Raw genomic sequence first — 49,576 nt, forward strand, 5'->3', positions numbered from 1 at the left:
GCAGGCGCCCTGCGCCATGGTGAAACGCCCAGCGCTGTGGTTTCGACTGCGGATCGGATTTCGCGTGCCGGATAGACATCACGCACCTCCACAGGGGTAACCGCTAACCGGGTACTTTGGTTCCGTGCGCGGGCATGCATTGTTGATCACGGGGGCGTGGCGTCGACGAATTCGACACTTGAAGGACGCAATTGCCGGCAGCGTCTGCCGAAAAACAAAAGAGCCCGCCGCGGGAGGAGCGGCAGGCTCTCTAAAAATCGATCAGCAGCCTGGGAGGAGGAGTGGCGCTGATCTCGTGAACGATCCATGGGAGGAGGAGATCGTTCACCGCATCGAAGCTCTGCGGGAGGAGATGCATTGCTTCGATGAGGTGAATATACAGGGTTTCTGCCCAAATCGTAGGCGGATTTTGTGCAAGCCAGCTATGCGCTATGCGCGCAGCGCAATACCGGCGCATCGGTCCAGAGCCGCCGTAAATGCGATCGAACGGCCGGTGATGCCGGCGAAACGCGAGTGCTTTCAGGCGACACGCGGGCAGGCGGAAACGGGTTTCACGCCGCCCGTATTCCGACGGCGTAGGCGCTGCTGCCGCGCGAAACCGTCAGTTTTCCATGAAGGCGCGCGCCATGCTGTCGCGGATCGGCTTGGTGAGATAGTCGAAGAAGGTCCGCTCCGCCGTCTGGATCAGAATTTCCGCCGGCATGCCGGGGGTCACGACGAAATTGTGAACTCTTGCAAGCTCGCTTGCCGGAAGGCTGACGCGCGCCAGGTAGACTTCGCGCGTGCCCTCATGCGTCTGCACCGGCAGGGCGTCCGCCGACACGTAGAAGACCTGCCCATTGAGGACCGGCGTCGTGCGCTGGTTCAGCGCGGTCAGCCGCACCGTCGCCTTCTCGCCGACCCGGATATTGTCGACGTCGGTGCGCAGCACCTGCGCCTCGATGATGAGCGGTACATCGGCCGGCAGGATTTCCATGATCGGCTTGCCGCTCTCGATGACGCCGCCGGACGTATGAAAATGCATCCTGATGACCGTGCCGGTCACCGGCGCGTTGATCGTCGCGCGGCGGAGCACATTGGTGGCGCCGCGCAATTGTTCACGCACTGTGTCCAGTTCACCCTCGGCCTTCTGCAATTCGTCGAGCGCAGCCTCTTGGTAGCTCTGTTCGGTCTGGTTGACCTGCTGCTGCTGCTTGAGGATCTGGGAGCCGGTCTCCGAGACTTCGGACATCAGACGGCCAATCTGGCCCTCTGCATCGGCGATCGCGCGCTGGATGGTCTTGATCTCCGTCTTGCGGATCAGGTCCTTGGCCAAAAGCGTCTTCTTGCCGATGTATTCCTCCTCGAGCAGGACTCTTTGCTCGCGCACCGATTTCAGCTGCTCCTGAAAACCTTGCGAGCGGAACTCCAGGCTCTCGATATTCCGCTTCAACAGTCCGATATCGCTGTCGAGCTTGCTCCTCCAGGTCTGGAAATTGAGCTCCTGGCTCTGCACGATCGGGACAATCTCAGGATCTTTCTTGACATGCTCCGTGAGAACCGCGGGCAGCACGATCTGCTTCAAACCGTGCGCCTGCGCGGTCAGCCGGGCGACGATCGCCTCCAGCCGCGCCCAGCGCAGAAAATACTGCCTCTCGTTCGCTTGTGCGGCCGTTTCGTCCAGCCGCACCAACGGCTGATCCACGGTTACGCGGTCGCCCTCGCTCACCAGAATATCCTTGATGATCCCGCCTTCGAAGTGCTGGACCACCTTGTTCTGCCCGGTTGCGACAAAGCTGCCCTGGGCGATGATGGCTGCCGCCAAAGGCGCGGTGAAGGCCCAAAGGCCAAAGCCGCCGAAGGTCACGACGATCAGCACCAGGCCGATCATCGTATGCTGCCAGATTGAACGCGGAACCTCTGCGTACCAGGTCAGATCCTGCACTTTGGCCATGTCGCTCATGATCGCCTACGGAAGCTGGTTTTGTTCGAGCGGGTTGCCTTCGGTATTCACCCCACGCGAAGCGAGTGCCTTGAGAACGTCCTGGCGCATGCCGAAGAGCGCCACCGTGCCGTTGACGAGCAGCAGAACCTTGTCGACGCTGTTCAAAAGCGCCGGTCGCTGAGTGATGGTGACAACCGTGATCTTCTCGCGCTTGGCGTGCGTCAGCGCCCGCGTCAGCGCCGCCTCGCCGGCGGTATCGAGATTGGAGTTGGGCTCGTCGAGCACAACCATGCGCGGGTTGCCGAAGAAGGCGCGGGCAAGGGCGACGCGCTGCTTCTGGCCGCCCGATAGAGGCGAGCCGTCGGCGGCCACCACGGTCTCGTATCCGTGCGGCAGCATGGCGATCATGTCGTGAACGTCGGCAAGCTTGGCAGCGGCGTAGATGTCGGCGTCGGTGGCATCCTCGCGCATGCGGGCGATGTTGGCCTTGATCGTGCCGGGAAACAGCTGCACATCCTGCGGCAGGTAGCCGATGCTTTCGCCGAACTGCCGCTGGTCCCAGTTCCTCAGGTCCATGAGATCCAGCCGGACGTTGCCCGACGTCGGCAGGATGGATCCAACCAGCATCTTGCCGAGCGTCGTCTTGCCGGCACCGGAACTGCCGATCACGGCAAGCGAATCGCCGGGCTCCAGCGCAAAGGTAATTCCGTTGAGCACCACGCGCTTGGTGCCCTGCGGAACGAAAAGCAGGCGCTCGACATCGAGGCGCCCTTCGGGCCGCGGCAGCTTCAACCGTTCGAAATTGAGCGGTGACGTCTTCAGCAGCGCGGAAATGCGCCCGTAGGCAGCACGCGACTGGATGACCTGGCTCCATCCCTCGATCGCGCCCTCGATAGGCCCAAGGGCGCGGCCCGCGATGATGGAGGCCGCAATCACCATGCCACCGGTGAGCGAGCCATTGAGGGCGAGATGGGCACCCCAACCAAGCATCGTCACCTGCGTCAGGAGGCGCACCGCCTTGGACAGCGAAGCAAAGGCGATGTTGCGGTCCTGCGCCATCACCTGGGCCTTGAGCGAACCGGCCATGTCCTTGCCCCAGATGTGCACGGCCTCCGGGATCATCGCCAGTGCGTTGATGATCTGGGAGTTGCGCGACATCGAATCGAGGTGAAGGTTGGCCTTGGTCTGGAAATTGGTCGCTTCGCCGAACGCTGCAGCCGTCGCTTTCTGGTTCAACAGCGTAACGATGAGGAGGAGAACGGCTGAGGTGACGACGATTATCCCGAGATGCGGATGGATGAGGAAGACCGCCACCAGAAAGAGCGGCGCGATCGGCGCATCGAGAAACGAAAGCAGCGTGCCGGAGACGAGGAAGGAGCGAAGCTGCTGCAGGTCGCCAAGCGTCTGGTACTCGCGCCCGTTGCTATGCAGGGCGGCTCTCGCTGCCGCGCTCAGGATCGGCGCGCCGAGTTGCGCGGCCACCTCCACGGCGGTGCGCATCAGGATCATGCGGCGAATGGCGTCGAAAACCGACTGCAGCAGCACCGCGCCGACGATGATCGCCGTCAGCATCACCAGCGTGTCGACCGAGCGGCTGGTCAGCACCCGGTCCGAAATCTGGAACAGATAAACAGGGATCGAAAGCACGAGGATGTTGGTGACGATCGTAAACAGCATGACGATCATCAGGTTCTGCCGGATCGCCTTGAGACCAGCGCTGAGGCTCGCCGAAAAATCGACCGGGCCAAGGCGCTTGTGGAACGCGCCCCCTCCACCGCCTCCGCCGCCGCCCTTGTCGGACGATCCGCCACCTTTGTCGGGCGACCGCGGCTCGGCCTTGATCGGCCCACGGTCGGCTTCGATCACCACCATGCCCGAAGGCGAATATCTCTCCTTCATCTCCGCGGTCGGCCAGGCAACCGGTTTTCCGACCGGCTTTTCGATGCAGGGTGCCGGCTTTGGTTCCTCCTGCAACGGGCGGCGCTCGACCGTCGCCTCGCCGCGCAGAGCCGGCTCGGGTCTGGCCACGGGCTCGGTCTTTGGAGGCCACGGCCGCGACGTGACGTTGACCGTCTCAGCGGCATCCGCCCGTGGCGTTCCCATCTGTGCGCGTGACGCCTGCGCTGCCCCGATCGGTGCGGCCGGTGCAGCAGCGCGCGCCGGTGCGAGGCCGGGTGTCGGACCGGTGATCTGTACCGGCCTTGCGGCAACGCCCGATCCGGGAAGAGGCGAAACGGGTGAAGGGGTCCAGTTGCCATCCTCGCCGGCGCCGTTTGCCGCCACTCTTCTTATTTGGTCCGCCACCCCGTCGATCTCCCTAACAGCACGGTCCAGAACGTGTTCCTGATGATTGAGCTTGCGCAGAAACTGCCGTCGCGCGGCGTCGGCGCCGGATGCTTCCGGCCGTGTTCCGTTTTCCTCCGCACGCGAAGCGGCATCGGCGCCGGTTTCGGCAGACACTGGCCGAGACGGATTCGTGCGGTCGGTCATGACTATCCTCCCGCACTCCCATCAGGCGACCATGCTGTGCATGGGGTCGGCACTGGCCGTATCGATGCCGTGCCCATGGCTCGGCGAGATCTGATCCTGCGGCTGGTGGCCGAAATCCGGAGTGAGCATGTCGTCGCCGAGAAAGACGACCGCTTCGCTGACCAGCGCATCCGGGTTCTGACTACCGAGATAGGGATCGTTCTTGACCAGCTCCGCCTGGATGAGCACCTCGTCCGAATAGGCGCCGCCGCCGGCATAGATCGTCTTGCCCGTATCGACATCGACGATCCCGGCATAGTTCAGCAGAGCATTCGAGCCCGTGGAAATGGTCCAGTCCGCGTCCGGGCGCGCCTCGAGCGCGTTCATCGCCAGCGTCACCTGATCGCTGTCGCCGAGAATGTTGGTCTGCTGGATGTAGTTGAGGCTGATGAGGTCGCCGGAAATGTAGAGCACCCTCAGGCCATTCAGCCCGGCAAAGGCGGGATCATGCAGAAAGTCGTCGCCCGACGGCTTCTTGCCTTCCGACAGATCCTGCAGCGCGGACAGGTAACCGTCCGACATCGGATTGACCGGGCCTGCACTGCCAGCTTCGACGATTCCGGCATAGTTCCAAAGCAGGTTTCCGCCGGTCGAGACCGAACCGCCGCCGCTGGTGTGAAAGCCGCCGACGGCACCGATCAGATCGTTGTCGAGCAGGATGTTCGTCTGCTGGATGATGTTGGCGTCGAAGACGCTGCCGCCGACGAAGATCAGGTCAAAGCGGTATCCGAGCTCCAGCAGCGATATCTGGTTGGCCGCCGTGTTGTCGCCACCGACGATCGAAAGCTTCGAGCCCGAAGCCGCGAGGATCGCCGTGTCCTGGTCCGACATGAAAGTGAACTGCTGGAGCCAGTTGACCATCATCAGGTCGCCCTTGACCTCGGTGATGGCCCAGACCTTGGGGAAGTCGGCGGTGTCGGCATGCGTCGTCTGCGCCGGCTCGACATGTTTGAACATGGCGATGTTGAACGCCTGGGTAGCATGCTGCTCAATATTGTTGCCGCTCAGCGCGGAACTGACGAGGTCGCTGTCATAGTGGGTGTTGACCTGAACGATCGCGTTGAGTTCGACGTGGTCGCCGGCCACCGCCAGCACTTCGGCCTGCAGCCAGTCGCTGGTGATGACGACGGAGTTGACCAGCGTGTTGCTGCCCGCTTCCAGCTCGACCGAAGTGTCGACCGCGACGGCACCCTCGCCATAGGCGATGCCGCCCTCGACTTCGACCCCGTCGTTCGACAGTTCGGGCTCGTCCGGCGCATCGGAAGCCTCGTCCGGGTCCGGCAGGTGATCCTTGAGAACCGGCGCTTCCTCAACGATCACGCCGTTCACATAGATGCCTTCGAGCGTGCTGGCCCTGGCTGAAAAATGGGTGACGCTCAGCCCCCCGGCCTCCGCTTCGCCGCCGGTGGAGAATGCCTCAAGCCTCTCGGCCGTGCCGACAACGAGGCTGGCGATCGCGTCACTGGAGCCGGCGACATCCGTCTCGCCGAGCAGCGAAATACTCTGCGTCGCGTCGATGAGCTCGGCCATCGTCGCGCTGTTGTCGATCTGCAGGCCGGACTTCAGGCCATGCCCGCCGACACTGACGAAATCATTGTCCGAAAGCTCGGCGGTCTGGTTGCTGTAGACCACCACCGAGCCCGGCGGGTTGATGTGCGGCTCGACCACCTGCGAGGCCGATCTCGGCGATGCGCCCTGCAGGAAGGCTTCCGAGCTGGCGCGGCCAAGGGAGCCGCCAAAAATCGGGTATTCGGGGAAGGACACCCCAGCATAGCCGTCCGGTATCGGCATGAAGATGTCCGGTCCGACCGGCTTGTACGGGACGTCGGGGTTGAAGTCGTCGAGATCGTAAGGTGCGTGCACCTTGACCGGCGCAGAAACGAGCTCCTTCGGATCCTTGTGGACGTCGCGATCCGGGTCGAACTTCTCATGGATTTCACGCAGACGCGCCTCTTCGGTAGAGAGTTCGAAGAGACCGATGAAATGGGCAATGGCCTCGGTGATCTTTGCGGAATACAAGGTCAGGCCCTCCTCTTGTCGTCGGCAGTCCCCGCCGGCTTGGCGGGTCGTGCCTGACTGCGCGAGAGCTTCCCGCGCAGTCATTCTCGGGTCGATCCCGCGAGACGCGGATCGACGCCCCCTCACCGATCAGGTGTTGTCGTCGTCGCCGACGGCAGTGGTCGTGTAATCACCACCGACGACCGTCATGTCGATCGTGTTGCCCTGCAGGTTCGCGCCGAGCACGATCTGCTGGTTGAAGGCGTTGGTGTCGATAACTGCGTCTGCCGAAGCCGAGGAGAGCCCTTCGACGAAGCTGTCGTCACCATTGTACGAGCCCCACATGCCGGCGCTGCCACCCGCACCGCCATCACCGTTCGTCGCGAAGCCACCCGCGCCGCCGGCACCGCCGGCACCACCGAGTGCATGGCCACCGTAGGCATCGCCACCGTCGCCGCCGGCTGCCCACGAACCCGTGAGCGCGAGGCCGCCGAGGCCGTGACCACCGGTCGCTGCACCACCGGTACCGTCACCACCGGTCGAGTCACCCGTAGAGCCGCCACCGGCATAGGCATCGCCACCACCGCCGCCGGCACCGCCGACGCCTGCACCGGCGCCGAAGCCAGCACCCGCGCCAAGACCAGCACCCAAAGCGCCGCCGCCGTCGCCGGCATCGCCGGCATCACCACCGTCAGCACTGCCGGTATCGCCAACCGCTACGCTGTTGCCACCGTTGCTGTCGCCACCGTCGCCACCGAGGTTCAGGATTGGAAGGATGAAGCCGCCGGCATCGCCGCCGTCACCTGCATCCGAAGATCCTGCCGGGCCGCTCGTGACGTCGCCACTTGTGCCACCGTTGCCGGCACCATTGCTGCCGCCGTCGCCGCCGGCTGCCGCGCCGACACCAAGGCCGACACCGAGACCGAGGCCGACGCCGAGGCCGGCACCACCGGCACCACCGGCACCGGCTGTCGCCGTACCGCCATTTGCGTCACCGCTGGAGCTGCCGCCGCCAACGCCAACACTGGCTGCAATGCCGCCAAGGCCGGCACCGCCGGTCGCATCGGCATTGTTGTCTGCGTCGCCGCCATCGCCGTCGCCAGCGCCCGCGAAGCCACCAACGCTATGGCCGCCATCGCCGCCGTCGCCACCGTTGGCATAGGCCTTGCTTCCGCCTTCACCACCGTCTGCGCCGGCCTGAATGCCGTCGCCCGAGCGGGCGTCGCCGGCATTGGCGTTGCCGTTCTGGTTAAGCGTGCCGCTGTTGTTGATGTCAGAGGCGCTGTCGTCATCCGACATGATGGCGTTCTGGCTGAACACGTTGGCAACGTTGCTGTTGCCGTTCATCGAGCCGTTCAGGATGTCCTTGAAGCTCGTGTTCGCCATGCCGTGGATCGAGGAGTTGTCGATATCGGCAAAGTCGTCGTCGGACGGCTTGTAGCCGCTCAGGTCGAGATCGACGTCCACGTCGACGGTCGTCTTGCTGTCGACGTCGACATGGGTGCTGTTTTCGTTGAGGTTGGCATTGAGGTTGGCGTTGCCATTGCCGTTCAGGTTGGCGTTGCCATTGCCGTTCAGGTTGGCATTGCCGTTGCCGTTCAGGTTGCCGTTCCCGTTGGCATTGGCGTTGCCGTTACCATTGAGGTTGCCGTTGCCGTTGAGATTGCCGTTGTAGGACTCGCTGTACTGCGATTGTCCCTGATCCTGGCCCTGACCTTGGTCCTGGCCCTGTCCCTGGTCTTGCCCCTGGCCCTGGCCTTGTCCCTGTCCCTGAAGCTGGCCTTGCAGCTCCGCCTGCAATTGTCCCTGACCCTGGCCCTGTCCTTGTCCCTGGTCTTGATCTTGAGACTGGCTGTCATCCCATGGCCACAGGATATTCTTGTCCTTACTCATGACGATTACCTCGAGTTGAGGCCGCGACAGCCGAGCCGCATTCTTCTCTTACGCGGATTTGGGCCATGCGCGGGCTACGTGTTGGACTTGTTGAACTCAGTAACGGTGTTTTCCTCCGGGCGCCTAGTCGCCCATCTGTCGATACTTTGATCGCTTTTGTTGCCTCTCCCCTTACTTGGTCGAGAGGACCGGAACAGGTTCCCAACTGGGTATTCCATTCGATGCAGAGCTTGCCCAAAGGGGGCCTGAGTGCGTCCTGCTCGCCGGTTGCAGAGGAGACTCTGTCTAAAACCGACACGCATTGTAAGTTGTCAGTTCGGGCTAACCTTCGCGGGCTAGCGACGAGACGCAGAAACCTTCACCCGTGGGCTAGGCAAAATATGGCCGTCACCCGACGGCTGGCCACGCGCCGGAGAGGGCCCGAGCGCCGCATTTCCGGGCCTGCGCGACCATCGTCAGAACGAATTTACTGGACGCAGGAATGCAGTATTCTGACGAGCAGTGGTGTGGCATTTGGCAACCGGCGAGCACTGGAAGGCCCATGGCAAGATTTCACGAAATCCTCCTCTTAATCGGACAACTCAACTACACGTGGACGAATACGGAGAGTTTGCTCATCTACCTCATCGCCGGCCTCGCCCGGGTCGACAAGGAAACCGCGATCGTCATCTTCCTGACGCTGAACACGACGCGGGCCCGCATCGAACTCGTCGAGCGGCTGACCAAGATGGGAAAGACGCCTGCCGCGCAGCGGCAAGAAATTCTTTCGATTACCCAACAGCTTGGCCGGCAGGCAAAACTCCGCAACAAATACAGCCACTGCATCTATTCCTTCGACGAAACCGGCGACCAGGCGAGCACGCAACTGATGGCGATCTTCGACAGCAAGGACACGATCAAGTACGGCAAGATCGAGCAGATCAACGAGGCGGAGATCGCGCGGATCAACGAGGTGATCGAGCAGCTGCAGGAGGTCAACCGGGAAATCTGGGCGATCGTCGACCGCTACGCCTTCCCGCGCTGATCACCCGCCACGAGCGCAGACGACGGCATGCCGCAATCCTGCTGCCGCCGCTGGTGGCGGATGCGCGGCAGCCACCTCCACACGGCCCGGTTTCCAGCCATCCACAATTCAACCGCATTGTCAGGCCATCGCAGCAGCGACGGCAGCAGGAGGCGATGCGGATGGTTGGACAACCCGAGGAGAGGCGGTTTACGAGCCTTGAGGTGCGCATCGACGCTGCGGCGCATGGCGTGCTCGACCGGCTTCCGGCAAGCGGCTTCCTTGGCGGCCTGACCGAATTTCTGGTGTTCGGCATCAAGCAGGCCTTCGCCTGCCTCTTCGGCGGCGCGATGCTGGCCCTGATGCTGGCAACGAAACTCTACTGGCCCGAAGGCAGTGGTCTCGCCCGCTACGACTTCCTGTTCCTGAGCGCCATCGCCATCCAGATCTCACTGCTCGTCTTCAAGCTCGAGACCATCGCCGAGGCCAAGGTCATCCTGATCTTCCACGTCGTCGGCACGCTGATGGAAATCTTCAAGACCTCCGTCGGCTCGTGGATCTATCCGGAGCCAAGCTTCTTCCGCATCGGCGGCGTGCCTTTGTTTTCGGGCTTCATGTATGCCGCCGTCGGCTCCTATCTGGCGCGCGTGACCCGCATTCTCGACATGCGCTACAGCAACTATCCGCCGCTCATCGCGACCCTGCTTTTGGCCCTTGCCATCTATGTCAACTTCTTCAGCCACCACTACATCATCGACCTTCGCTACGCGCTGTTCGGATTGACTGCGATCCTCTTCCTTCGCACCACGGTGCATTATCGCGTCTTCCGCTTTCGCCACCGCATGCCGCTGCTCGTGGGCTTCCTGCTGGTCGCCCTCTTCATCTGGTTCGCCGAAAACATCGGCACCTGGTCGCGGGCCTGGATCTATCCCTCGCAGCATGCCGGCTGGACGCTGGTCTCCGCGCAAAAGCTCGGCGCCTGGTATCTGCTGATGATCCTGTCGTTCGTGCTGGTCACGCTCGTGCATCGTCCGCGCGCGGTCGCCGCTCCAGCAGCCGTGGCCGAGAGTACAGCCGTCGAGATGGGCGATGCAGCCGTCGCCGGAAAGGGTGTCGGCGCGCGATAGCGCAACCGTACGACGAGAAGGCAGATCGCCCCAGGAGTTGCAAAACGGCGCGCGCTGGAAAACGATACCGAATCAATCGCTTTCGCAACGAGGGGAAACATGCGGCGTTTCTTTCTTTGCCTGCTGGCGCTCGGCGTCCTCGCTGTCGTTTCAGTCATGATCCTGCCCAGCTTCGTTTCGAGCGACTGGATGCGCGCCGAACTGGGACGGCAACTCTCGAACGCGACCGACAGCGCGATCGCGCTCAACGGCCCGGTCAGACTTTCCGTCGTCCCGCATCTGGCGGTGGTGGCCGAAAACGTCTCGCTCGATGCCGACGGCATGACCGCCGAGATCGGCGAAGTCGCGGGCTCCGTGACGCTCTCCTCGCTATGGTCCGACCGCCTGCACGTGAGGGAAGTAAGGCTTGTACGCCCGGTCGTGGCGCTGCGGCCGAAGGCAGAGGCCGCAGCGGCTGCGCAAGACGGGGGAGCTGAGGCGGGACAGGCGAGCACGGGCGAAACGCGCGATCCGCTCGCCGCCCTCGTCGCCTTCCTCGAGAAAAGCGCCATCGACAAGATCTCGATCAGCGAGGGAACGCTGCGGCAGGAGGGCGCCGGCGGTTCGGTCGACGTCGTCAGCGATCTCGATCTTACGCTCGCCGTTCCGGATATCGATGGCGAATTGTCGCTCTCGGCCGGCGCCGGCGTCGATGGCCGGCGCTACGATGTCACGCTTGCCGTTTCGCCTTTGCGTCCGCTGCTCGAGCACAAGCCTGCCGAACTCAGCCTTTCCCTGGAGGCCGAGCCCCAGCTTGCGGCCGGGCTCACCGAACTGACCGCCAGCGGCCAGGTGGCGCTGAATGCCAACGGCGGATACCAGATCCGCGGCGGCAAGCTTACGATCGGCGACGAAGCGCTCGGGCTCGACGCGCTGTTCGTGCCGGGCAGCCGCCCGCGGTTCCTCGCCGACCTCAACGCCGAGCGGCTGGATCTGAGCGCATTTCTCGATGACGGCGAGACGGCCGCATCCTCCTCGCAGCCCGAGGAACCGGCAGGCCGGACGGACAAGGCCAAGGCAGCTGCAGGCCTGCAGGCGCTGGCCGGTTTTGACGCCGATATCAGCGTCAATGTCGGCGCCCTTGCCGTTGGTGACATTTCCGCATCCGACGTCGCGCTGACGGCGACCCTCAAGGACGGGCAGTTGACCGGGCGGCTCGAGCATCTCGGCATCGACGCCGGCAGTGTTGCCGCCGATCTCGCCGCCGACGTCGGCGCCGCCGAGCCGATTTTCCATGGCCGCGTCGTCAGCAACGGGCTCGACGTTTCCAAACTCGCGGCTCTGGCCGGCCAATCGGTACCGCTGTCGGGAACCGTGACGATGGACACGGCCTTCGCGTTTCGCGGACTAAGCGCGAACTCTGTGCGCAAGACGATCAACGTGACCGGCGGCGCAAGCCTGCGTGACGCGACCATCGTCATTCCCGGCATCGCCGATCCGGCCATGGCCGAGGTGAAGGCAAAGAAACTCGCCCTCAAGATCGAGGGCCTGACCAAGCCAATGCGTCTTGCGGGCAGCCTTGAGTGGCGCGGCAAACCGGCCGAGATCGATCTTACCCTACCGATCCGCGACCTGCTCATGAACGCCAATGCCCGTGCGGGCGACATCCCGCTGAAGCTCGACCTGCGCACGAAGGAAGCGACGCTTGCGCTGGATGGCAAGGCGGCGCTTGCGGGCAGCTACGCCGGCAAGCTGAACTTCGCGGCCGCAGACCTGCGAGCGCTTCTTGCCTGGATCGGTCAGGCCGACGCGGGCGGCATCACGCAATTCGCCTTCAATGGCGACGTGAAGGCAAGCGCTGCGGGCCTCGCATTCCAGAAGGCCACGCTCTCGGTCAACGGGGTCGAAGGAAGCGGCAATGGCGCGGTCGAACTCGGGACACCGCTCAAAATTTCGAGCGCGCTCCATTTCAAGGAACTAGACCTCGCGCGGCTGGCCGGCGCGCCTTCGGCCGCGCCGCAGGCGAAGGCCAAAAGCAAAGCGAGTGGTGGCCCTGCAACGGATGCTCCGCTGGATCTGTCCGCTCTTCGCTCCATCGATGCCTCCATCAAGGTCGATGCCGAAAAACTCGCCTACGGCCGCGTCGTCGCCGGGCCGGTCGCAACCTCCCTGAAGATCTCCGAGGGCATCGCGAACCTCGACATTCCGGATAGCCCCTTCTATGGCGGCCAGGTGGCCGCGAGCCTGACCGCCGACGGATCCGGCACGGAGCCGTCTATCGCCGTGAAGGCCTCGATATCGGGCGCCTCGGCCGCACCACTGCTCACCGACCTTGCAAACTTCAAGCATCTCGAAGGCGCGCTGCAGACGACGTTCGACATTGCAGGCGCCGGCGGCACGACCGGCACGCTCAAGCGATCGCTCAAGGGCACGGCTGAGGTCCGTTTCTCCGACGGCGCCATTCGCGGGATCGACGTTGCCGACGTCTACAACAATCTCGTCGGCCTGATGTCCTCCGGCTTCAAGCAGAACGACAACAAGGCGACCGGCTTTACCGAACTCGGGGCATCCTTTGCCATCGAGAACGGAATTGCGCGCACCGACGACATCAAGCTCGTCGGCCCCCTCGTGCGGATGAGCGGCAAAGGCGAGGCAAACCTACCGGAGGACCAGTTGAACTTCCGCCTCGATCCGCGCGTGGTCGCATCCTTGCAGGGCCAGGGCGCCGACATCGCCACCGAAGGCATCGGCGTGCCCGTCGTCATCGAAGGGTCGTTTGCCGCTCCGCGCATCTATCCCGACCTTTCGGGCCTTTTGAAAAACCCCGATGCCGCGCTTTCGACCTTGAAGAAGCTCGGATTGCCGACCGGCAAGCTGGGGCTCGATGAGCTTCTGTCCGGGGACGGCAAGGGAGGAAAGCTTCGCGACATCCTCAGCGGTGCGATCGGCAAGCAGCCGAAGGACGAAGGCAGCGAGCTCTCCATCGAGCAGATCATCGGCGGTGGCGGCACCGAGCCCGAGGCGGCACCGCCCGTCGATGGGCAAGTTCCGCCCGACACGGCTGCCGAACAGCCGGCGCCGGAAACGCCGCAGCCGGAGCAGCAACCCGCTGCAGAAGCCGAGCCGCCGGCGCAGGACAGCGGCACTTTGGGAAAGCTGTTCAAGCTTCTTCAATGAGCGAGCGTCTCAGATGATGCAGCCCAAAACCTGAGGCATGTCCACAAGACCACACGTGCCGGCTTCCAACCACGGCCGGCAATGCTAAAGCTGTCGGCGATTGCTTCGAGGACAGAAAGACCATGAGACACGACCCGTTGTTCGAGCGTCTGTGGGACGGCACGGCTCAGATGGAAGAATGGACCGCCGCGGTCTCGCACGGCGCCATCACCCATGTCGCCGACAACATCATCACCGTCCACACGACCTATTTCTGCGGCAGCGTGACGGCCATCCGTACCAGCGAAGGTCTGGTCCTGATCGACACCGCGAAGCCGGAAACGGCAAAGCCGACCCTCGACGTCATACGCTCCTGGGACGACAGCCCCATACACACCGTCATCTTCACGCATGGCCATATCGACCATACCAGCGGGATCACGGCTATCGACCAGGAAGCGGATGCGCGTGGGCTAGCGCGCCCGCGGATCGTCGCCCACCGCAACGTGAAGCGGCGGATGGAGCGCTACGAGGCTTCGCATGGCTACAACAGCATCGCGCAGAGCCAGCAGTTCAACAAACCGGGCTACATCTACCCAATCGGTCAGCGGCGACCGGACGCGGTCTATGACGATACCCTGTCACTGTCCGTCGGTGGCGAGCGGATCGAACTTTTTCACGGCAGAGGCGAAACCGACGATGCCACGTTCGTCTGGCTACCGGAACGACGTGTCCTTGCGAGCGGCGATTTCGTCATCTGGGTGTTTCCGAACGCCGGCAATCCGCGCAAGGTGCAGCGTTATGCAGCCGATTGGGCGACGGCACTTCGGCGGATGGAGGCGCTCGCTCCGGCGGTCCTCATTCCCGGTCACGGTCCGGTCGTCTTTGGCGAAGAGCGCGCGGCCGAGATGCTGCGCCACGGGGCAGAGGCGCTCGAGCATCTCGTGCGTGAAACGCTCGCGCTCCTCAACAGGGGCGCCAGCCTCGACGCGGTTCTGCATGCGGTGAAGGTGCCCGAGGCATATCTGGGCAAGCCCTATCTGGCAGCGAAATACGACGACCCGGAATTCCTCGTCCGCGGCATCTATCACTTCTATGCCGGCTGGTTCGATGGTGACGCGGCCCATCTCAAGCCGCCGAGGACTGCCGATCTCGCATCGGAACTGGCCGCTCTTGCCGGCGGCGCCGAAAAGCTTGCGGAGCGGGCCACGCACCTATCGGAGGCTGGGAATTTTCGCCTCGCGGTGCAACTCGTGGAATTCGCCAGCGCAGCCGCACCCGACGACCGGGCCATTCAGGCAATTCGGGCCGCGGTCCTGCGAAAGAGCATCGAGAACGAGAATTCGCTGATGGGGAAGGCCTTCCTCGCGGTTTACGCACGCGAGGCCGAGCAGCGCTCCAAAGGCTAATGCATGTCGCGCAAAACTGTGCATCGGTTTTGCGGCAACGAGACGCATAAAAACAAGAGCTTACAGTCTGGCGTGTGAATCCTTTGTGACGCGACAGGCTTTAGGCGCCACGCGCTGGAGCAGCCTCACCTCAGAAGCCGAAAGACTGCTGTGCGGGCTTGGCCTGTTGCTCCTCCAAATGGACGCCTTCCAGTTCGAGCATGCGCGTCTTGGTGGTCGAACCGCCCGGCGCTGAAAACCCGCCGATCTTGCCGCCGGCGGCCAGCACCCGGTGGCAGGGGATGATCAGCGATACCGGGTTCTTCGCCATGGCCTGGCCAACATCGCGTGCTGCTTCCGGCCCGACGCCCAGTTCCTTGGCAAGCGCGCCATAGGTCGTGGTCTGGCCCCAGCGCAGCGCCCGCGCGGCCGCATAGATGCGCAGGAAAAATTCATCCTGGCCTTGCAGATCCACCGCGAAGCCGGAGAAATCGACCTCCCTGCCCTCGAAGTAGTGCCGCACGGCTTCCACCGCCGCCCGGATTACCGGCGTCGGCTCCGACGCCTCGCTGGAAGGCAGCCGCCGCAGCAACAGCCGCTCGGTCGCCTCTAGCGTGCCGGTCGGCAGTTGAAAGCGCGTGATGCCGACATCGTTCCAGGCGATGCCGCAGAAACCGGCCGCGGTCTCAAAGATGAAATAACGATGCATCGCCTGACCCATCGGCCTCGCCTCCACTTGTACGCCTCCCTCAAAAATCGTGCAGGACGCCGCCGAATTCAACCCGTTTCCTGCCTACGCGACCGCCGTTTTGGCACAGATTGCCCGGAGCCGCGCACGCCACCAAATGCCGTCATTTGCGAAAGCTTTACGCTTGTCGGGCATGGTTTCGCGCGAACATCAGGAGACGATGGTGGACATCCTGCATACCCCGACGATCATGCTCAGTTCGTTCGTAACGCTGGTGATCTTCGCCGCTTTCTTCGGTTTTGCCTGGCGGCAGGAGCGCAAAAGCCTCGAACTGCTTCTGTGGTCCTTGGCCTTCGCCATCGGCGCAGTCGGCTTCGTCCTGTTGACGCTGCGCGGCGACGGCTACAACTTCATCACCATCTCGCTCGGCAACGCGCTCGCGGTGCTGGGGCTCGCGATGATCTGGCTGGGCTTGCGCGCCTTTGACAATCAGCCGCTCAAGATCGCCTCCGCGCTCGTCGGGCCGCTCCTGTGGATCGTCGTCACCTATTCTTCAGACTATGTTCGCGAGAGCGTCACAAGCCGGATCGTGCTCTACTCGATCCTGATCTTCGCCTATTCGGCGCTGATCGCGCACGAGATCTTCCGCTCGGAGAATTTCCGCAAGCTCCCGAGCTCCTACATCGTCGCCTTCGTGTTCGCCACCCATGGCCTGCTCTATCTCGCCCGCATCCCGCTGATCCTGATCTGGCCGCTCGCCGGCAACACGGCCGCGGGAACTTCGCAGCCGCTCTGGTACCAGTTGCTGACCTTCGAGCTGTTTTTTCACAGCCTCGCCGGTGGCTTCGCCTTCTTCGCCATGGTCAAGGAGCGAACCCAGCAACGCTACAAGCTCGCCTCGGAGACCGACGCGCTGACGGGTGTGCCGAACCGCCGTTCGTTCCTTGCGCAGCTGGAGACCCATCTCGCCACGCAACCGGCCAAGGGAGCACTGCTCTATCTCGACATAGACCACTTCAAGGTGATCAACGATCGCTACGGCCATGCGGTGGGCGACCAGGTGCTCGTGGAATTTGCCGGGATCCTCTCGAAGGCCGTGCCGCGTGACGCCCTGATCGCGCGCATGGGCGGGGAAGAATTCGCCGCCTGCCTCCCGCAGGCGGATCGCGCCGACGCGATCGCCATTGCCGACAGCATTCGCACCGCGCTCGAAGCGCGCCGGCTGAGCACGACCAAGGGCGTGCTGTCGGCAACGGTCAGCATCGGCATTGCCTTTGCCGACCGGCACGAGGATGTGCACGCGATCATTTCCGCCGCCGACGCCGCGCTTTATGCCGCGAAGGCCGCCGGCAGAAACAGCGTTTGGTCGGAAGATCCGTCGGGCGTGCCGCAGTTTGCAGCGGGCTCGATCGCACCCGCCGAAACGGCGGCGACGCTTCTATCATTGAGCCCTGCCAGAAGCAGTGCTGCGACACGGCGGCCCACCGGCTCCTGAACCTTCCGCATCCCGAAAACGAACGATCGGCCGGGCACCCCGCTATCGCGACCCGCCGCCTAGCCGTTGACGCGCTTTACCAGCGCGAGCGAGGCAGCCGAGACAAGCAAGGCGCCGCCGCAGCCTCGTTCCATCCAGCGCCGCATCGACGAGGCGGCAAACTGCGTCGTCTTGAAGCCGACAAGAGCGTAACCGAACATGACGGCAAACTCGACGACGGTGAACACGGCGGTAAGCGCCAGGAACTGCGGCAGTTGCGGCGCGGCCGGGTTGATGAACTGCGGCAGCAGTGCGGAGAAGAACAGGTAGGCCTTGGGGTTGGTGATGGCCACGATCATGCTGTGGCGGCAGATCGCAAGCGCGGATTCCGTGCGAACGAGATCGCCGTTTTCGGCGCCTTGCGTTTCCGCTTTCTCGGCTCTACCGGGCCGAAGCATCTTGTAGCCGAGCCAGGCGAGATAGCCGGCACCCGCATATTTGACGACCGAGAACCAGAACTCCGACGCGGCAAGGATGGCGCCGAGGCCGGCTGCCACGGCGGCGATCAGGAAGAAGTCGGAAAGGAGCACGCCGATCATCCCGGCAACCGCCTTTTTCATGCCGAAACGAGAGCCATTGGCCATCGCCAGGATCACGTCCGGGCCGGGCGTGACCACCGCGATGAAGGTGACGGCCGCAAAGGCAGCCATGGTGCTGATGTCCATGAACGAGCTCCTCCCGTGAGCGGCCTATCTTTGGCCGTTCAGATCGAACGTGTAAAGCACCGCCCGCTCAACCACGCATCGGTTCTCACCTGGCGAATTGCGCGTTGCGGGAAGGAACACGCCCGTCGAAGGACAGTTGAACAGCCTTTCCGGATCCGGCATCGACGGCATGAATGTGCAGATGCGGCTCCGTGCTGTTGCCAGAGTTGCCGACAGCGCCGATCGGATCGCCGGCGAGAACCCGCGCCCCGATCAAGGCGGTCACGCTCCCCTTGCGCAGATGCGCCAGTTCCACCCGCATGCCGTCGCAGGCAACGATCACGTGGTTTCCAGCCGGGTTGCCCCGATCCGCCTCGGGCGGGGGCAGGTCGGGCAGCCCATCCACTGCCGCGACGATCTCTCCCTCGCACGGGCTGACGACGGTCTTGCCGAAGATGGCATAGTCAGCGGGATCCCTAGGTAGCAGGCCGAACGCCCGGAAGCCGGCGTCGCCGATCGCCGTGATGTCGAGGGCATGCCGTTGCACCGGGTGATCGCTGTGATGATTGAGCACGCCGATGCCGCCGCCCTGAGCGACGACGAAGCGACCACCGGCCAGCGGAAACGATAGCCCGTGCGGACCGTGCTGCGAGCCGATGCCCCAGGCGACATAGGCGAGTGCTGCACCGAAGACGAAAAGAGAGGCTACGGTCGGCACCAGGCTGCGCGCCAATGCTCCGCGATCCAGCGACAGCCAGGGCCGGCGCCAATGTCGGGGCAACGAAACCAAAGACGCCGCGACCGCGAGCGCGGCCAGCGCCGCCCGGGTCCAGAAGCCGGCGATGTCCCAGCGGTTGAGAAGTCCGATCAGGGTGAGCAGCACGACGGTCTCTGCAAGCGCCAGCAGCCAGCCAAGCCGCGTCGGTTCATTCAGCCGCCACAGTCGCCAGATGAAGGCAAGCGGCAGCAGGATGCTGAGAACAAGCAGAAAACCGACGACAACGACCATGATCCCTCCTGTTGCACCTGACGGCGCTGTTTACACAGGGAAAAAATAGGGATATTTTTTGTCCTTAATAGACGCGGGCGGCATCTGCCGGACGAAAAAAAGATCGTTAGAGCGTATGATCCTTAAGAGCCAAGTCGAATGGGCGTTGCACTGTTGCGCCATTCTCGCCGGCCTGCCCGAGGGCCGCTACCTATCGACCAAGGCGCTGGCCGAATTCCACGGACTTCCGAAGGAGTATCTGTCGAAGGCGCTGCAGAGCCTGTCACAGGCGGGCCTCGTCCACACGACCCTCGGTCCTTCGGGAGGCTACCGGCTGGCGAAAGCGCCGGCGGAACTGACTTTCCTCGATATCGTCGAGGCGGTCGAAGGCCGGTCGCGCACCTTCGTCTGTACCAATATCCGGGCCAACAATCCCTGTCGGGCGCCTGGTTACTGCGACGAGACCCCCTGTGCGGTGGCGCGCATCATGTGGGAGGCGGACGAAGCCTGGCGCGACAAGCTGCGAAGCGTGCGCCTGTCCGACCTGATGGAAATCCTCTCGAAGGAAATTCCCGCCGATCTCTCGAAGCGAAGCTTTGCCTGGGTGCTAGAACGCGCCGGATGAGCGGCGCCGGCCGCGGTTTCAGCAGGCGAAGCGTAGAGATAGGCCTGCGCCGGCATATGCTCGGCAAACTTGGCTGGCCCCAACGGTTGGGCCGAAAGAAGGGCCGGCTGCGCGATCGGCAGTCGGCCCTTGGCATGGCGTCACTTCGTCATCGGAAAGGTCAGTTCCTTTTCGGCGGTGTCGACGACGAAGACCGCCAGCAGCTTGGCGGGCGCGGTCTTGCTGCCGTTGGCGCTGACGCCGTGACGGTCGCCCGGCATCTCGGAGAAGCTCTCGCCGGCCTTGTATTCCTTGACTGGACCATCATTGACCTGGCTGAGGATCGAGCCTTCGAGCACCGTCGCATAGATGAAGGCCGTGCTCGCATGGGTGTGCGCATCGGACGAGCCGCCAGGCCCATATTCCACCAGAACGCCCTTAATGCTCTTGTCCGGAACGTTCGGCAATTCATGCTCATAGACGAGCGTCACCTTGGCAGCGTCACCGGCGACGGCGGTCCCGAACAGGGTTGCGGTAACGGCGAGGGTGGTGAGGAGAGACTTGATCATGTCGAAAATCCTTTCAGATGAGGGAGATGCGCGACGCGCGCGCCTCCGGTTCGGTTACTTGCGGGGTGCCGTTGCGAACCACTCTTCGAAGGTGATGCGGCCGAGGCGGGGATTGTTGTCGGAAACAAGCGAGCCGTCCTCGAGCAGAGCGCCGAAATAGCGCGCCTCCCGGTCCGGCTCGACCTTGCGATTGTCGCCCATCGCCCTGAGATAGCGGGCGACGAGATCGCTGAGGCGCGAGCGCTCCGGACCCGCAATCTCGATCGTGCCGTTGACGGGATCGGCGAGCGCCACGTCGGTCATGGCATCGGCAACATCGTCTGACGCGATCGGCTGCACATAGGCCGGCGACAGACGCACGAGGTCGCCGACGGTTCCCGATTGCGCGATCCCGCTCAGGAACTCCATGAACTGGGTCGAGTGCACGATCGTGTAGGGGATGCCACCGGCCTCGATCAGCTTTTCCTGCGCAAGCTTGCCGCGGAAGTAGCCGCTTTCCTGCAGCCGCTCGGTTCCGACCACGGAAAGCGCGATATGGTGTTTGACGCCGGCAGCCTTTTCGGCGGCAAGCAGATTGCGGCCCGACGTCTCGAAGAATTCGAGCACCGCCCTGTCCTCGAACGAGGGGGAGTTGGCGAGGTCGACGACGACCTCGCAGCCGCTGAGCGCTTCGGTGAGCCCCTCTTCCGTGATCGTATTGACGCCGGTGTTCGGGGAGGCGGCAATCACCTCGTGTCCGCGCTTGCGCAGGCGTTCGACCGTCTTCGAACCGATGAGGCCGGTGCCGCCGATGATGACGATTTTCATGGGATCCTCCATCGGCGGCGCCCATCGCGCCGCCGTGCATGACGGTTGCTGCGGGCTCAGTTGAGCCCGGCCTTGTCGAGCCCATAGAGCTTGTCGGCCGAACCGGGCACGGACTTGAACGCGACGCTGACGCGGTTCCAGGCGTTGATGGCCATGATGGAAAAGGTCAGATCGGAGATCTCCTTTTCCGAAAGCTGGCCGCGCACGCGCTCATAGAGTTCGTCCGGAACGCCGCCCTCGGGCAATTTCGTCAGCACCTCGGTCCAGGCAAGTGCTGCGCGTTCGCGCGGCGCAAACAGGTTCGATTCCCGCCAGATTGCCACGTGGTAGAGGCGCAATTCGCTCTCGCCGTGGATCTTCGCCTCCTTCACATGCATGTCGACGCAGAACGCGCAGCCGTTGATCTGCGAAGCCCGCAGATTGACGAGATCGCGGATTGTCTGCTCGATGACGCTGTCCTTCAGGCTGAGGCTGAAGTCGGAGATTTTCTTGAAGAACTCGGGTGACTGCTGGGCGTAGTTGAGGCGCTGGGTCATGGCTTTGCTCCTAATTAAGGACATCTGTTATCCTTATGGATATAAGATATCCTTAATCGATGGACAGTAAAGCGCGCCGGGGGTAAACTCGGCGCATAAGGCTTATGTCGAAACGTTTGGGGGAAGCCGGATGGACATCGTTTCTGCGCTCAGAGCCTTCCTGCGGGTGGCGGAGACCGGCTCGTTTTCCGCGGCTGCCAACGATCTCGGCCTGACCCAGCCGGCGGTATCACGCCAGGTCTCGGCACTCGAGGAGCACCTGAGCATGCGTCTTCTGCACCGGACGACGAATGCGCTGGCGCTGACCGCCGAGGGGGAACACATGATCCCGATGGCGCTCAAAGTTGTCGAGGCGGTCGATGCTCTGAACGAGGCTTCCTGCGGCGAGACTGGCCTCGTGGCGGGCCGCGTGCGGCTCACCGTGCCCGCGCCGCTCGGGCTCTATCTGAGCGATCGCCTGGCCGCCCTGCTCGCCCGTCATCCGGGGCTTTCCGTAGAGATGTTGTTTCGCGAGGAACCATCGGAACTGGTTGGGGAGGGCATCGATCTGGAGGTTCGCTTGGGTCCGGTGTCGGAGGGCGGCCTGATCTGCCGGCGGATCGGCTGGACGACCGCGTTTCTGGTGGCGGCACCCGACTATCTGAACCGGCGCCCCGCGCCAAAGACTCCCGACGACGTCGGGAAGCATGAATGCATCTGCTACAGCCGCGCCGGCGACGGCCGCCAGTGGACGTTTTCCGACGGGTCCGGCGACGTTTTCGTGCGCATCGCGCCCCGGCTCGTCGCCAACAGTGCCGTGGCCGTGCATCGCGCGGTGCTCGCCGGCAACGGCCTTGCGATCCTCTCCCATATCCTGGCCTGCCCGGACATCGAGGCTGGCCGCTTGGTCAACGTGATGCCGGCATTCCCGCCGGCGCGCCTGCCGATCAGCGTCGTCTATCCCTCGCGCAGAAACGTGCCGCTACGCGTGCGCACCGTTCTCGATTTCCTTGTCCAGGTGGTCCGGGAAGACCCGCTGATGGCCTCCGCCTCCTGACCGTGGTTTGGGTCAGCGCTGGCCGGCCGAGGCGCGCAGGGGCAGCCCGCCATAGGCCTTGATCTCCTTCAGCACGAAGGTCGTCTGCATCTCCTTGATGCACGGCAGGCGCCGCACGACCTTCATGGCAAAATCCGAATAGGAATCGAGATCGGCAGAGACGACCTGAAGGAGAAAATCCGCATCGCCGGCAATGCTGTAGCAGGCAACGACGCTGTCGAGTTTCATCACCTCCTCGGCGAAGGCGTCCGCCTCCGCCTCCGTATGGCTGTCGATCTTTACCCGGATGAAGGCGAGCACCCCAAGGCCGATTTCCCGGCGATTGAGTACCGCCATGTAGCCCTGGATGACGCCGTCGTCCTCCAGTTGCCGTACCCGCCGCCAGCAGGGCGAGGTCGACATGCCAACCTCCTCCGAAAGCGCCTGGTTGCTCAGGCGCCCGTCACTTTGCAGCGCGGTCAGGATCTTTACATCGGCGGGCGTCAGGGCGGAGGGCATCTTCTATCTCGTTTTCGGCGATACTGGGATGAATCTACCCCATCTTGGCAATTTCTCGCAACATCAGAAAGAAACTGCCTCGCCACACGGTCTATTCTCCCGGCCGACAGCATCCTTTGAGAAACAGAGAGGAAACAGACCACGTGCTTCAGGACACCCGCCTCGCCATCGTCGTCAATCCCGAACTGACACCCGGTCATCTCGCCAACACGATCGCAGCGATCTGCATCGGCATCGGCTCGGCGATGCCCGGTCTCGGTAACCAGCGGCTGACGGACAGCAGGCAGAACACCATCGACATCAGCTCCAACCGGCCCGTACCGATCCTCCAGGCCGATGTCGCGACGATCCGGGCGCTGCTCCTGAAGGCCTTGCCGAAAGAAGACGATCGTGTCGTCGTGCCGTTTCCAGCCTTCGCGCGTTCGCTGCACAGCTATGCCGACTACGAGACGCAATTTCCGGAACGGGATCTCGCGCAGGAGACGATCGACGGCATCGGTCTTGCCGGCGACGTGAAGTGGGTCAGATCGCTGACGGGATCGCTGAAATTGCTGCGATAGGACAAAAGCACGCGCAACGGCACGGCGGGTCGGAGCCCGCCGCTTCCGGTATGTACATTTTTTTCACCGGAACCAGACCAATGCCAGGATTGGTGGCGACACATTCGCAACACCAACAGCCATTCGCTCGGAAAGGCCGCGCTTTCCGACTTGACGGCCTCTTCTCGCCTTGACGGGACCCGCCCTGCGCGACAAGCTCTGAAAACAATTTTCAGAATATCAGAATTCCTTCACATACCGCATCGGCTCGACGGCTCCCGCCGCTGCCGAGGGTGCATCGCGCGACACGCTATCCGGGGAACAATGCGCATGACCAACCAACGGCTCATCATGCTGATCTTCTTCCTGCAACCGATCGCCTTCGGCGCCTGGCTGCCGCGTATTCCCGACGTGCAGCAAAGGCTCGGCCTCGGCCCGGCGGAACTGGCGATCGCGCTGCTCGGCATGCCCGTCGGCATTCTGCTGACCCTGCCGTTTGCCGGCCGTTTTGTCGCCTGGATCGGCGGCCGTGCGACCATCCTCTACGGCTTCGTCGTCTTTCTGGCGCTCGTCTGGCTGCCGACATGGGCCCCGAACATCGAGGTGCTCTTCGTGGCGCTCGCCATCGTCGGCGCGGCACTGACGACGCTCGAACTCGGCCTCAACGTCGAGGCCGATGCGATCGAGAAGCACTCCGGGCAGCTGATCATGAGCACCTGCCACGGCTTCTGGAGCCTCGGCATCATGACAGGCAGCCTGGTTGGCGTCGGCTTCGCAGCGCTGCATGTAGCGCCGGAATGGGCGGTGCCGCTGACGGCGACAGGCATGTTGCCGATCAGCGTCTACTTCGCCCGGAAGCTGCCGCTCCTGAAGACCGGCGAGGCCGCGGCTGCCGAAGCGTCGCCCTCCAGACGCAAGCTGCCGGGCTGGGCATTGCTTGGCGTCTGCTTCTTCGTCTTTGGCATCACCATGACCGAAGGCGCCGTCGCCGACTGGTCGGCGGTCTTCCTGCGCGACATCTTCGGGCTTTCCAGCGCCAGCGCCGGTTTCGGCTACTCGATCTTCGCCTTTATGGTGGCTGCCGGGCGCTTTGCCGGCGACCGGCTGAAGGCGAGCTACGGCCCGGTCGCGGTGGCACGTGCCTGCGGTATCGCCAGCATTAGCGGGCTCATTCTCGTGGTGGTAAGCCCCGCCGCCTGGGCAGCACTTCTCGGTTTTTCTGCCATGGGCTTCGGCGTATCCGTCGGCTTTCCCTTCGCCGTCACAGCCGCTGCCGACCAGAAGGACCGGCCGGCGGCCGCGAGCGTCGCCATTCTGTCCTTCATCGCGCTGCTCGGCTTCCTGCTCGGGCCGCCGCTGATCGGCCTGATCGCCGAATACAGCGACATGCGCTTCGGTCTTGGCGTGCTCGTGCCCTTCCTCGCCGTCAGCCTGCTCTTGACCGGCCGGCTCAAGCCCGCGGCCCGTCTGGACGTGCAAGACGACGCCCAGCAGGCCGCCAGCCGCGCATAAAGGCCACGGCAACAGACAACACGAAAAGCCCCGGCCATCCGAGGCCGGGGCTTTCGTCGTTCATCGTCTGGCGTGTCTTACTTGCGCGCCGCCATAGTATTGTAGCTGGTGATGAGGTTGCGGTAGTCCGGGATGTGGTTCGAAAACAGCGTGCCGAGACCCTCGATGTCGTTGCGCCAGTCGCGATGCAGCTCACAGGCAACGCCGAACCAGGTCATCAGCTGAACGCCGGCGGCGGTCATGCGCGACCAGGCGGAATCGCGTGTCACCTCGTTGAAGGTGCCGGAAGCATCCGTCACCACGAAGACCTCGAAGCCTTCCTCGATCGCCGAAAGCGCCGGAAACGCCACGCAGACCTCGGTCACGACGCCGGCGATCAGCAGCTGCTTCTTGCCGGTGGCCTTCACCGCCTTGACGAAATCCTCATTGTCCCAGGCGTTGATCTGGCCCGGACGGGGAATGAAGGGCGCATCGGGAAACTGTTCCTTCAGCTCCGGAACCAGCGGGCCGTTCGGGCCATCCTCGAAGCTGGTTGTGAGAACCGTCGGCAGCTTGAAGTACTTGGCGAGATCACCGAGCGCCAGAACATTGTTCTTGAACTTGTCCGGGTCGAAGTCGCGCACCAGCGACAACAGGCCGGTCTGATGGTCGACGAGCAGGACGGCAACATCATCCTTGTTGAGGCGTACGTAGGGCTTGGTCATCGGAAGTCCTTTCCTTCGTTTGGTTTTCATCACCGCCAGCGGCCTTCGTTGCCGATCTGCTGTGATTGAACGTAAGCTACTGCAGGACCGTCGCCGCAAAAAGATTGTGAATTTCGACGCAGCGTCCTATGAATAGAACGATGCAGGACCTGAACGACCTCTATTATTTTGTCCAAGTCGTGGATCATGGCGGCTTTGCGGCTGCGGCACGGGCAACCGGTACGCAGAAATCCCGGCTGAGCCGGCGCATTGCTATGCTGGAAGACCGGATCGGGGTTCGGCTGATCCAGCGTTCGCCGCGTCGGTTCTTCGTTACCGATGTCGGCCGCGAATATTACCAGCGCTGCGTCGCGGTGTTAATCGAGGCGGAAGCGGCCGATGCCTTCATCGCGCAGCATCAGGGAGAGCCGCAGGGCATCATCCGGGTGAGCTGCCCGACCGCATTGATCTCGTTCCAGTTCGGCCGGCTCTTTGCCCGGTTCATGACCGCCCATCCGCGGATCGGCCTGCAGCTGGAAAGCACCAACCGGCGCGTGGATGTGATCGCCGAAGGTTTCGACGTTTCGATCCGTGTCCGGTTCCCGCCGCTCGAAAAAAGCGAGCTGGTGATGCGCAAGCTCGACGACAGTTCGCAATATCTCGTCGCCAGGCCCGGATTTCTGAAGGCGCCGATCGCTGAGCCCGCGCAACTGACGGGATTGCCGAGTCTTGCCTGGACTTCGGCCACGCACACCTATGAATGGCGGCTGGAAAGCGCCGATGGAGAACGGGCCGTCATCCGCCACGAGCCACGTTTCCTGACCGACGATATGGCGGCGCTACGCGAAGCGGCGCTCGACGGTGCCGGCATCGTGCAACTGCCGACGATGATGATCTGGAAGGACCTGGCAGCCGGCACGCTCGTGCCGGTGCTGCCGCAATGGCGCCCGGCGTCCGGCGTCGTGCACGCCGTCTTTCCTTCGCGGCGCGGGCTACTGCCCTCCGTTCGCACCTTCATCGACTTTCTTGCCCAGGAATGCGCCGCCGATCGCCTCGCGATCGACGAAAGCCTGGCATGGCCGGCAAGGCCACCCCATATCACGGCCTAACGCATCCGGCGGTCAACGGGCTCCATTGACGTGCTACCCCGGCGGCCGCCCTCCGCGGACCCATGCGCCGGCCGCATAGTAGCCATTCCTTGCATATCGCACCGCAACGCACGATCTTAATGGAGAAGCCGCGTTCGACGCCGGCTCCCCTCCTGGACTCACCCCAGTCGTAGACTTTTCCCCCGGCTTCGGCCGGCGCGGCCATTTCGGCTTGAACAATAGGGAAGGTAATCATGCAGACAACTGCCAAAACTCCCGACGCCAAGACACTGGATGCCATGACGCTGGATGAACGCTCGAACATGATGGCGCTGGTAGCGGAAGCGCTCGAGGCAACGGCCGAGAAGGCCTACGAGATCGGCGACGACCGGTTCGCCGAGAACTCGATCAGCCTCGCCAACATCATCATCGGCTGTGCGGACGACCTGGTGGTCGGCGACTTGCCAGCCGCCGAACTGCTTTTGCAGCAGGGCATAGCACTTCTCAGCCTGTTTCCGGGCGAACCTCGGGAATTCACCTTGCACTAGCCCTTGCAACCACGGCCGACGGCCAGTCGGCCGTGGTCAGGCGTCCCCGAGCGCGAGGTCGACCGCAGCAAGCGCGTGGATCTCGGTCGTATCGAACACCGGGACCGGGCTATCAGCCTGTGAAATCAAAAGCATGATCTCGGTGCAGCCCATGATGATCGCTTCCGCGCCCGCATCGACAAGCCGCGCGATGATAGCGCGATAGGCGTCGCGCGAGCTGTCTTTGACGATACCGGCAACGAGTTCGCGGTAGATGATCTCGTGCACCTTCGCCCGGTCTTCCACCTCCGGCACCAGCACATCGAGACCGAATTTTTCCGCCAAGCGACCTTTGTAGAAGTCCTGTTCCATGGTGAAGGCCGTTCCGAGCAGGCCGACTTTGCGAAGGCCCGCCGCCTTGATCTTCTCCGCCGTCGGGTCGGCGATATGCAGCAGCGGAATGGAGACGGCTGCCGAAAGGTCCGCCGCCATCTTGTGCATGGTGTTGGTGCAGATCATCAGGAAATCGGCGCCGCCTGCCTCGAGACGTCGCGCTGCGGCGATCATCTCTCCCGTCAGGGCCGGCCAGTCGCCGTGATGCTGCAGGCGCTCGATCTCGCCGAAGTCCATCGACCACATCAGCGATTTCGCCGAGTGCACGCCGCCCAGGCGCGCGCGAACCGTCTCGTTGATGATGCGGTAATACTCCGCCGAGCTCTCCCAGCTCATGCCGCCGATCAGGCCGATGACCTTCATTCTCTTCTCCCTTTTCAATCCGGACTCCGGGCTAACAAATCCCGCGCCTTCGCGATAGCTCCCGTCCACTTATGCACCCTCCAGGACAAGGGTTCCGGCCCGCCGCTGCCGGCGGTTGTGACACGACGACGACAGCCGGTTGACATTTCCGGCTTTGTGCCTTTTTATATTCCAAAATAAAGAACGACATAGCATAACTATGGAATATGAGGAGGAGCAAATATGAAATCGACTAAACTCGCATTGCTTATTGGAACCGCATTGGTGGCATCGGCAACTCTCGCCTTTGCGCAGGAAAAGGGCGGCGTGATCAACGTCGCGACCGTCGGTGAGCCGCCGACCCTCGACCCGATGGCATCGACGGCCGACCTGGTCGGCATAGTCTCGCAACACATCTTCGAGACGCTCTACACCTTCGACAAGGACTGGAAGCCGACCCCGCTTCTGGCGGCAGCACTTCCGGAGATCAGCGCCGACGGCAAGACCTACACGATCAAGCTGCGCTCGGGCGTCAAGTTCCACGACGGCACCGATCTCGACTCGAAGGACGTCGTCGCCTCGCTCGAGCGCTGGACCAAGGTCGCCTCGCGCGGCAAGCAGACGGCAACGACGATTTCCGGCATCGAAGCGATCGACCCGCTGACGGTGAAGATCTCGCTCACCACCCCTTACGCGCCGCTCGTTTCGCTGCTCGCCTTCAACAACTCCGCGGCGATCGTGCTTCCTTCCGAAAAGCAGGCCGAGCCGATGACTGATTTCGTCGGCACCGGCCCCTACCAGCTGAAGGAACGCAAGGCGGACCAGTACATCCAGCTCACCCGCTACGATGCCTACAAGTCGCCGGAAGGCGAAGCCAACGGCTATGGCGGCGCCCGCCACCAATATGCCGACGAAATCCGCTTCGTGCCGGTTCCGGACCCGAACACCCGCGTCGAAGCGGCCGTTTCCGGCCAGTATGACTATGTCGATTCTCTGCCGGTCGAATCCTTCGAACGCGTCAAGGGTTCGAGCGCTTCCGAACCCGTCATGCTGCAGCCCTTCGGCTGGCCAGTCTTTGTCTTGAACTCCGGCAACGGCATGACCAAGAACCTCGACCTGCGCAAGGCGATCCGCGCTTCGCTCAGCATGGAAGACATGATGGCGGCAGCCTTCGGCACCACAGACTTCTATGCGCTCGACGCCGCTCTCTACCCGTCGCAGTTTACCTGGCGGACCGATGCCGGCACCGAAGGCGCCTACAACATCGCCGATGCGGAAAAGGCTGGCGAACTCCTGAAGGCCGCCGGCTACAAGGGCGAGCCGCTGCGCATCCTGACGAGCCGCCAGTACGAGTTCCACTACAAGATGGCGCAGGTCGCGGCCGAATATCTGAAGCTCGCCGGCTTTACCGTCGATCTGCAGGTGGTCGACTGGGCGACGCTGACCCAGCGCCGCGCCGACCCGACGCTCTGGGACATCTACATCACCCACAGCCCCTTCCTGCCGGAACCGGCCCTCATCGGCATGATGTCGACCAAGGCGCCCGGCAACTGGGATACGCCTGCGCGCGCCAAGGCGGTCGATGCCTTCAACGCCGAATCCGACCCGGCCAAGCGCGTGGCGCTGTGGGCAGACGTGCAGAAGGTGATCTTCGAGGAAGTGCCGTTCATCAAGATCGGCGACTTCAACGCGCTTTCGGCGAAGTCGAAGTCGCTCGACGGCGTCTCGCCGGCCCCGTGGCCGTACTTCTGGAACGCTTCGATCAAGAAGTAAGCTCCCCCTCCCAAGGGACTTCGGCGGGCAGCCGGGCCATGCGCCTGGCGCCCGCTCGAAGGGGCGCGTCACTCCACCCTTGCGGCGGAGCGCACAGGAAAGGTTCGAGGCCACCATGTTACGCTACATCTTCCAACGGCTGATGGGCATGATCGTCGTCATGGCGATTGTCGTCACGATCGTCTTCGTCATCGTCCGCGTGACGCCCGGCGATCCCGCCGCCGTCATGCTCGGTCCGGAAGCAACCCAGGAAGACATTACGGCGCTGCGCAGCCGGCTTGGCCTCGACCAGTCGCTCGGCCTGCAATATGTTTACTATATCGGACAACTGCTGCAGGGCGATCTCGGTCAGTCGATCTTCCTCAACCAGCCGGTCACGTCAGCACTGGCGGAGCGTGCCGAGCCGACCTTCTTCCTGACCCTGTTTTCCATCGTGATTGCCTGCGCCATCGCGCTGCCGATCGGCATCTATGCCGCCTACAGGCGCGGCTCCTTCGTCGACCAGGCGGCAACAACGCTTGCCATGCTCGCCGCCAGCATACCGAGTTTCTGGCTTGGCCTGATCCTGATCCAGGTCTTTGCCGTGCGTTTCGGCTGGTTCCCGGTCTCCGGCTATGGCGGCCCCGGATCCTCCTTCACCGAGCGCATGTATCACCTGACCTTGCCGGCGATCGCGCTCGGCGTCGTCTCCTCGGCGCTGATCCTGCGCTTTACCCGTGCATCGATGCTCGACGTGCTCGGCGACGATTTCATCCGCACCGCCCGCGCCAAAGGCCTCGGCGAACGCAAGGTGGTGATGAAGCACGCACTGAAAAACGCGCTGATCCCGATCCTGACGATCATTGGCCTCACCGCCGCCGTGCTGATCTCGGGTGCGGTTGTCACGGAAACCGTCTTTGGCCTGCCCGGCGTCGGCAATCTCGTCGTCTCCGCCGTGCTTCGCCGCGACTATCCCGTCATCCAGGGCGCGCTGCTCGTCATTGCCGCGCTCTACGTGCTGATCAATTTCGTGATCGACATGCTCTATCTCCTCGTTGATCCAAGGGTGCGCTACTGATGTCTATCACCGTATCTGCCCCCACCGAGAGCGAAGGCCGCAAGTTCGTCCGCCGGCTGTTGAAGCGCAAAACCGTTGCCTTCGGCCTGATCGTGCTCACCGTCTTCGTGCTGCTTGCCGTCTTCGCGCCGCTGATCGCACCCTATGCGCCCGGCAAGCTGTCGATCGTCAACCGGCTGCAGCCGCCGAGCCTGCAATGGTTCTTCGGCACCGACGAGTTCGGCCGCGATGTCTTCTCCCGCACCATCTATGCCGGCCGATTGTCGCTGCTTGTCGGTGCGGCGGTCGTCACGCTTGCAACCGTGATCGGCGTCGTGCTCGGTCTGCTCGCCGGCTTCTTTCCGAAGCTCGACACGCCGATCGCCCGCGTCATCGACGCGATGATGGCCTTCCCGGACATCCTGCTTGCGATCGCGCTGGTCGCGGCCTTGGGCCCCTCGCTGACGACCGTCATCATCGCGCTCAGCATCGTCTATGCGCCGCGGCTCGCCCGCGTGGTGCGCGCCTCGACACTGGTCATCCGCGAGCTTCCTTATGTCGAGGCGGCCCGCGCGCTCGGGATCTCGACGCCACACATCATGACGCGTCACGTGCTGCGCAATCTGCTTTCGCCCGTCCTCGTGCAGGGCACCTTCCTCTTCGCCCATGCGATGCTTGCCGAAGCCGGGCTTTCCTTCCTCGGCGTCGGCGTCAGCCCGGAAATCCCGACCTGGGGCACGATGATCGCCTCCGGGCGTCAATATATCGGCCAGGCCGACTGGGTAACGCTCTTCCCCGGCATCGCCATCGTGCTTTCGGTCTTGTCGCTGCAGATGGTCGGTGACGGCCTGCGCGATATGCTCGATCCCCGCCTCAGAAAGGACCTGTAAGTCATGACGAACGCAACATCGAACGCCGGTCCGGTGCTGATCCGGCAGGTGAAGCCCGTCGCCTTCGGCATGGCCGCACCGGCTGAAACCACCGACATCCTGGTCGACGGCGAAGGCCGCATCGCAGCCCTCGGCCCGAACCTGGAGGCATCAGGCGACGTGCGTCGCATAGAGGGCAAGGGCGCCTGGATCTCGCCCGGCTGGATCGACCTGCACGCCCACGTCTGGCACGGCGGCACCGACATTTCTGTGCGCCCGCAGCTTTGCGGCATGGAGCGCGGCGTCACCACTATCGTCGACGCGGGTTCGGCCGGTGAAGCCAATTTCCACGGCTTTCGCGAATACATCATCGAGCCGTCGCGCGAGCGCATCAAGGCGTTCCTCAATCTCGGCTCGATCGGGCTTGTCGCCTGCAACCGCGTCAGCGAACTCTCCGACATCCGCTCGATCGACATCGACCGTATCATCGCCTGCTACCAGGAAAACCGCGAGCACATCGTCGGCCTGAAGGTGCGCGCCAGCCACGTCATCACCGGTTCCTGGGGCGTGACGCCGGTGAAGCTCGGCAAGAAGATCGCCAAAATCCTGAAGATCCCTGTCATGGTGCATGTCGGCGAGCCGCCGGCGCTCTATGACGAGGTTCTGGAAATCCTCGGGCCCGGCGACATCGTCACCCATTGCTTCAACGGCAAGGCCGGTTCCAGCATCATCGAGGACGAGGACCTGTTTGAGCTTGCCGAACGCTGCGCCGGCGAAGGCATCCGCCTCGACATCGGCCACGGCGGCGCCTCGTTCTCCTTCCGCGTGGCGGAAGTGGCGATCGCCCGCGGTCTGCTCCCCTTCTCGATCTCCACCGACGTGCACCTGCGCAGCATGAACCAGTCCGTCTGGGACCTGGGCACCACCATGTCGAAGCTCTTGAGCGTCGGCATGCCTTTCGAAAAGGTGGTCGAGGCCGTGACTCAAGCGCCCGCCTCGGTCATCCGCCTGCCGATGGACAATCTGCTTACCGTCGGCGCCCGCGCCGAATTCACCCTCTTCGACCTCGTCGATAGCGAGCTTCGGGTCTTCGATTCACTCGGCGCCGAAGCGCACCTCAACCGCCTCTTCGAGCCGCGCTACGCGGTCATGGGCACCCACGTGGTTGCCGCCAATCGTTACCAGCCGCAGCATATCGAGTGCCCGGACCACAGCCACGGCTTCAGCTACCGCTAAGCCAGGGCGACAGAATACAGAAATGACAGGACAACGCGTGAACAGTATGGACCCGAAAAACGACAGCCCCGTCGCTGTCTCACCTTACGAACGCCTTCAGGCCCTCGGCATCAACCTGCCGCCGGCGCCACCGCCGATCGCCAATTTCGTGACGCATGTGCGCGAAGGCAACATCCTGTATCTCTCCGGCCAGGGCCCACGCGAGCCCGACGGTCATCTCTACGCCGGCAAGGTCGGCGGCGATGTCGACATCGACAGCGCCTATGACCACGCACGGTTAACCGGCATCAACCTGCTTGCGGTCATGCATGATGCGCTCGGAGACCTCGGAAAGGTCAAGCGCATCGTCAAGATCCTGGGCATGGTCAATGCCGTTCCGGATTTTGCCGAACATCCGCGCGTCATCAACGGCTGCTCGGACCTGATGATGGACGTTTTTGGAGCGGCCGGCAGCCATGCGCGCTCGGCGGTGGGTTTCGGGTCGTTGCCCGGCAACATCACCGTCGAGATCGAGGCGATCGTCGCTCTGCACGAGTGACGACGGGAGGTCGGATCAGTGGCTGCGCCAGCCCATCATTTTCTCGATCCGCTCGGCGGAAACCCTGACGTGATCGGCGTAGAACGCCCGATCGTCGAGGATTTTCTGCTCGGGCAGAACGATCGAGATCGTGGCGGCGCAATTGCCCTTGTCGTCGAGGATCGGGGCTGCGACGCAGGCGACGGCATAGTCGGATTCGCCCGCCTGGATCGACAGCCTTGCGGAAAGCGCGCTTTCGGCCTGGGCGGAGAGCGCGGCCGGATCGATATCGGCGCGGCCGGTCGGCGAGGTTCGTGCACAGCGGCGGAACAGCTCCAGCCGTTCGTCGGCGGGCAGATGCCCCACCAGCAGACGGCCCGAAGCCGTCCAGTTGAGCGGCACGCGGGTACCAACGCGCGAGGTCACCTGGAAATGGCCGGGACCATCGGCCATGGCGAGCACCTGCATGTAGTCGCCGTCGCGGCCGCAAAGCTGGATCGTCTCGGCGACTTCACGGCCGAGGTCGTGCATCTCGCGGGTGGCGACGCCGAGGAAATCGAGCGAGCGGGCATAGGCAAGGCCATAGTGATAGAGCCGGTCGCCGAGCCAGACGAGCCCATCGGCATCGCGGCTAAGCAGGTTCTTTTCGACCATGTCGTCGACGATGACATAAGCGGTCGACAGCGGCGCGCCGACAGCCTTGGCAATCGCGTAGACGCCACTCGGGGAACCCGTCTCATAAAGGAAATCGAGCACCTGCAAGGCGCGATCCATGCCGCTCACGCGCGAGCGGCGCGGCTTGCCGGTCGTTTCCATATCGTCGGTCGGCTCGACGCCGGTCATCGTCTTGTCCACTGCTTCACTCCTGCACCGCTCGAAGGGCGTGCTGCCGGTAAAATCTCGGCTTCCGCTGCCGCCGCGCCGCCGATGGCGGCCGCGTCAGATAGCGCAAAGCCTCACTCATACTTCATTACTATGGTAGATATTCCGCGAAGACGGAATAGTCTATCCGCTTCGACCGCCAGAAAATCATATGGAGACCACTATGCCTGACCGTGACATTCGCGAAGCTCTCGGACTTCGTCCCGTTATCAACGTCTCCGGCACGATGACCAGCCTCGGCGCATCGATCGTGGTCCCGGAAGCGATCGCGGCCATGACAGGCATACTGCCGCAGTTCGTCGAGATCAACGACCTGCAGCGCAAGGTGAGCCCGGTGATTGCTCGGCTGACGGGTGCCGAGGCCGGCTTCATCACGGCGTCCTGCTCCGCCGGCATCAGCCTCGCCATTGCCGGCACCATGACCGGAAGCGACCTTGCCGCCATCGAGCGCCTGCCGGATACGACCGGCCTCAAGAATGAAGTCATTCTGCAGATGGGCCATGTGGTCAGCTACGGCGCGCCCGTCGACCAGGCGATCCGGCTTGCCGGCGCCAAGCCGGTGATCGTCGGCCAGGCGACGTCGGCCTATCGCTACCACATCGAGGGCGCGATCAACGAGCGCACCGCTTGCGCCGTCTACGTCGTCTCGCATCACGTGGTGCAATACGGTCTCGTCGGCCTCAGGGAATTTGCCGAGGTCTGCCATTCGAAGGGTGTGCCGGTCATCGTCGACGCCGCTTCCGAATACGACCTGCGCATCTTCCTCGATGAGGGCGCCGACATCGTGCTCTATTCCGGCCACAAGTTCCTGGGCGGCCCGACCTCCGGCATCGTCGCCGGCAAAAAGGAAATGGTGCGCAACACCTTCCTGCAGAACCTCGGCATCGGCCGCGGCATGAAGGTGGGCAAGGAAAGCATGCTCGGCGTGATGGCGGCACTTCAAGCCTGGGAAACCCGCGACCATGCCGGCATCCGCGAGCGCGAAACCGGTTACCTGAACCTCTGGTGCGAGACGCTCGACGGCCGTCCCGGCATCAAGCCGGTGATCGAGGCCGACCCGACCAACAACCCGCTCGACCGGCTGCGCGTCAACATCGACCCGCAGGAAGCCCATATCACCGCCTGGGATCTCGCCGATGCGCTGGCCCGCGGCGCGCCGCCGATCATCGTGCGAGACCACGAGGCCGAGCACAATTACTTCTACCTCGACCCCTGCAACCTGCATCCGGGCCAGGAGAAGATCGTCGCCAGCCGCCTCGCCGAGGAGCTCGACAAGGCGAGAGCCTCGAACGAGATCATCGCCACGTCGCTCGCCGAACGCAACGCACGCCGCTTCGCCGGCCTGCTGCGCTGGCCCGACTGACCCGACGACCAACTACGATACGCGCAGCATCTGACGGAGGAAACGAGATGACCGAGACCAAAGCCCAGCCGGACCGTTCGACGGCGCCCGTTCTCTCCGTCGAGAACCTGACGACCTCTTTCCTGGTCGACGGCGCCTGGAAGCCTGTCGTTCGGGACATCTCGTTTACCGTCGCGCCCGGCGAAACCGTGGCGATCGTCGGCGAATCCGGCTCGGGCAAGAGCGTCACTTCGCTGTCGATCATGCGGCTCCTGCAGAAGGAGACGAGCCGCGTCGAAGGGCGGGTGATGATGGGCGGGCGCAACATTCTCGACTTGCCGGAATCTGAGATGCGCCGCGTGCGCGGCAACGATGTCGCGATGATCTTCCAGGAGCCGATGACCAGCCTCAATCCGCTGTTCACCATCGGTGACCAGATCTCCGAGGCCCTTCTCTGCCACAGGCCAATGTCGAAGGCCGACGCCCGGGCGGAAACCATCCGATTGCTCGAAAAGGTCCGCATTCCCTCCGCCGCCTCGCGCTTCGACGAATACCCGCACCGCTTCTCCGGCGGCATGCGCCAGCGCGTGATGATCGCCATGGCGCTCGCGAGCCGGCCGAAGCTCCTGATCGCCGACGAGCCGACGACGGCGCTCGACGTCACCATCCAGGGCCAGATCCTCGACCTGATCAAGGTGTTGCAGGAGGAGGAAGGCACCTCGGTGCTCTTCATTACCCACGACATGGGCGTGGTCGCCGAAATCGCCGACCGCACGGTGGTGATGTTCCGCGGTGACGCGGTCGAGACCGGCAACACCGAGGACATCTTCCTTCGGGCGAAACACCCCTATACCCGCGCACTGCTCTCGGCCGTGCCGATGCTCGGCTCGATGAAGGGCGAAAGCCAGCCGATGCGTTTTCCCGTGATCGACGCCGCGACCGGGCTGCCTTCGGCGACGGCGGAAGCCACCGATACGGTCCAGGCCGGCCGCAAGCCGATCCTCGAGGTCAAGAACCTCGTCAAGCGCTTCGACATCCACGCCGGCTTGCTCGGCAAGCTCAAAGGCCGCGTCCACGCCATCGAGAACGTCTCCTTCAGTCTGCAGCCGGGCGAGACGCTGTCGCTCGTCGGCGAATCCGGCTGCGGCAAGTCGACGACCGGCCGGGCCATCATGCGGCTGATCGAGCCGGAAAGCGGCTCCGTGGCGCTCGACGGCCAGGACGTCCTCAAAATGGATCGCAGGCAGCTGCGCGAAATGCGCCGCACCATGCAGATGATCTTTCAGGATCCTTTCGCGAGCCTCAATCCGCGCATGACGGTGGGCGCCGCGATCGCCGAACCCTATCTCGAACACAAGCTCGGCACGGCACGGCAGGCGCGTGAGAAGGTCGCCGACCTGCTCGAACGCGTCGGACTGCAGGCCGACATGGCCGCCCGCTACCCGCACGAGTTCTCCGGCGGCCAGCGCCAGCGCGTCTGCATCGCACGCGCCTTGGCGCTCGACCCGAAGCTGATCGTCGCCGACGAGTCTGTTTCGGCACTCGACGTCTCGATCAAGGCACAGGTCATCAACCTCTTGCTCGACCTGCAGGCGAGCCTCGGCCTTGCCTATCTTTTCATCTCGCACGACATGGCCGTCGTCGAGCGCGTCAGCCACCGGGTCGCCGTGATGCATCTCGGCGAGATCGTCGAAATCGGCTCGCGTGCGCAGGTTTTCGAGAATCCGCAGCATCCCTATACGAAGAAGCTGATGGCCGCCGTCCCAATCGCCGATCCGACCCGTCGCCATGCGCGCCGCAATGTCGCGAGCGACGAGCTGAAGAGCCCCTTGCGCGCGCCCAACTACGTTCCGGAAACGCGGCGCTATCAGCAGGTCGCAGACGATCACTTCGTCCAGGTCTGACCGGGTTGCACCTATCGGGCCGCATCCGGCACGCTGAAGACGTACCGGGTCTCGCGTGCCCTTCGATGCGAAAGGCCAATCGTTCGACGACCGTCAGAACGGCAGCCGGGCGTTCTCCTTGACTTCCTTCATCACAAAGAAGGTGCGCGTCTGGCGTACCCCCGGTAGCGCAATCAGCTTCTGACCGTGCAGTTTGTTGAAGTCCGCCATGTCTCGGACCCGGATTTTCAAAAGATAGTCGAAGTCGCCAGCAACGAGATTGCAGTCGAGCACTTCCTTCATCTCCAGCACCGCGCCCTCGAAGGCCGCAAAGCTCTCGGGCGTCGAACGATCGAGCACAACGCCGACCATCACCAACGCTCCGAGACCGACCGCTGCCGGCGCGACCTCCGCCCTCACACCGGTGATATGACCCTCTTCGAACAACCTCTGTGTTCGCCGATGACAGGTCGCCGGACTGACGTTTACCCGCTCGGCAAGGTCGGCGTTGGTCAGCCGTCCTTCGGATTGCAGGGCACGCAGGATCTTGAGATCGATCCGGTCAAAATCATCATCGGAAGAATCTTTCATTATGCATCCCGTTTATTGAAGAAAATCAAAACTTGATCGGAACTCTATTCTATCCAGCGAAATTTGAACAGCAATTTAGAGAGCACCTTTCACGAGACTTCGCCTATCCTTTTCCTACAATTTTCACACGGAGGCCTGGATCATGTCACTGCTTGAGAAGTTCGAACGCTACCCCCTCACCTTCGGCCCGACGCCGATCGAGCATCTGCCGCGACTGACGGCGGCGCTCGGCGGAAAGGTCGCGATTTACGCCAAACGCGACGACTGCAATTCCGGCCTCGCCATGGGCGGCAACAAGCTCCGGAAGCTTGAGTATATCGTGCCCGACGCAATCGCTTCGGGCGCCGATACGCTGGTCTCGATCGGCGGCGTGCAGTCGAACCACACCCGCATGGTCGCCGCCACTGCTGCCAAGATCGGCATGAAATGCGTCGTCATCCAGGAAAAATGGGTGCCGCACTATGATGCGGTCTATGACCGCGTCGGCAACATCCTGATGACACGGCTGATGGGGGCGGACAGTCGACTCGTCGACGACGGTTTCGACATCGGTATTCGGAAGAGCTGGGAAGATGCGATCCAGTCGGTTAAGGATGCCGGCGGCAAGCCCTACCCGATCCCGGCCGGCGCCTCGGTGCACAAGTATGGCGCACTCGGCTACGTCGGCTTTGCCGAAGAGGTGGCGGCACAGGAAAAGGAGCTCGGCTTCACCTTCGACTACATCGTCGTCTGCGTCGTCACCGGCTCCACCCAGGGCGGCATGATCGTCGGCTTTGCCGCACAGGACCGCGCCGATCGGGTGATCGGCATCGATGCATCGGGCACGCTCGAGCAGACCCGCTCCCAGGTTCGAAGGATCGTCGACTCGACGGCCGAACTGGTTCGCCTCGGCAGGGCGATCCGCGAAGACGAGATCGTGATCAATCCCGATTACGCCTATCCCGCCTATGGCGTACCATCCGAGGAAACCAACGAGGCGATCCGGCTCGCGGCTCGCACCGAAGCGATGATTACCGACCCTGTCTATGAGGGCAAATCCATGCAGGGGATGATCGACCTTACCCGCAAGGGATTCTTCCCGGAGGGGTCTCGCGTTCTCTACGCCCACCTCGGCGGCGCACCGGCGCTCAACGGCTACAGCTACTACTACAAGGACGGCTGAGTCCTTGGCCTAGACTGTCACCTTACGTCCTTCTCCATCGGAACCTGGCGATGACCGACACGACCCATCTGAAGACCATTGAAAAGCGCCTGCTCTGGCTCTCCCACTGGATGATCCATCACGCCAACCACATCCGGCCGAAGGTCGACGGCATCAAGACTGGGGGGCATCAGGCCAGCTGCGCCTCGGTCGTCTCGATCATGACCGCGCTCTATTTCTCGGCGCTCAGGCCGGAGGATCGTGTTGCCGTCAAGCCGCATGCGGCGCCGGTCTTCCACGCGATGCACTATCTGATGGGCCGACAGACGCGCGAGAAACTTGAGAACTTCCGCGGCTTTGGCGGGGCGCAGAGCTATCCGAGCCGGACCAAGGATGTCGACGATGTCGATTTTTCGACCGGCTCGGTCGGACTCGGCGTCGGCATCACCGCGCTCGCCTCGATCGTCCAGGATTTCGTCCGTGCCAAACAATGGGGCGAGGGCAAGATCGGCCGCATGGTCGCGCTCGTCGGCGATGCCGAGCTTGACGAAGGCAACGTCTACGAGACGCTGCAGGAGGGCTGGAAGAACGACCTCAGGAACTGCTGGTGGATCATCGACTATAACAGGCAGTCGCTCGACGGGATCGTGCGCGAGGGCCTGTTCGAGCGCGTCGAGAAAATCTTCGACGCCTTCGGCTGGGACGTGGTGCGGGTGAAATATGGCGTGCTACAGCGCGCGGCCTTTGCCGAACCGGGCGGCCAGAAGCTGCGCGACTGGATCGACGGTTGCTCCAATCAGGACTATGCGGCGCTGACTTTCATGGGCGGTGCCGTCTGGCGCAAGCGGCTTGCCGACGATCTTGGCGACCAGGGTGACGTCTCGGCGCTCATCGAGCGGCGCAGCGATGCCGAGCTTTCAGCGCTGATGGAGAACCTCGGTGGCAACTGCGTCGAGACGATGGCCGAAACCTTCGCAGCGATCGACCATGATCGGCCGACCTGCTTCCTTGCCTATACCATCAAGGGCTGGAGCACGCCGATTGCCGGCCACAAGGACAATCACGGTGGCCTGATGACGACGACCCAGTTCGCCGAATGGCAGGCGCATATGGGTGTCGGGCGCGGCGAGGAATGGGAGCCTTTCGCCGGAGTGGCGGATCGTCAAGCGCTCCAGGCGTTCCTCGCCGCGGTCCCTTTCTTTGCCGAAGGCATACGCCGCCACGCCGAGCACCGGCTCGAGGTGCCGCCGATCGCGTTTGAGACCCAGCGCGAGGTGTCGACGCAGATGGCCTTCGGCAAGATCCTCGACGATCTCGCCAAGGGCAAGTCGGACCTGGCCGAACGCATCCTCACGACGTCGCCCGATGTCACCGGCACCACCAGTCTTGGCGCCTGGGTCAACCGGCGCAAGCTCTTTGCCCGCCAGCCGCTCGCCGACGCCTTCATCGAGCACCGCATTCCATCGACGGCAAAGTGGGAGTTCACTCCGGAGGGCCAGCATGTGGAACTCGGCATCGCCGAGATGAATCTGTTCCTATTGCTCGGCGCCGCCGGCCTCAGCCATTCGCTCTTCGGGAAAAGGCTGATCCCGATCGGCACTGTCTATGACCCCTTCGTCTGCCGCGGCCTCGATGCGCTCAACTATGCCTGCTACCAGGACGCCCGCTTCATGATCGTCGGCACGCCCTCGGGCGTGACGCTGGCGCCCGAAGGGGGCGCGCACCAGTCGATCGGCACGCCGCTGATTGGGATCAGCCAGGACGGACTGGCAGCGTTCGAACCAGCCTTTGCAGACGAACTCGCCGTCATCATGGAATGGGCCTTCGACTACATGCAGCGCGATGGCGACAACGATCCGGACGAGCGCACCTGGCTGCGCGACGAGACCGGCGGCTCCGTCTATCTGAGGCTCACCACCAAGCCGCTCGAACAGCCGCTGAAGCGCGTCGACGATGATTTTGGCCAGGGTGCAATCGACGGCGCCTATTGGCTGCGCAAGCCAGGGCCAAACTGCGATGTCGTCATTGCCTACCAGGGTGCGGTGGCCGACGAGGCGATTGCCGCTGCCGGACTTATAGGCGAGGTCCGCCGCGACATTGGCGTGCTCGCCGTCACCTCGGCTGACCGTCTCAATGCCGGTTGGACGGCCGCCCAGCGCGAACGGGCCCGTGGCAACCCCCGTGCGAAAAGCCATATCGAGCGGCTGCTCGATCCGCTGCCCGGCCACTGCGCGATCGTCACCGTGCTCGATGGCCATCCGGCAGCGCTCTCGTGGCTCGGTGCCGTCGCCGGCCACCGCACCATCGCGCACGGCGTGGAACATTTCGGCCAGACCGGCACGATCGGCGATCTCTACCGCCACTTCCGGCTCGACCGCAACGCGCTCGCGGCATCCGCAATGGCGCTGACGGCAGGCCGGCGAACCGCTGCCGGACAAGCGGCTCTCCTCTTCCCATAGTTCAGCAATCGCCGTCCGAACTATCGAAGACGCACCATCATGCGCCGCGGACCCCGCGGCCAGAGCATGCGTGCGCCTCTCAAAATCCAGAAGCGTCACCCGAAGAAGGCGCCGCTTGTCGGGGAACAATCACTCCGCTCTCAAGGAAAGGAAACCTAAGAATGCGAAAGATGAGAATCCTGGCTGCCACACTCCTGGCTTTGGCGGCGGCCCCGCTTGGGCATGCCCTGGCCGAACCCGTCAAGAATGTCGTCATCGTGCACGGCGCACTCGCCGACGGCTCGAGCTGGCGCAAGGTCTTCGACCTTTTGACCACCAAAGGCTTCACCGTCACGGTCGTCCAACCGCCGATGACCTCGCTTGGCGACGATGTCGCGGCAACCAAACGCATCCTCGACCTGCAGGACGGCCCATCGGTCCTCGTTGGCCACAGCTATGGCGGCATGATCGTCACCGAAGCCGGGACTTCCGAAAACGTCGCCGGCCTCGTCTATGTCGCAGCCTTTCAGCCGGATGCTGGCGAAACTCTGCTTGACCTGGCAGCCAGGAAGCCGGCTGCAACCAAGGGCATCGCGGCAACGGACGACGGATATCTCTATCTCGATCCGGAAGTCTTCGCCGCGGACTTCGCCGCCGACGTTCCCGAGGTAGAAGCCCGTTTCATGGCTCATTCCCAGGTCTTCCCGGCAAAATCTGCCTTCGAGACGAAGATCACGGTACCGGCCTGGAAGGGCAAGAAGAGCTGGGCGCTGATTGCGACCGAAGACCGGGCCATTCATCCGGACTTGATGCGGACGATGGCCAAGCGTGCCGGCAGCGATACGGTCGAGGTCAAGGCAAGTCATGCGGTCTTTCTGTCCCAGCCGGCCGCCGTCGCCGAACTGATTGAGAAGGCGGCGACAGCGCTTTCCGACTGATCGCGAAGATATCCAGGCAAGCGGGCCTCGCAGCGGATCACTGATCCGCTGCGAGGCCTTTTTCTCGCGAAGAACGAAACCGCTAGGCATCAGTCACCGCCAATGGGTTTCGCAAACTCGCTTTGAACCCTGACGCTGTTCCCCAGGGAACTTCAGCGAAACGATCCGCCGGTAGGTTGGCCGCGCCAAACCAAGAGCCGCGAAGGCCAAGAACTCCAGAAGGACCGACCGAATGCGCCTGATTGCCTCCGCCCTCCTCGCTTGCAGCCTTGCGGGCTCCGCCAGTGCCGCCGATCTCATCACCTTCTGGGATAAGCCGCAGCATGGCGGCAACAGCTTCAACCGGCTGCCCCCGGACGACGCCTATTTCAGGGCCTTGGCCGGCTACGGCGCCACCTGGGTGCGCCTGTCCTACGACAAGTGGGAGCCGGCCAAGCGCGACTATCTGATCGGCGACGCCGACAAATACGAAGGCATACCGGCGGCAGACCTCAAGACGCTGAAGGAGACCCTCGACCGGGCCGACAAGGCGGGCCTCAAGGTCGTCATCGCGCCGCTGTCGCTGCCCGGCATGCGCTGGGCGCAGAACAACGGCAACCGGTTCGACGGCCGTCTCTGGCAGGACAAGATCTGGTGGGGCCAGGCAGCAGCCTTCTGGCAGGATCTGGCCCGCGCGCTGAAGGATCATCCCGCGGTCGCCGCCTACAACATCGTCAACGAGCCGGCGCCTGAAAAGAGGAACGGCCTTGCCGAACATGCCGACCGAAAGACGATGCAAGCCTGGTACGGCGACCAGGCGGGCAGCGCCTCGGACCTCAGGGCCTTCTACAAGACGGTAATCGCCGCCATCCGGGCGGTCGACCCGGCAACGCCCATCATGGCGGATGCCGGCTGGTATGCGGCTGCCGACGCCTTTTCCTATTGGCCGGCAGCGCTCACCGACCAGAAGGTGCTCTACAGCTTCCACATGTATGAGCCCTATGCCGCGACCAGCGCACCGAACATGAAGCGCGACAAGCCCTACGCCTACCCCGGCAAGGTGCCCTTCGGCGACGGCGAGGAGACGTGGGACAGGGCCCGGGTCGAAGCCTATCTTGCAGAGCCGGTGCGATGGGCAAAAGACAAGGGCGTGCCGCTCAATCGGCTGGTTGCCGGCGAGTTCGGCTGCATGCGCCTGTGGTCCGGCTGCAAGACCTATCTCGAGGACGTGTTGACCGCGCTCGACAGGGACGATCTGCACTGGGCCTTCTACAGTTTCCGCGAGGATGCCTGGGACGGCATGGACTACGAGCTCGGCGCGAAAAAGGTCGGCTGGAAATACTGGCAGCAGATGGAGGCCAACGAGCGCGACACGACGCCGCGCAAGGCGACCCCGGAGTTCGAGCCGATCAGCCGGCGGCTGCAAGGGACAGATTGACGCAGAACGGGAAAGGCCGGCGCACGCTTGGAAAAAAGCCCAAAACAGCTAGAAGAGGGTGCATTCCTTGCGGGGCCGCGCGAATGGCGAGCACCTGCTGCAACATGAGGCATGCTGGTGCAGACGACCAAGGCGACTAACGCCGAAACACCCAACCGAACCATCTCCCTGTCGCGCACCCTGGCGATCGTGATGGCAGCCCTGGTCGCCCTGACCGCAGCCGTTATCCTCTCGGTCGTCTGGTTCATGTCAGCGGGCACGACCCGCGACCTGCTCGTGCAATCGGCGCATCTCGGCCTGGAGGCGGTGCAGACGCAAATCGGCAGCCGCTTCTCGCCTGTGGAGGATCAGCTCGCCTTTCTGGCGCGAGAGGTCGGTGCCGGCCGCCTCGACCCGAAGGATTCGCCGAAGTTCGAACGCGTGATGACGGGCGCTCTGGCGGCAACGCCGCAAGTTCGAGTACTCTCTTTCGTGAAGCCCAACGGCGATATCATCGGCGTTACGCAGGGTCCAAAGGGTGTCTTTTCCTATACCGACCAGGTCACGAGCGACAACGAGCGCGCGGAGATCGAGGAAGCGCGGCGCAGCGGCACGCCTCACTGGGGGCCCGTCTATTTCGTACCCGATCCGGCGATACGCACGTCAGTCACGAATTTGCAGCAACCGGCAAACCACAACGGTGAATTTGCCGGCGTTTTCCGTGCCACGATAACGGTCGACACCATGTCCGACTTCCTGCGCCAGATTGCCGTCTCGAACCCGGGGGCGACGCCCTTCGTCCTCTACGGCCGCGACCAGGTTCTCGCCCATCCGCTGATGGCCGCGGGACATCCGCTCCTTTCGGCGGAGCATCGGTTGCCGAAGCTCGACGAACTGGGCGACCCTTTTCTCGCCGCACTGTGGAAAGAACCGGCCGAGACCTTCGACGATTCGGACATGGAGATACGCGCGGTCAAGCTCGGGGACGACGGACGGGTCGTCCTGACGCGCGAGATCCGCGGCTACGCTCCCTCTCCGCTCATTATCGGTGTCGAGGTTCCGATCGAAGCGGTCGAGAAGCCGGTGTGGGACCTGCTGCGGGCCGGCATTGCCGGCCTCGCGGTGCTGTTCGTCGCGATCGTCATCGCGTGGGTTGTCGGTCGCCTGATCGTTCGCCCGGTCACCAGCATGGCGCGTGAGGTCCGTGCCGTCGGCATGCTCGATTTTGCCGCTCTGCGGCCGCTTCCCGGCAGCCTCTTCACCGAACTCGACGAGCAGGCTAAGGCCTACAACACGATGCTGACTGGGCTGCGCTGGCTTGAGACCTATGTGCCGAAGAAGCTCGTGCGCCACCTGATCGGTCGTGAGGACCTGGCATCCACCCAGCGCACCGTCACCATCATGTTCACCGATGTGGTCGATTTCACCGCGACGGCAGAAAAGACCAGCGCCGGCGACGTGGCGGCACTGCTCAACAGCCACTTCGATCTGCTCGGCCACTGCATCGAAAGCGAAGGCGGCACCATCGACAAGTTCATCGGTGATTGCGTCATGGCCTTCTGGGGCGCACCCGACGCGCAAATGGACCATGCAGATCGGGCAATCCGGGCAGCGCGGGCGATCGCCAAATCGATCGCCAGCGACAACGCCGAGCGACGCCTAAAGGGCCTGCCGCCCCTCAGGGTGCGCATCGGTATCCATTCCGGGTCGGTCGTTGCCGGCAATATCGGCATGACCGGTCGGTCGGCCTATACGATCGTCGGCGACACGGTGAACGCCTGCAACCGGCTGGAGCAGCTCGGCAAATCGATCGCGCCAAGTGAAGAGGTAATGATCCTCCTGAGCGGCGAAACCTTCGGTCTGGTGGCTGATGACGATCGCTCCGATCTCGCCCAGCTCGGCAAACATTGTCTGGCCGGCCGAAGCGAAGAGACCGAGATCTACAGGCTTCAGACACAATAGGCCCCGCGCCGACACGAGCCGGCGCGCAGACCTCCGGGCCATCATGATGCGTAACGCCTATTGGCCGGCGGCCCGGCGGTTCGGCTCGGTCCCGTCAACCGCCTCGCGGACCTGCCTGCGATCGCGACGCAGGGTCTCGAAACAATCGTTGCCGAACCATTCAAGCGACGCGTCGACCGACGGCTCATCGGCGATCTCCGTCAGGAACCGTTCGTAGTCGACAACCCCTTCGAAGAGCGGCGTCATCCCGCGCCGGCTGCCGGCCGCGGCATAGACATTGGCCGGCTCGAAGACGGAAAGTTCTGCCCGGCCGACGATGTTCTTCAGGTGGTAGTGGCGAATGTGCGGTTTCATCGCACGGTGCACGGCGACCGGGTCGTCGCCGCCTTCCCAAACATGCAGCGTGTCGAAATTGATGGCGAAGGAGGGATGGTCCACCTCTTCGATGAGCCGCATCGTCGAGGCCGCCGTGTCGGCGAGCGTCTTCGGATGCGTTTCGACAAGCAGCTGGATGCCGTAGCTTGCGGTAATGGTGCAGATCTCCTTCAGGCGCTCGACAATCTCCCGCCGCTCGTCAGCGCTGACGTCAAGGCTGCCACGGCTTCCCGCGAAGGTGCGGATCTTGCGGGTGCGCCACCGGCGCGCCAGTCGGCAAAGCTCGACCGCCTTGTGCCGCAGCGCTTCCACGTCGCCGTCGAGCGGCAGGTAATCGCTGATCATCGGCACCGAGAGGCCGTAGCCGTCGAGCCATTCGGCGTTGCGATCCGCGCGCGGCGAGAGGTTGCGCGCATGCGCGCCCCAGAGTTCGATACCCTGGAAGTCGTTGGCCTCGGCCCAGGCGGCGATCTCGTCGAGCGAGATCAGATGGTGGCGGAAAGTGATGGTGCAGAGCGAAACTCTCATCGCGCAATTCTCTTCAAGGGACGGATTTCCTGGGGGATGGCAAGATCGCACCAGAGATCGAAGACCTCTGCGAGCTTGACCTTCAGCTTCGTCTCCAGCCGGTCGGCTTCGTCGAGACGCTCGATGACGGCGCCCAACAGCGAGCGATCGCCTGTCTGGGCGAGCTTCATGCAGGCGTAGTGCAGCGTCTTCAGCGACTGAACCAGCGCCTCGATCTCCCCGCACCAGCCCTCGAACTCGGCGGCCGGCAACTTCAGCGCCCGCCAGTAGAAGGCAAAGCCGTGCTCATAGGCGTATTTTCGGATGGTGATAACAGGCAGTTCCCGCACCGCGGCGCCGAGATCAGTGAGTGCGATACCGTTCGTCCCGTCGAGATGCGCGGCGACTATCGCTCTGACGGCATCGACCAGCGGATTGCGGTCCCGGACGAAGCAGGCCTCGAAATAGGCCCTCAGATCTTCGGCAAACGGCGCGCGCGCCTCGGCATTGTCGAAGACATAACCGCCGCCGACAGTCGGCTGCATGATGGCGTGAACGACCTTCTCGCGGGCAATCTCGCCCTCCCAGCGATAGTCGGGATCGTGCACGAACCATGTGTCGGGATCGGCCGTTTCCTGCAGCATCAGATAGTGCGGGAAGGGGTTCTGGTTGAACTTGTTCTCCCGCTCCGGCAGGTGGAACATGTCGAGCATGACCATGACCGAGCCGGTTTCGCCGCGCTGTTTCATCAGCCCGAGCAGCACTGCGAGGTTGTCGAGCTTGGTGCGCTGCGGATCGTACCACTCGACGACGGAAACGCCGTAAAGCCGCTCGAACCAGCCACGGAAGAATTCCTGGGTGATATCGGGCGCATGATAGAGAAGCTCGAAACGCTCGCTGACCGCGAACTTCGCGTCCCAGACACCGAAATAGAACGGCCGCTGATCGAGCCCGTTTCGCTTCAGGCCGTCCGAGACGCAACTGACGAAGCAATGGACCTTGATGTCGTAATAGGCCTCGCCGTGCACCCCCTCGTCGGTCGTCCCGCCGGTGAGCGGAAAGGCGGGCACGATGGCGGCGGTCGGCTTCGGCACATAGAGCGCGACGAGATCGGCGACCGTTTCGATCTCCCGTTTTGCGATCGCCTCTTCCGGCACCGACAACCCGTATTCGAGCTCGAGATTGAGGAAGATTTCGAGGATCAGCACGGAGTCGAGATAGAGATCTTCGTTGAGACGGGCATCGAGGCCGAAGCCGTCCATATGTCCATGCGCCATTTTGTCGGTCAGGACGGCCTCGATCGCCGCCAGAACTTCGCTTTCGGTCATGATGCGGCTCCCGCAATCGGTTTGTTGAATTCGCCTGCCAGATGACGGGCCGCGACATCGCGGCGGCTGATTTTGCCGTTCGCCTGGCGCGGAACTGCATCGATCTGCAGGATTTCCATCGGCAACTGGTGAGATGCGAGGTGTCGGCTGCACCATTCGCGCACGGCCTGCGGCGCCACCGGCGCCTCGGCGCTAAAGAGCAGCGCCACGCGCTCGCCGGCAAAACGATCGGCCTTGCGGAAGGCCACGGCGTCGGTGACCGCCGGCATCGCCATGACGGCATCCTCCACGTCTTTCGGATAGACGTTGAGGCCGGAGACGTTGATCATGTCGTCCAGGCGGGAAACGAAGACCAGCATGCCGTCGGCGCGCCGGTAGCCGAGGTCACGCGTGTGGATCGGCGCGCCGTCGCCGTTGCTAACGACGATCTCACCCGCGTCCTCGGCGGTGTTGCCGGTGGCGGCGATCAGATGCGGCAGGACGAAGCCCATGTCACCGGCGGAAGTCACATCCGGATTGATGGCGATGCAGCCGGATTCCGAGCAGCCATATTGCTGGAACATGAACCGGCTCTTGGCGCGAATGTCGGCAAACCACGGATCGGGAAGCAGCGTGCCCGACGTCATCGTTGCGTGGATCTGTTCGCCCGCGGGCGTCAGCCGCGCCAGCGTGTGCAGGATCGCCGGCGAGGAATAGAGCAGCGGCCGTTCGATCTCGCGCAGCACCTTCAGGAGATATTTCGGGTTCGCGGTGTTGACGATGACCGGCGTCTGCCCACGCTTCAGCGCCACCAGGATGCCGCAGATCAGCCCGTAGGAATGGGTGGTCGGGCAGGCGACGACCGGCGTCATGTCCTCCGGTTCGCGGAAGGTGGCGACATAGCTTTCGATCTCGGCATCGATTTCCGTCCAGTTGCGCGCCACGCATTTCGGCGCGCCCGTCGTTCCGGAGCTCATCTGCAACAGCGTGCCCTCAGCCGAAAGCAGGTCGGATGGTTCGAGAACTTCGGCCGTCAGGCTGTTGTAGAACAGCCGGTCGCAGCCGGCGCCGATCGCGAGCTTGCGCGCGGCCGGATAGGGTGTGCCCGGATGGATCGGCAGCACGCTCGCGCCCGCCTTGCGGATGGCAAAGAACAGAGCCAGCCAATCGACCGTCTCCGAGAAGCAGACGGCGTAGCGGCCGGTGTCCTGTGCGCCAAGGCCGATCTCGGCTGCGAGTTCGGCCGATCTGGCGCTGAAATAGGCCTCGTCATAGAGCCTGTCATCGATACGGATCATGGCTTTCTCCAATGAAAGAACGCAAGGGGCAGAACGCCTTGAGTTGGCGGCTTTCCTTGGGTTCGGTTTTGTTCTGACCGGCCTTTTTTGCCGATCGGCT

General features: G+C 63.5%; 42 protein-coding genes (1 of these 42 only partly in view). 23 read left to right on the forward strand and 19 right to left on the reverse strand.

What is annotated here, in order from left to right; all coding sequences use genetic code 11:
• The 5 genes from ASD63_RS08525 to ASD63_RS08545 form a co-directional block, all read right to left on the reverse strand.
• Window positions 1-79, reverse strand: the 5' portion of a protein-coding gene (locus ASD63_RS08525; RefSeq protein WP_156624125.1) for a hypothetical protein. The gene continues 332 nt to the left of window position 1, outside the view; the window shows 79 of its 411 coding nt (coding positions 1-79); it begins with the start codon at window positions 77-79; its stop codon lies off the left edge, out of view.
• A gap of 522 nt (window positions 80-601) precedes the next feature.
• Complete coding sequence (locus ASD63_RS08530; RefSeq protein WP_034787518.1) at window positions 602-1,942, reverse strand: HlyD family type I secretion periplasmic adaptor subunit; 1,341 nt, start codon at window positions 1,940-1,942, stop codon at window positions 602-604.
• A 6-nt stretch (window positions 1,943-1,948) separates the two neighbouring features.
• On the reverse strand, window positions 1,949-4,027 hold the full coding sequence (locus tag ASD63_RS08535; protein ID WP_234798812.1) for a type I secretion system permease/ATPase: 2,079 nt from the start codon (window positions 4,025-4,027) through the stop codon (window positions 1,949-1,951).
• 408 nt (window positions 4,028-4,435) lie between these two features.
• Window positions 4,436-6,472 (reverse strand): type I secretion protein, encoded by a 2,037-nt coding sequence (locus tag ASD63_RS08540; RefSeq protein ID WP_234798793.1) that lies wholly within the window; start codon window positions 6,470-6,472, stop codon window positions 4,436-4,438.
• Window positions 6,473-6,601: 129 nt separating this feature from the next.
• Window positions 6,602-8,344: a hypothetical protein gene (locus tag ASD63_RS08545; RefSeq protein WP_060517689.1), complete on the reverse strand. Its 1,743-nt coding sequence runs from the start codon at window positions 8,342-8,344 to the stop codon at window positions 6,602-6,604.
• Between the two features lie 541 nt (window positions 8,345-8,885).
• On the opposite strand from ASD63_RS08545, the gene ASD63_RS08550 reads away from it, so the two are divergent.
• The 4 genes from ASD63_RS08550 (at window position 8,886) to ASD63_RS08565 (ending at window position 15,018) form a co-directional block, all read left to right on the forward strand.
• Window positions 8,886-9,368: a hypothetical protein gene (locus ASD63_RS08550; protein WP_051659098.1), complete on the forward strand. Its 483-nt coding sequence runs from the start codon at window positions 8,886-8,888 to the stop codon at window positions 9,366-9,368.
• Window positions 9,369-9,529: 161 nt separating this feature from the next.
• The gene (locus ASD63_RS08555) at window positions 9,530-10,474 is read left to right on the forward strand and encodes a DUF817 domain-containing protein (RefSeq protein WP_060528996.1); all 945 of its coding nucleotides are present in this window, start codon (window positions 9,530-9,532) and stop codon (window positions 10,472-10,474) included.
• Between the two features lie 99 nt (window positions 10,475-10,573).
• Window positions 10,574-13,630, forward strand: a complete 3,057-nt coding sequence (locus tag ASD63_RS08560; protein ID WP_060528997.1) for an AsmA family protein — start codon at window positions 10,574-10,576, stop codon at window positions 13,628-13,630.
• 122 nt (window positions 13,631-13,752) lie between these two features.
• Window positions 13,753-15,018: an alkyl sulfatase dimerization domain-containing protein gene (locus ASD63_RS08565; protein ID WP_082572814.1), complete on the forward strand. Its 1,266-nt coding sequence runs from the start codon at window positions 13,753-13,755 to the stop codon at window positions 15,016-15,018.
• Window positions 15,019-15,148: 130 nt separating this feature from the next.
• On the opposite strand, the gene ASD63_RS08570 is transcribed toward ASD63_RS08565, so the two are convergent.
• A complete protein-coding gene (locus tag ASD63_RS08570; protein ID WP_060517696.1) occupies window positions 15,149-15,718 on the reverse strand; it encodes a methylated-DNA--[protein]-cysteine S-methyltransferase in 570 nt (189 codons plus the stop codon).
• A 190-nt stretch (window positions 15,719-15,908) separates the two neighbouring features.
• Between ASD63_RS08570 and ASD63_RS08575 the strand changes: the two genes are divergently transcribed.
• Window positions 15,909-17,180: a GGDEF domain-containing protein gene (locus tag ASD63_RS08575; RefSeq protein WP_162251830.1), complete on the forward strand. Its 1,272-nt coding sequence runs from the start codon at window positions 15,909-15,911 to the stop codon at window positions 17,178-17,180.
• A gap of 59 nt (window positions 17,181-17,239) precedes the next feature.
• Here ASD63_RS08575 and ASD63_RS08580 read toward each other — a convergent pair whose 3' ends face one another.
• Both ASD63_RS08580 and ASD63_RS08585 read right to left on the reverse strand, forming a co-directional pair.
• Complete coding sequence (locus tag ASD63_RS08580; protein WP_060517700.1) at window positions 17,240-17,884, reverse strand: LysE family translocator; 645 nt, start codon at window positions 17,882-17,884, stop codon at window positions 17,240-17,242.
• A gap of 85 nt (window positions 17,885-17,969) precedes the next feature.
• Window positions 17,970-18,872 (reverse strand): M23 family metallopeptidase, encoded by a 903-nt coding sequence (locus ASD63_RS08585; protein ID WP_060528999.1) that lies wholly within the window; start codon window positions 18,870-18,872, stop codon window positions 17,970-17,972.
• Between the two features lie 115 nt (window positions 18,873-18,987).
• On the opposite strand from ASD63_RS08585, the gene ASD63_RS08590 reads away from it, so the two are divergent.
• Window positions 18,988-19,476 carry an Rrf2 family transcriptional regulator gene (locus ASD63_RS08590; RefSeq protein ID WP_034787539.1) on the forward strand — a complete coding sequence of 163 codons (489 nt, stop codon included), beginning with the start codon at window positions 18,988-18,990 and terminating at the stop codon, window positions 19,474-19,476.
• A gap of 140 nt (window positions 19,477-19,616) precedes the next feature.
• Here ASD63_RS08590 and ASD63_RS08595 read toward each other — a convergent pair whose 3' ends face one another.
• From ASD63_RS08595 to ASD63_RS08605, 3 genes are read right to left on the reverse strand one after another with little or no spacing between them, the layout of a single operon-like run.
• On the reverse strand, window positions 19,617-20,024 hold the full coding sequence (locus ASD63_RS08595; protein ID WP_060529000.1) for a cupin domain-containing protein: 408 nt from the start codon (window positions 20,022-20,024) through the stop codon (window positions 19,617-19,619).
• Window positions 20,025-20,078: 54 nt separating this feature from the next.
• Complete coding sequence (locus ASD63_RS08600) at window positions 20,079-20,831, reverse strand: SDR family oxidoreductase (RefSeq protein ID WP_060517706.1); 753 nt, start codon at window positions 20,829-20,831, stop codon at window positions 20,079-20,081.
• A 56-nt stretch (window positions 20,832-20,887) separates the two neighbouring features.
• Window positions 20,888-21,367 (reverse strand): carboxymuconolactone decarboxylase family protein, encoded by a 480-nt coding sequence (locus ASD63_RS08605; RefSeq protein WP_034787548.1) that lies wholly within the window; start codon window positions 21,365-21,367, stop codon window positions 20,888-20,890.
• Window positions 21,368-21,497: 130 nt separating this feature from the next.
• Here ASD63_RS08605 and ASD63_RS08610 point away from each other — a divergent pair, with 130 nt between their 5' ends.
• Window positions 21,498-22,403, forward strand: a complete 906-nt coding sequence (locus ASD63_RS08610; RefSeq protein WP_060529001.1) for a LysR family transcriptional regulator — start codon at window positions 21,498-21,500, stop codon at window positions 22,401-22,403.
• 12 nt (window positions 22,404-22,415) lie between these two features.
• On the opposite strand, the gene ASD63_RS08615 is transcribed toward ASD63_RS08610, so the two are convergent.
• Window positions 22,416-22,901, reverse strand: a complete 486-nt coding sequence (locus tag ASD63_RS08615; RefSeq protein ID WP_060529002.1) for an Lrp/AsnC family transcriptional regulator — start codon at window positions 22,899-22,901, stop codon at window positions 22,416-22,418.
• Between the two features lie 143 nt (window positions 22,902-23,044).
• Here ASD63_RS08615 and ASD63_RS08620 point away from each other — a divergent pair, with 143 nt between their 5' ends.
• The gene (locus tag ASD63_RS08620; RefSeq protein WP_060529003.1) at window positions 23,045-23,461 is read left to right on the forward strand and encodes a DUF2000 domain-containing protein; all 417 of its coding nucleotides are present in this window, start codon (window positions 23,045-23,047) and stop codon (window positions 23,459-23,461) included.
• Window positions 23,462-23,770: 309 nt separating this feature from the next.
• Complete coding sequence (locus ASD63_RS08625; RefSeq protein WP_060529004.1) at window positions 23,771-24,952, forward strand: MFS transporter; 1,182 nt, start codon at window positions 23,771-23,773, stop codon at window positions 24,950-24,952.
• Between the two features lie 77 nt (window positions 24,953-25,029).
• Here ASD63_RS08625 and ycaC read toward each other — a convergent pair whose 3' ends face one another.
• Entirely contained in the window at window positions 25,030-25,656 is a 627-nt protein-coding gene (ycaC, locus tag ASD63_RS08630) for an isochorismate family cysteine hydrolase YcaC (RefSeq protein ID WP_034787558.1), read from the reverse strand.
• Window positions 25,657-25,796: 140 nt separating this feature from the next.
• On the opposite strand from ycaC, the gene ASD63_RS08635 reads away from it, so the two are divergent.
• Together ASD63_RS08635 and ASD63_RS08640 are read left to right on the forward strand one after the other, a co-directional pair.
• Complete coding sequence (locus tag ASD63_RS08635; protein WP_034787561.1) at window positions 25,797-26,744, forward strand: LysR substrate-binding domain-containing protein; 948 nt, start codon at window positions 25,797-25,799, stop codon at window positions 26,742-26,744.
• 233 nt (window positions 26,745-26,977) lie between these two features.
• Window positions 26,978-27,271: a hypothetical protein gene (locus ASD63_RS08640; protein ID WP_034787562.1), complete on the forward strand. Its 294-nt coding sequence runs from the start codon at window positions 26,978-26,980 to the stop codon at window positions 27,269-27,271.
• A 36-nt stretch (window positions 27,272-27,307) separates the two neighbouring features.
• On the opposite strand, the gene ASD63_RS08645 is transcribed toward ASD63_RS08640, so the two are convergent.
• The gene (locus ASD63_RS08645) at window positions 27,308-28,006 is read right to left on the reverse strand and encodes an aspartate/glutamate racemase family protein (RefSeq protein ID WP_060529005.1); all 699 of its coding nucleotides are present in this window, start codon (window positions 28,004-28,006) and stop codon (window positions 27,308-27,310) included.
• A gap of 222 nt (window positions 28,007-28,228) precedes the next feature.
• On the opposite strand from ASD63_RS08645, the gene ASD63_RS08650 reads away from it, so the two are divergent.
• From ASD63_RS08650 to ASD63_RS08670, 5 genes are all read left to right on the forward strand, one after another.
• Window positions 28,229-29,758 (forward strand): ABC transporter substrate-binding protein, encoded by a 1,530-nt coding sequence (locus ASD63_RS08650; protein ID WP_060517714.1) that lies wholly within the window; start codon window positions 28,229-28,231, stop codon window positions 29,756-29,758.
• Window positions 29,759-29,873: 115 nt separating this feature from the next.
• On the forward strand, window positions 29,874-30,815 hold the full coding sequence (locus tag ASD63_RS08655; RefSeq protein WP_034787569.1) for an ABC transporter permease: 942 nt from the start codon (window positions 29,874-29,876) through the stop codon (window positions 30,813-30,815).
• Complete coding sequence (locus ASD63_RS08660; RefSeq protein ID WP_034787571.1) at window positions 30,815-31,684, forward strand: ABC transporter permease; 870 nt, start codon at window positions 30,815-30,817, stop codon at window positions 31,682-31,684. Before ASD63_RS08655 ends, ASD63_RS08660 begins: the two co-directional genes overlap by 1 nt.
• Before the next feature lie 3 nt (window positions 31,685-31,687).
• The gene (locus ASD63_RS08665; protein WP_060529006.1) at window positions 31,688-32,899 is read left to right on the forward strand and encodes an amidohydrolase/deacetylase family metallohydrolase; all 1,212 of its coding nucleotides are present in this window, start codon (window positions 31,688-31,690) and stop codon (window positions 32,897-32,899) included.
• A gap of 46 nt (window positions 32,900-32,945) precedes the next feature.
• On the forward strand, window positions 32,946-33,437 hold the full coding sequence (locus ASD63_RS08670) for a RidA family protein (protein ID WP_034787577.1): 492 nt from the start codon (window positions 32,946-32,948) through the stop codon (window positions 33,435-33,437).
• A 15-nt stretch (window positions 33,438-33,452) separates the two neighbouring features.
• Here ASD63_RS08670 and ASD63_RS08675 read toward each other — a convergent pair whose 3' ends face one another.
• The gene (locus ASD63_RS08675) at window positions 33,453-34,259 is read right to left on the reverse strand and encodes an IclR family transcriptional regulator (RefSeq protein WP_034787939.1); all 807 of its coding nucleotides are present in this window, start codon (window positions 34,257-34,259) and stop codon (window positions 33,453-33,455) included.
• 202 nt (window positions 34,260-34,461) lie between these two features.
• On the opposite strand from ASD63_RS08675, the gene ASD63_RS08680 reads away from it, so the two are divergent.
• Together ASD63_RS08680 and ASD63_RS08685 are read left to right on the forward strand one after the other, a co-directional pair.
• Entirely contained in the window at window positions 34,462-35,661 is a 1,200-nt protein-coding gene (locus tag ASD63_RS08680; RefSeq protein WP_060529007.1) for an aminotransferase class V-fold PLP-dependent enzyme, read from the forward strand.
• Window positions 35,662-35,708: 47 nt separating this feature from the next.
• On the forward strand, window positions 35,709-37,544 hold the full coding sequence (locus tag ASD63_RS08685) for an ABC transporter ATP-binding protein (protein ID WP_060529008.1): 1,836 nt from the start codon (window positions 35,709-35,711) through the stop codon (window positions 37,542-37,544).
• 93 nt (window positions 37,545-37,637) lie between these two features.
• Here ASD63_RS08685 and ASD63_RS08690 read toward each other — a convergent pair whose 3' ends face one another.
• Window positions 37,638-38,114 carry an Lrp/AsnC ligand binding domain-containing protein gene (locus tag ASD63_RS08690; protein WP_034787587.1) on the reverse strand — a complete coding sequence of 159 codons (477 nt, stop codon included), beginning with the start codon at window positions 38,112-38,114 and terminating at the stop codon, window positions 37,638-37,640.
• A gap of 142 nt (window positions 38,115-38,256) precedes the next feature.
• On the opposite strand from ASD63_RS08690, the gene ASD63_RS08695 reads away from it, so the two are divergent.
• From ASD63_RS08695 to ASD63_RS08715, 5 genes are all read left to right on the forward strand, one after another.
• Entirely contained in the window at window positions 38,257-39,276 is a 1,020-nt protein-coding gene (locus ASD63_RS08695) for a 1-aminocyclopropane-1-carboxylate deaminase (protein WP_060529009.1), read from the forward strand.
• 50 nt (window positions 39,277-39,326) lie between these two features.
• Entirely contained in the window at window positions 39,327-41,714 is a 2,388-nt protein-coding gene (locus tag ASD63_RS08700; RefSeq protein ID WP_060529010.1) for a 1-deoxy-D-xylulose-5-phosphate synthase N-terminal domain-containing protein, read from the forward strand.
• A 161-nt stretch (window positions 41,715-41,875) separates the two neighbouring features.
• Window positions 41,876-42,631 carry an alpha/beta hydrolase gene (locus tag ASD63_RS08705; RefSeq protein WP_060529011.1) on the forward strand — a complete coding sequence of 252 codons (756 nt, stop codon included), beginning with the start codon at window positions 41,876-41,878 and terminating at the stop codon, window positions 42,629-42,631.
• Between the two features lie 232 nt (window positions 42,632-42,863).
• Window positions 42,864-44,048: a cellulase family glycosylhydrolase gene (locus ASD63_RS08710; protein ID WP_034787610.1), complete on the forward strand. Its 1,185-nt coding sequence runs from the start codon at window positions 42,864-42,866 to the stop codon at window positions 44,046-44,048.
• Between the two features lie 117 nt (window positions 44,049-44,165).
• Entirely contained in the window at window positions 44,166-45,989 is a 1,824-nt protein-coding gene (locus ASD63_RS08715; protein WP_159415697.1) for an adenylate/guanylate cyclase domain-containing protein, read from the forward strand.
• A 57-nt stretch (window positions 45,990-46,046) separates the two neighbouring features.
• Here the strand turns inward: ASD63_RS08715 and ASD63_RS08720 are convergent, their stop codons facing one another.
• The 3 genes from ASD63_RS08720 to ASD63_RS08730 are packed head-to-tail and all read right to left on the reverse strand — an operon-like array spanning window position 46,047 to window position 49,476.
• Window positions 46,047-46,892 (reverse strand): sugar phosphate isomerase/epimerase family protein, encoded by an 846-nt coding sequence (locus ASD63_RS08720; protein ID WP_060529013.1) that lies wholly within the window; start codon window positions 46,890-46,892, stop codon window positions 46,047-46,049.
• A complete protein-coding gene (locus tag ASD63_RS08725; protein ID WP_060529014.1) occupies window positions 46,889-48,199 on the reverse strand; it encodes a DUF6005 family protein in 1,311 nt (436 codons plus the stop codon). The genes ASD63_RS08720 and ASD63_RS08725 overlap by 4 nt, the downstream gene beginning before the upstream one ends.
• The gene (locus tag ASD63_RS08730; protein ID WP_034787620.1) at window positions 48,196-49,476 is read right to left on the reverse strand and encodes an AMP-binding protein; all 1,281 of its coding nucleotides are present in this window, start codon (window positions 49,474-49,476) and stop codon (window positions 48,196-48,198) included. Before ASD63_RS08730 ends, ASD63_RS08725 begins: the two co-directional genes overlap by 4 nt.
• Window positions 49,477-49,576: the final 100 nt, after the last annotated feature.

The organism is Ensifer sp. Root558 (assembly GCF_001427045.1).
Classification (GTDB): domain Bacteria; phylum Pseudomonadota; class Alphaproteobacteria; order Rhizobiales; family Rhizobiaceae; genus Ensifer; species Ensifer adhaerens.

Bases quoted from the DNA above. Each gene is read 5' to 3' on its own strand.
- ASD63_RS08530 (WP_034787518.1), bottom strand. From the start codon at position 1,942: ATGAGCGACATGGCCAAAGTGCAGGATCTGACCTGGTACGCAGAGGTT.
- ASD63_RS08535 (WP_234798812.1), bottom strand. From the start codon at position 4,027: ATGGGAACGCCACGGGCGGATGCCGCTGAGACGGTCAACGTCACGTCG.
- ASD63_RS08545 (WP_060517689.1), bottom strand. From the start codon at position 8,344: ATGAGTAAGGACAAGAATATCCTGTGGCCATGGGATGACAGCCAGTCT.
- ASD63_RS08550 (WP_051659098.1), top strand. From the start codon at position 8,886: ATGGCAAGATTTCACGAAATCCTCCTCTTAATCGGACAACTCAACTAC.
- ASD63_RS08555 (WP_060528996.1), top strand. From the start codon at position 9,530: ATGGTTGGACAACCCGAGGAGAGGCGGTTTACGAGCCTTGAGGTGCGC.
- ASD63_RS08560 (WP_060528997.1), top strand. From the start codon at position 10,574: ATGCGGCGTTTCTTTCTTTGCCTGCTGGCGCTCGGCGTCCTCGCTGTC.
- ASD63_RS08565 (WP_082572814.1), top strand. From the start codon at position 13,753: ATGAGACACGACCCGTTGTTCGAGCGTCTGTGGGACGGCACGGCTCAG.
- ASD63_RS08570 (WP_060517696.1), bottom strand. From the start codon at position 15,718: ATGGGTCAGGCGATGCATCGTTATTTCATCTTTGAGACCGCGGCCGGT.
- ASD63_RS08580 (WP_060517700.1), bottom strand. From the start codon at position 17,884: ATGGACATCAGCACCATGGCTGCCTTTGCGGCCGTCACCTTCATCGCG.
- ASD63_RS08585 (WP_060528999.1), bottom strand. From the start codon at position 18,872: ATGGTCGTTGTCGTCGGTTTTCTGCTTGTTCTCAGCATCCTGCTGCCG.
- ASD63_RS08590 (WP_034787539.1), top strand. From the start codon at position 18,988: ATGATCCTTAAGAGCCAAGTCGAATGGGCGTTGCACTGTTGCGCCATT.
- ASD63_RS08595 (WP_060529000.1), bottom strand. From the start codon at position 20,024: ATGATCAAGTCTCTCCTCACCACCCTCGCCGTTACCGCAACCCTGTTC.
- ASD63_RS08600 (WP_060517706.1), bottom strand. From the start codon at position 20,831: ATGAAAATCGTCATCATCGGCGGCACCGGCCTCATCGGTTCGAAGACG.
- ASD63_RS08605 (WP_034787548.1), bottom strand. From the start codon at position 21,367: ATGACCCAGCGCCTCAACTACGCCCAGCAGTCACCCGAGTTCTTCAAG.
- ASD63_RS08610 (WP_060529001.1), top strand. From the start codon at position 21,498: ATGGACATCGTTTCTGCGCTCAGAGCCTTCCTGCGGGTGGCGGAGACC.
- ASD63_RS08615 (WP_060529002.1), bottom strand. From the start codon at position 22,901: ATGCCCTCCGCCCTGACGCCCGCCGATGTAAAGATCCTGACCGCGCTG.
- ASD63_RS08625 (WP_060529004.1), top strand. From the start codon at position 23,771: ATGACCAACCAACGGCTCATCATGCTGATCTTCTTCCTGCAACCGATC.
- ycaC (WP_034787558.1), bottom strand. From the start codon at position 25,656: ATGACCAAGCCCTACGTACGCCTCAACAAGGATGATGTTGCCGTCCTG.
- ASD63_RS08635 (WP_034787561.1), top strand. From the start codon at position 25,797: ATGCAGGACCTGAACGACCTCTATTATTTTGTCCAAGTCGTGGATCAT.
- ASD63_RS08640 (WP_034787562.1), top strand. From the start codon at position 26,978: ATGCAGACAACTGCCAAAACTCCCGACGCCAAGACACTGGATGCCATG.
- ASD63_RS08645 (WP_060529005.1), bottom strand. From the start codon at position 28,006: ATGAAGGTCATCGGCCTGATCGGCGGCATGAGCTGGGAGAGCTCGGCG.
- ASD63_RS08650 (WP_060517714.1), top strand. From the start codon at position 28,229: ATGAAATCGACTAAACTCGCATTGCTTATTGGAACCGCATTGGTGGCA.
- ASD63_RS08655 (WP_034787569.1), top strand. From the start codon at position 29,874: ATGTTACGCTACATCTTCCAACGGCTGATGGGCATGATCGTCGTCATG.
- ASD63_RS08660 (WP_034787571.1), top strand. From the start codon at position 30,815: ATGTCTATCACCGTATCTGCCCCCACCGAGAGCGAAGGCCGCAAGTTC.
- ASD63_RS08665 (WP_060529006.1), top strand. From the start codon at position 31,688: ATGACGAACGCAACATCGAACGCCGGTCCGGTGCTGATCCGGCAGGTG.
- ASD63_RS08670 (WP_034787577.1), top strand. From the start codon at position 32,946: ATGGACCCGAAAAACGACAGCCCCGTCGCTGTCTCACCTTACGAACGC.
- ASD63_RS08675 (WP_034787939.1), bottom strand. From the start codon at position 34,259: ATGACCGGCGTCGAGCCGACCGACGATATGGAAACGACCGGCAAGCCG.
- ASD63_RS08680 (WP_060529007.1), top strand. From the start codon at position 34,462: ATGCCTGACCGTGACATTCGCGAAGCTCTCGGACTTCGTCCCGTTATC.
- ASD63_RS08685 (WP_060529008.1), top strand. From the start codon at position 35,709: ATGACCGAGACCAAAGCCCAGCCGGACCGTTCGACGGCGCCCGTTCTC.
- ASD63_RS08690 (WP_034787587.1), bottom strand. From the start codon at position 38,114: ATGAAAGATTCTTCCGATGATGATTTTGACCGGATCGATCTCAAGATC.
- ASD63_RS08695 (WP_060529009.1), top strand. From the start codon at position 38,257: ATGTCACTGCTTGAGAAGTTCGAACGCTACCCCCTCACCTTCGGCCCG.
- ASD63_RS08700 (WP_060529010.1), top strand. From the start codon at position 39,327: ATGACCGACACGACCCATCTGAAGACCATTGAAAAGCGCCTGCTCTGG.
- ASD63_RS08705 (WP_060529011.1), top strand. From the start codon at position 41,876: ATGCGAAAGATGAGAATCCTGGCTGCCACACTCCTGGCTTTGGCGGCG.
- ASD63_RS08710 (WP_034787610.1), top strand. From the start codon at position 42,864: ATGCGCCTGATTGCCTCCGCCCTCCTCGCTTGCAGCCTTGCGGGCTCC.
- ASD63_RS08720 (WP_060529013.1), bottom strand. From the start codon at position 46,892: ATGAGAGTTTCGCTCTGCACCATCACTTTCCGCCACCATCTGATCTCG.
- ASD63_RS08725 (WP_060529014.1), bottom strand. From the start codon at position 48,199: ATGACCGAAAGCGAAGTTCTGGCGGCGATCGAGGCCGTCCTGACCGAC.
- ASD63_RS08730 (WP_034787620.1), bottom strand. From the start codon at position 49,476: ATGATCCGTATCGATGACAGGCTCTATGACGAGGCCTATTTCAGCGCC.